General features: G+C 34.9%; 38 protein-coding genes (1 of these 38 running past the window's edge). 22 read left to right on the top strand and 16 right to left on the bottom strand.

Annotated elements, in window-relative coordinates:
- From BUE10_RS22565 to BUE10_RS22540, 6 genes are all read right to left on the bottom strand, one after another.
- Positions 1-1,752, bottom strand: the 5' portion of a protein-coding gene (locus tag BUE10_RS22565; protein ID WP_073489257.1) for a SusC/RagA family TonB-linked outer membrane protein. It extends 1,251 nt beyond the left edge of the window; the window shows 1,752 of its 3,003 coding nt (coding positions 1-1,752); its start codon is at positions 1,750-1,752; the stop codon falls past the left edge of the window.
- A gap of 378 nt (positions 1,753-2,130) precedes the next feature.
- A complete protein-coding gene (locus tag BUE10_RS22560) occupies positions 2,131-6,216 on the bottom strand; it encodes a two-component regulator propeller domain-containing protein (RefSeq protein ID WP_073489255.1) in 4,086 nt (1,361 codons plus the stop codon).
- A 210-nt stretch (positions 6,217-6,426) separates the two neighbouring features.
- Positions 6,427-8,133, bottom strand: a complete 1,707-nt coding sequence (locus tag BUE10_RS22555) for a DUF4955 domain-containing protein (RefSeq protein ID WP_234984793.1) — start codon at positions 8,131-8,133, stop codon at positions 6,427-6,429.
- 171 nt (positions 8,134-8,304) lie between these two features.
- Complete coding sequence (uxuA, locus tag BUE10_RS22550) at positions 8,305-9,489, bottom strand: mannonate dehydratase (RefSeq protein WP_073489253.1); 1,185 nt, start codon at positions 9,487-9,489, stop codon at positions 8,305-8,307.
- A gap of 128 nt (positions 9,490-9,617) precedes the next feature.
- Positions 9,618-10,430 (bottom strand): SDR family oxidoreductase, encoded by an 813-nt coding sequence (locus tag BUE10_RS22545; protein ID WP_073489251.1) that lies wholly within the window; start codon positions 10,428-10,430, stop codon positions 9,618-9,620.
- A gap of 189 nt (positions 10,431-10,619) precedes the next feature.
- The gene (locus BUE10_RS22540; protein WP_073489249.1) at positions 10,620-11,072 is read right to left on the bottom strand and encodes a NanQ anomerase/TabA/YiaL family protein; all 453 of its coding nucleotides are present in this window, start codon (positions 11,070-11,072) and stop codon (positions 10,620-10,622) included.
- A gap of 191 nt (positions 11,073-11,263) precedes the next feature.
- Between BUE10_RS22540 and BUE10_RS22535 the strand changes: the two genes are divergently transcribed.
- A complete protein-coding gene (locus BUE10_RS22535; protein WP_073489247.1) occupies positions 11,264-12,295 on the top strand; it encodes a LacI family DNA-binding transcriptional regulator in 1,032 nt (343 codons plus the stop codon).
- Positions 12,296-12,609: 314 nt separating this feature from the next.
- Here BUE10_RS22535 and BUE10_RS22530 read toward each other — a convergent pair whose 3' ends face one another.
- Complete coding sequence (locus tag BUE10_RS22530; RefSeq protein WP_073489246.1) at positions 12,610-13,779, bottom strand: DUF4861 family protein; 1,170 nt, start codon at positions 13,777-13,779, stop codon at positions 12,610-12,612.
- Positions 13,780-13,943: 164 nt separating this feature from the next.
- Between BUE10_RS22530 and BUE10_RS22525 the strand changes: the two genes are divergently transcribed.
- The 9 genes from BUE10_RS22525 to BUE10_RS22480 all read left to right on the top strand — a co-directional run bounded on the left by BUE10_RS22525 (position 13,944) and on the right by BUE10_RS22480 (position 34,155).
- On the top strand, positions 13,944-14,867 hold the full coding sequence (locus BUE10_RS22525; protein WP_073489244.1) for a YybH family protein: 924 nt from the start codon (positions 13,944-13,946) through the stop codon (positions 14,865-14,867).
- Between the two features lie 68 nt (positions 14,868-14,935).
- Positions 14,936-15,403, top strand: coding sequence for an NUDIX hydrolase (locus tag BUE10_RS22520; RefSeq protein WP_073489242.1), 468 nt, complete (start codon positions 14,936-14,938; stop codon positions 15,401-15,403).
- 89 nt (positions 15,404-15,492) lie between these two features.
- On the top strand, positions 15,493-16,131 hold the full coding sequence (locus tag BUE10_RS22515) for an HAD family hydrolase (RefSeq protein WP_073489240.1): 639 nt from the start codon (positions 15,493-15,495) through the stop codon (positions 16,129-16,131).
- Positions 16,132-16,684: 553 nt separating this feature from the next.
- Positions 16,685-19,615 (top strand): triple tyrosine motif-containing protein, encoded by a 2,931-nt coding sequence (locus tag BUE10_RS22510; RefSeq protein WP_073489238.1) that lies wholly within the window; start codon positions 16,685-16,687, stop codon positions 19,613-19,615.
- Positions 19,616-19,822: 207 nt separating this feature from the next.
- The gene (locus BUE10_RS22505; RefSeq protein WP_073489236.1) at positions 19,823-23,779 is read left to right on the top strand and encodes a family 16 glycosylhydrolase; all 3,957 of its coding nucleotides are present in this window, start codon (positions 19,823-19,825) and stop codon (positions 23,777-23,779) included.
- Positions 23,780-23,957: 178 nt separating this feature from the next.
- Positions 23,958-26,627, top strand: coding sequence for a beta-1,3-glucanase family protein (locus tag BUE10_RS22500; RefSeq protein ID WP_073489234.1), 2,670 nt, complete (start codon positions 23,958-23,960; stop codon positions 26,625-26,627).
- A 166-nt stretch (positions 26,628-26,793) separates the two neighbouring features.
- The gene (locus BUE10_RS22495; RefSeq protein ID WP_073489233.1) at positions 26,794-28,431 is read left to right on the top strand and encodes a glycosyl hydrolase family 18 protein; all 1,638 of its coding nucleotides are present in this window, start codon (positions 26,794-26,796) and stop codon (positions 28,429-28,431) included.
- Between the two features lie 263 nt (positions 28,432-28,694).
- Positions 28,695-31,550, top strand: a complete 2,856-nt coding sequence (locus tag BUE10_RS24315; protein WP_234984792.1) for an RICIN domain-containing protein — start codon at positions 28,695-28,697, stop codon at positions 31,548-31,550.
- A gap of 679 nt (positions 31,551-32,229) precedes the next feature.
- Entirely contained in the window at positions 32,230-34,155 is a 1,926-nt protein-coding gene (locus BUE10_RS22480) for a metallophosphoesterase family protein (protein ID WP_073489229.1), read from the top strand.
- A gap of 224 nt (positions 34,156-34,379) precedes the next feature.
- Here the strand turns inward: BUE10_RS22480 and BUE10_RS22475 are convergent, their stop codons facing one another.
- Entirely contained in the window at positions 34,380-35,438 is a 1,059-nt protein-coding gene (locus BUE10_RS22475; protein WP_073489228.1) for a phosphatidylinositol-specific phospholipase C1-like protein, read from the bottom strand.
- 265 nt (positions 35,439-35,703) lie between these two features.
- On the opposite strand from BUE10_RS22475, the gene BUE10_RS22470 reads away from it, so the two are divergent.
- From BUE10_RS22470 to BUE10_RS22450, 5 genes are all read left to right on the top strand, one after another.
- Positions 35,704-36,228, top strand: a complete 525-nt coding sequence (locus BUE10_RS22470; protein ID WP_073489226.1) for an RNA polymerase sigma-70 factor — start codon at positions 35,704-35,706, stop codon at positions 36,226-36,228.
- Between the two features lie 83 nt (positions 36,229-36,311).
- On the top strand, positions 36,312-37,235 hold the full coding sequence (locus BUE10_RS22465) for a FecR family protein (protein WP_073489224.1): 924 nt from the start codon (positions 36,312-36,314) through the stop codon (positions 37,233-37,235).
- A gap of 75 nt (positions 37,236-37,310) precedes the next feature.
- The gene (locus tag BUE10_RS22460; protein WP_073489222.1) at positions 37,311-40,592 is read left to right on the top strand and encodes a SusC/RagA family TonB-linked outer membrane protein; all 3,282 of its coding nucleotides are present in this window, start codon (positions 37,311-37,313) and stop codon (positions 40,590-40,592) included.
- 3 nt (positions 40,593-40,595) lie between these two features.
- The gene (locus BUE10_RS22455; RefSeq protein WP_073489220.1) at positions 40,596-42,368 is read left to right on the top strand and encodes a RagB/SusD family nutrient uptake outer membrane protein; all 1,773 of its coding nucleotides are present in this window, start codon (positions 40,596-40,598) and stop codon (positions 42,366-42,368) included.
- A 795-nt stretch (positions 42,369-43,163) separates the two neighbouring features.
- Positions 43,164-43,544, top strand: coding sequence for a SpoIIAA family protein (locus BUE10_RS22450; protein WP_073489218.1), 381 nt, complete (start codon positions 43,164-43,166; stop codon positions 43,542-43,544).
- Positions 43,545-43,660: 116 nt separating this feature from the next.
- Here the strand turns inward: BUE10_RS22450 and BUE10_RS22445 are convergent, their stop codons facing one another.
- Genes BUE10_RS22445 through BUE10_RS22435 form a run of 3 tightly spaced genes read right to left on the bottom strand, consistent with a single transcriptional unit; the run spans position 43,661 to position 44,810 of the window.
- Complete coding sequence (locus BUE10_RS22445; RefSeq protein ID WP_073489216.1) at positions 43,661-43,882, bottom strand: hypothetical protein; 222 nt, start codon at positions 43,880-43,882, stop codon at positions 43,661-43,663.
- A gap of 29 nt (positions 43,883-43,911) precedes the next feature.
- Positions 43,912-44,313 (bottom strand): hypothetical protein, encoded by a 402-nt coding sequence (locus BUE10_RS22440; protein ID WP_073489214.1) that lies wholly within the window; start codon positions 44,311-44,313, stop codon positions 43,912-43,914.
- A gap of 26 nt (positions 44,314-44,339) precedes the next feature.
- Positions 44,340-44,810, bottom strand: a complete 471-nt coding sequence (locus tag BUE10_RS22435; RefSeq protein ID WP_073489212.1) for a hypothetical protein — start codon at positions 44,808-44,810, stop codon at positions 44,340-44,342.
- 252 nt (positions 44,811-45,062) lie between these two features.
- Between BUE10_RS22435 and BUE10_RS22430 the strand changes: the two genes are divergently transcribed.
- From BUE10_RS22430 to BUE10_RS22420, 3 genes are all read left to right on the top strand, one after another.
- Positions 45,063-45,461 (top strand): hypothetical protein, encoded by a 399-nt coding sequence (locus tag BUE10_RS22430; RefSeq protein WP_073489210.1) that lies wholly within the window; start codon positions 45,063-45,065, stop codon positions 45,459-45,461.
- Positions 45,462-45,675: 214 nt separating this feature from the next.
- The gene (locus BUE10_RS22425) at positions 45,676-46,152 is read left to right on the top strand and encodes a TlpA family protein disulfide reductase (protein WP_073489208.1); all 477 of its coding nucleotides are present in this window, start codon (positions 45,676-45,678) and stop codon (positions 46,150-46,152) included.
- Positions 46,153-46,163: 11 nt separating this feature from the next.
- Entirely contained in the window at positions 46,164-46,778 is a 615-nt protein-coding gene (locus tag BUE10_RS22420; RefSeq protein ID WP_073489206.1) for a thioredoxin family protein, read from the top strand.
- A 50-nt stretch (positions 46,779-46,828) separates the two neighbouring features.
- On the opposite strand, the gene BUE10_RS22415 is transcribed toward BUE10_RS22420, so the two are convergent.
- The 5 genes from BUE10_RS22415 to BUE10_RS22395 all read right to left on the bottom strand — a co-directional run bounded on the left by BUE10_RS22415 (position 46,829) and on the right by BUE10_RS22395 (position 50,731).
- On the bottom strand, positions 46,829-47,560 hold the full coding sequence (locus tag BUE10_RS22415; RefSeq protein ID WP_073489204.1) for an AAA family ATPase: 732 nt from the start codon (positions 47,558-47,560) through the stop codon (positions 46,829-46,831).
- Between the two features lie 46 nt (positions 47,561-47,606).
- A complete protein-coding gene (locus BUE10_RS22410; RefSeq protein ID WP_073489202.1) occupies positions 47,607-48,497 on the bottom strand; it encodes a dienelactone hydrolase family protein in 891 nt (296 codons plus the stop codon).
- A 146-nt stretch (positions 48,498-48,643) separates the two neighbouring features.
- Complete coding sequence (locus BUE10_RS22405) at positions 48,644-48,937, bottom strand: DUF3861 family protein (protein WP_073489200.1); 294 nt, start codon at positions 48,935-48,937, stop codon at positions 48,644-48,646.
- A 19-nt stretch (positions 48,938-48,956) separates the two neighbouring features.
- Complete coding sequence (locus BUE10_RS22400; RefSeq protein ID WP_073489198.1) at positions 48,957-49,688, bottom strand: LytR/AlgR family response regulator transcription factor; 732 nt, start codon at positions 49,686-49,688, stop codon at positions 48,957-48,959.
- Complete coding sequence (locus BUE10_RS22395) at positions 49,688-50,731, bottom strand: sensor histidine kinase (RefSeq protein WP_073489196.1); 1,044 nt, start codon at positions 50,729-50,731, stop codon at positions 49,688-49,690. The genes BUE10_RS22400 and BUE10_RS22395 overlap by 1 nt, the downstream gene beginning before the upstream one ends.
- Positions 50,732-50,994: 263 nt before the next feature.
- Between BUE10_RS22395 and BUE10_RS22390 the strand changes: the two genes are divergently transcribed.
- From BUE10_RS22390 to BUE10_RS22375, 4 genes are all read left to right on the top strand, one after another.
- Positions 50,995-52,149, top strand: coding sequence for an efflux RND transporter periplasmic adaptor subunit (locus tag BUE10_RS22390; protein WP_073489195.1), 1,155 nt, complete (start codon positions 50,995-50,997; stop codon positions 52,147-52,149).
- Between the two features lie 5 nt (positions 52,150-52,154).
- Positions 52,155-55,322: an efflux RND transporter permease subunit gene (locus BUE10_RS22385; protein ID WP_073489193.1), complete on the top strand. Its 3,168-nt coding sequence runs from the start codon at positions 52,155-52,157 to the stop codon at positions 55,320-55,322.
- Between the two features lie 18 nt (positions 55,323-55,340).
- Positions 55,341-56,747 (top strand): efflux transporter outer membrane subunit, encoded by a 1,407-nt coding sequence (locus tag BUE10_RS22380; protein ID WP_073489191.1) that lies wholly within the window; start codon positions 55,341-55,343, stop codon positions 56,745-56,747.
- A gap of 305 nt (positions 56,748-57,052) precedes the next feature.
- Positions 57,053-57,526, top strand: coding sequence for a hypothetical protein (locus BUE10_RS22375; protein ID WP_073489189.1), 474 nt, complete (start codon positions 57,053-57,055; stop codon positions 57,524-57,526).
- Positions 57,527-57,671 lie beyond the last annotated feature (145 nt).

Below are 57,671 nucleotides of genomic sequence, written 5' to 3'. Positions count from 1 at the left end.
TTTGTAGTTTTTACTAAAGCTTGAAGAACCATCTCGTCTGGCAGTAAAAGTTAGTAAATACTTATCATCATAATCAAAATTCAACCTTCCGAAAGCAGAGATTAATTCAGTTTCAGATAAATTAGAATCTGGTTTTAAGAATACAGTTCCCGCACCAAGATTTCTATATGAATTCGTATTTGTTAAAAAACCTCTTGAAGCTGCGTATGAACTTTCGTTTTTGTTTTTTTGGTAAGAGTAACCTCCAAGAACCGTTAAAACTCCTTTTTCGATAATTTCACGTTTAAAAGTCAAATAATTCTCTGTTAAGAAAGAAGAAAAACGAGTGTTGTTTACAGAAGCTTCTCCTTTAATATTTTTTCCGGCAATTAAAGTTGAAGGAATAAATCTTCCCGTTTGAGAGTTGTTATCCGTTAAACCTAAAGTCGTTTTAAAATCTAAATCTTTAGTGATTTTGTATTGTGCAAAGAAATTGTTTCTGTTTACAATAGAAACTGTTTCCAGAATATTTTCCATCGCCGTTGCATACGGGTTGTCAATGTCATCACCAATTGGCGCTGTTGTTGTATACGTTCCGTCTTCATTATAAATTCCTTTGTCTGGCATAAAACGGTAAGCCGATGCAATTACACCCGCAGCTCCAGTTCCTCCAGCTCCAGTCTGGCTCACAATTCCGTCTTTGTTTTGTTTACTTGTAAAAGTATTTAAACCCACTTTAAATTTTGGGGATAAATCAGCTTCAAGATTAGCAACAATCGTATATCTGTCAATTCCTGAATTAATTACAACACCATTTTGGTTGAAATAAGTTCCGGAAACATAATATTTCACAGTATCAGATCCGCCAGAAAATGATAATTGTGTATTCGAAATCATTCCGTCACGATAAATAACATCCTGCCAGTCTGTGTTTGCAGGACCTTGTGTATGCGTTGTAAAACTTTTTCTGTACGCTGCAAACTGATCTGCATCTAATAAATCCAGTTTATTGTTTACAGTTTGAATAGAAGTAGAGTTGCTGAATTCAATTACCGGTTTTCCTGGTTTACCTTTTTTAGTGGTAACCATAATAACCCCGTTTGAACCTCTTGATCCGTAAATTGCAGTTGCCGAAGCATCTTTTAAAACCTCAATAGAAGCAATATCCTGTGGAGCTGGCATAGAAACTCCTGCAAAACCGTCTACAACTATAAGAGCATCTCCGCTCGCATTAATTGAAGTCCCGCCACGAACCCTGATTTTTACAGGCGCACCCGGCTCACCACCATTATTACTTTGTACCGAAACCCCCGCTGCACGACCTTGTAAAGCTTGTTCTGCATTTAAAAGTGGATAAGCAGTCAATTCTTTTGCCGTTACAGAAGAAACTGAACCTGTAATGTCGCTCTTTTTACGAGTTCCATAACCTACAACAATTACTTCTTCAAGATTTTTAGTATCTGGTTTTAAACTTACATTGATGGCAGTTTTGTTTCCAACCGGAATTTCAACGCTTTGATATCCTACGAAATTGAATACTAAAACAGCATTTTTCTCAGAAACAAAAACGGTATAATTTCCATCCATATCAGTAGTTGCTCCAACAGAAGAATTCTTGATATAGACATTTGCACCAGGTAAACCGAGTAAATCTTCGCTCGAAGTTACTTTTCCTGTAACTTTTCGTTCCTGTGCACTCATCATGATACTTGCCAGTAAAAAAGATACTAGTAAATACCATCTAAACGATTTAATTTGTTCGTCTGTAAACATTCATTTTTTGGTTTTAAGGTTAATGTTAGAGAAAGTAGAAAAGCAATAGACTCATTCCGATTATCACAATGACAAACAAAATTTGCAGCAATAAAAAGTTTGTTTTCCTGATTTTCATATCGCAAATGTATAAGCCGAAAACGATATAGAAATACAAAAAAGGGTATCTAAAAATACAGATACCCTTTTTTAAGCCCTTTAAAAATGCGGTTTTTAAAATTTATGACAATTAATCCTGCAAGGTTTTCAAAACCTTGTAGGTGTAAATAACTGCAATGTTTTTTAACCGTGCAGGTATTAAAATTATCGTTATGTTTTTAGTGATTGGTAAGTATTGAAATTATACCTACAAGGTTTTGAAAACCTTGCAGGAATACATCAAAAAGTTTTTTCGTAAAATTTGTCAGCAAATTGCGACGGAGTTTCTCCGTATCTTTTTTGGAAGCATTTACTAAAGTATTTGGGATTGTTAAAGCCGACTTTATAACTGATTTCTGAAACGTTTAATTTGTTTTGTTCCAATAATTGAGCGGCACGTTTTAACCTGATTTCATGAATGAATTCGTTTGGCGTAAAATTGGTCCAGGCTTTTACTTTTAAGAATAACATGGTACGGCTTACACCTAATTCTGAACAGAAAAACGGAATATCAAATTGTTCGTTCGAAATATTATCTTCTACAATTTTAAATGCTTTTTTCAATAATTCTTCGTCCAGAGATGAAACTGTGATTTCTGAAGGAATAAAACTATCTTCGCTTGAAAACTTGAGTTTTAAACGTTCGGTTGAATTTAAAAGGTTTTTAACGCGAAGCCTGAATTCCATTAAATTAAATGGTTTACTGATGTAATCGTCCGCACCGCTTTCTAAACCTTCAAATTTATAAACCAATGAGGATCTCGAAGTCAGTAAAATAACCGGAATATGACTCGTTTTTAAGTTTTCTTTTATTTTGGAACAAAGCTCAGTTCCTACCATTTCGGGCATAATAACATCGCTGATAATCAAATTCGGAACAAATTTTAAAGCCTTTTCAAAAGCAATTTTTCCATTTTCGGCTTCAATAATATTATAATCTTTTTTGAGCAGGTTTTTCATGAACTTTCTCAAAACCTTATGATCTTCAACAAGCAGAATCGTTTGTTTTTCTTCATTAACAATCAAATCGTCAATGTCTTCATTTTCTATAGTTTCCGAAGGTTCAAGCTGCGCCGTGTATTGGGCAATATCATCGCTGATTTTAAAATCAGGAATAATCTCGCTGTCTAAAAGATGTTCACGCCCAAGCGGAAGCGTCACTTTAAAAACAACACCGCCCGAAGTTTTATTCGTAACTTCAATCGAACCTTTATGCAGTTTTACAATATTCTTTACAATTGAAAGCCCAATTCCGGTTCCTTTATTATAGTTTTTCTGAACCTGATTATGCGTTGGCACTTCAAAAAACAAATCGAAAATTTTGTCAATGTGTTCTTCTGAAATTCCCACTCCCGAATCTTCAACTGCAATAAAAAGATTTTCCTGATCGTGATTTATTTTAATGTTGATCGTTCCGCCTTTTGGCGTATATCTGAATGCATTCGAAATCAAATTATAAAATACACGCTCTAATTTATATCGGTCAAAATAAACCGATATTTCTTCATCCGAAGTTTCAAAAGTATAATCGTAACCGCCGTCTTTGGCATATTCAATAAACGATAAAAAGATTTCTTTGGTGAATTTTACAATATTTCCGTTAGCAGATTCTAATGTAACCTGATCATTTTCAAGTTTTCTGAAATCCATTAAACGATTAATTAAGCTTAAAAGATGATTCGCGCTTCCTTCAATCACCAAAAGCTTTTTATACATTTCATTCGTTCCGTTATAATCTGCCAGAATTTGCTGTAACGGTCCTAAAATCAACGTTAAAGGCGTTCTGAATTCATGAGAAATATTAGTGAAGAAATCCAGTTTTGCACGGTTATTTTCTTCAATACGTTTCGTTTCAAGATATTCCAGTTCCAGTTTCTGTTTCAGTCTCGCTTTCGATTTCATAATCCAGATCAAACCATATAATCCTAAACCAATTACAATTCCGTACAGTAAAAACGCCCAGATACTGCGCCACGGAGCCGGATTTACAACAACGGTAAGTGTAGCCGGAGTTTTGTTCCAAACACCATCGTTATTAGCGCCGCGAACTTCAAAAACATAAGTTCCCGGATTTTGAATCGCAAAATTAGCTTCGGCATTTTTAGTCGTTGTCCAGTTATTTTCCAAACCAATTAAACGATAACTGTATTGATTGTTTTTTGATCGAATGTAATTTGGAATCGCAAAGTTTATAGAGAAATTCGCCTTATCATAATCCAAAGTAATAGTTTGAGTAAAACCAATGCTTTTTTCTAAAATTCCATCTTCATCACTTGGATTTACAGTTTCGTTTTTGATTTTCAAATCGGTAATTAAAACCTGCGGTGCATATTGATTTAAGGAAATTTTTGCAGCATCAAAATAGGTAGCTCCAGACGGACTTCCGAAATAAAACTGATTCGAATCTAATTTTAAAGCCGAGTTATCATTGAATTCATTACTCGCCAATCCGTCTTTTTGATCATAAATTACAATATTTTTTTTCGTTGTATTGTATTTGATAATTCCCAAATTAGTACTGATCCATAAGTTTTTATCATCATCTTCTAAAATAGAATGAATAGAAGTGATTACCGTATTTCCTACTTTAAGATTGATGTGAATGAATTTTTTTCCATCAAAATAATGCAATCCTTTTGCTTTTGTTCCCACCCATATTTTATGTTGAGAATCCTGAAACAAAGTCAAAATGTCGTCGCCGGACAAAGCGGCATGATCATAAAAGAAATGCTGAATTTTATATTGCTGCGGATTGAAATTTTTTAACGGAATTCGGTTTAAACCATTTTGAGTTCCAACCCAAACGTAATTTTGTTTGTCAACTAAAATAGTTCGAACAATATTATTGGTTAGAAAAACAGGTTTTGTATTGTCATTTCCGATAATTTGAAAAATCTTATTTGCTGTATCGTAACGAATTAAACCTTTTCCGAAAGTTCCAATCCATAAAACAGAACCTTCTGTTTTAAGCGAATAAACACCGCTTTCTTTCAATAATGTCAATAAATCTTGGGTAATTCGATTGTCTTCAATTCTTTTTGAAATCGTGTTGTAAGCTGATAAACCTTTGCTAAAAGTTCCAATCCACAAAATATGATCGTCAGAAAGACACATCGATTTAATGTCATTTTTATTGGCCTGACCCGTTTTGCTGTTGATATAACTTACGGCTTCGGTATTTTGATTGTAAATTGTGATACCGCCGCCTTCGGTTCCAAAATAAATATTATGATTTTTATCGGCAATTATTGAGCTTACCACATCAAAACTCATCGGAATCTTTTTCGAATTTTGATTGTAATTAGAGAAATTGACATTTGAAACGTCCCAAAGATTCACGCCTTTGTAATAACAGCCAATCCAGATCGAACCTTTTTTATCCATATAAACAGATTTTACTTTGTCGATTCCGTTGTTGTTATTGCTGTTGTTTATTTTTTGCAGACTTTTATTTTGTCCTAAAATATAAATTCCGTCATAAGCACCAATCCATAAAGAACCTTGCTTGTCAATTATTAAAGATCGAATATCAGTATTGAGTTCGCTGAATTTCGCGGCATCTAAAAAAGAAACAAAAGCTTTTTGTTTTTGATCGAATTTTAAAAGTCCTTTGTTTTTTGTCCCAACCCATAAATTACCAGTTTTATCTTCAATAACCGATTGTACCGTTAATAAATCAACAGGATTTAACGGATAGTTTTTAAACGAAAATTTACTGCCTTTTCTGCTTGTTAATTGACATAAACCTTTTGTTGTTCCAATCCAGATTTCGCCTTTTTTTGTTTTTACAATACTTAGAATATTATTGCTCGGAAGCGTAGAAGTATCGGTATCTGAATGAAAAACCGAAGTAAAATTTCCAGTTTTTTTATTCAAAATTGTCAATCCTTTTGAAGTACCGAACCACATTTCGTTACCAATTTCTTTAATCGTCCAAACCGCATTATTGCTTATCGTATGATTGGCTTTGGTATGCAGATATCTGGTAAATTTGCTAGAAACCGGATCATAACAATTCAAACCATTGTAAGTTCCAACCCAGATTTTTCCCGAATTGTCTTCTACAATTGCCAGAATATCATTGTTGCTGATGGAAGATTTATCATTAACATCATTCCTGAAAATCGTAAATCGGCTGCCGTCGTATTTATTCAATCCGTCGCGCGTACCAAACCACATCTGCCCAAACTTATCCTGATGTATGGCAATAACAGAACTCTGCGAAAGCCCGTCGGTTGTAGAAATATTTTTAAGGCGGTATTTATTTTGGGAAAACATATTTCCGAAAATAAGTACGGTTACGAGAAAAGCTATTTTGTATTTCATAGCATTTATTTTTTTAGGTTCAAAGAGGCAAAGGATCAGAGGTTCAAAGGTTTTTATATTGATATAGAATTTAAAACACAGCCAGCGGTTTCAACCGCTGGAACACAAAGTTTTTTCTCCTTCGTAGAAATGACAAAGAATACTTATTAATCATGAAAATGAACAAATAAAACTTTGCGTCTTAGCGACTTTGCGAGATTAAAAAAAAAATTACTTCAATCGCTTTTTTAATTGATAATCATAAAGCGATGGGATTTTGTCTATCGGCGTGTTTAAAAATTCAATATATGGATCGACATCGTATTTGATTTCAAATTTTGTATTTCCGTGTACTCCAATAATTCTGGCAAAAGCACCGTCTTTCATTCCGTATAATAGAACAGGTTTTGACTGATCTGGATTTTCGACTTGTACATTCAAATTCCAAAACGTACTGAAAGGCCCATGCGAAGGTTTCCAGTAATCAGCACCGCCGCCGCCAAATAAAAAATAACTATTGTTTTTATCAGCCGTAATATGAACCGTGATATTATCAAACAAATTTTGATGATTCGCACCGGAATGCTGATCTAAAAGCGCATCGGCAAATATTTCACAATCCTGATATACATTTTTAGTAGAAAAAGTATTGAAACTCAACGGATGAACCGCTTTATTGTAGATTTTAAGATTCTTCACCAAAACATTATGAACACCTCCTAAAGTTACCGTATAATGTGATAAATGAGGGCCGTCGGTAATAATATTCTGAACCGTAACATTTGATATTTCTTCGCCTAAAATTGCACTATCGGCATTTGTGATTTTTACATCATTAACCCAGCTGTTAAAAAGGCGAGTCAGGAAAATAGCATTATTCCCCGGTTCAACGTGGTGCGCCACTCTCGGAATATCAGGAAAAGTAAAGCGAAGATGTTCGATTCCTACTTCGTTTAAATGTTTCCATTCTACCAATTGTGCCTGATAACTTGGTTTTATTGAAATGGTTAATGGAGTTTTAATCGTAATTTTAGAATTTGAAATCTTCACAATTTCAACTTGTTGTCTCACAATTGGAAGTTTTGGAAACTGCCAATGATGTGAACCCGGTTTTACTTTTGCACCCTGATATAAATCTTTAATGATTTCGCCATTTTCACCATCTTTATTAAACAATTGCAATTCGACAATATCACCAACTTTTAGATTTTTTACATCAGAAACATTGATCGTAAATTCGCCCATTTTCCCAGAACTGACTTTCGCCAAAACATTAGAATCCGGTTCGTATTTATCCAAATAAGATTTTACACGCTCACCCGGAATTTGTGTCCAGATAAAACCGCCAGACCACGCATATTGCGAAAAAGGCAAATCGACATTATTTTCAGGTTCGCGTTGTCTTTTATCAAAAGAGGTAAGATATTCACGAAGTTCCGCCAAAGATTCAGGATCTTTAATATACATCATTGGTCTTGGGCAGTAAATTTCAGTTCCGTTTTCACCAGAACCTGTACCGCGAAGCACAAAATTGCTTCTTTCGATATAGACAATTTCACTCAGAATAATTTTGCCTTGAGGCAATTGTAAAATAACATTTCCGTCAACAGCATTGGCTGCTTTTAAAGCCTTCAATAAAGCTTTTGAATCGTCTAAATTGTCGTTTGCTTTTACGCCAAAATCAACAGCATTTATAATTTTCCCGTTAGTTTCAGGAATTTGGCTTTCGCCGAAATGATATCCCGCAAAACTAAAATCAGGAAGGTAATCTGTTTTTGAAGTAATAATTTTAGGTATTTCCTGCGCCAATACAGCGTTCATAAAAAGGCTGCAGGATATAAGGATGGTTTGGCGAATCATGGTTTTGTGGTTAGTTAGTTTTATTGTGGTTTGCCACGAAGGCGCAAAGGCGCAAAGGTTTTTTGTTTTTTCTTTCACGCAGATTTTAAAAAAGATTTAAACAGATGAACGCAGATAATTTATTCAAAATAAAATCTGCTATAATCTGCCAAATCTGCGTGAAAGAATCTTTTTAATCCTTTTATCTCGATAGCTATCGGGAGTGACTTAAAAAAAACCTTCGCGCCTTTGCGCCTTCGTGGCAAAACTTTACACGGATCGCTTAATCCCTAATTCAAGTCCTCGTAATTCTGCAAGACCTCGTAAACGGCCAATTGCGGAATACCCCGGATTTGTTTTTTTCTTTAAATCATCCAGCATTTGATGTCCGTGATCTGGGCGCATTGGCAATTTGCTCTTGTTTCTTTTCTCCACTTCCAAAATCGCTTTTACAACTTCGTACATATCAACATCACCTTCAAGATGATTTGCTTCATAGAAACTTCCTTCTTCATCTCTTTGTGTACTTCTTAAATGAATAAAATTCATTTTATCACCGTGACGTCTCACAATTCCCGGTAAATCATTATCCGCTCTTACGCCATACGAACCTGTACACATTGTAAACCCGTTTGATTTAGAAGGCGCAGCATTCATTAATTCAATCAAATCTTCCTCCGTACTCACAACTCTCGGCAAACCTAAAATCGGGTAGGGCGGATCGTCAGGATGAATCGCCATCAAAACACCTTTACTTTCGGCAACCGGAATAATCTGTTGTAGAAAATAGAATAAATTATCTTTTAAAGCCTGTCTGTCAATATGATGGTAACCACTTAAAGTAACTAGAAAATCTTCAACAGAATAAGCTTCTTCAGCACCCGGAAGTCCAGCCAGAATGTTTCTTTGCAGCTTTACTTTATCGTCATCTGTCATCGCTTCAAAATAGCTTTTGGCTTTTTGAGTCTGCTCTGCAGAATATTCTTTTTCTGCGCCCGGTCTTTTCAAAATGAATAATTCAAAAGCCGCAAAAGCATTAATGTCAAAACGTAAAGCTTTCGATCCGTCTTCAACTGTATACGACAAATCGGTTCTTGACCAGTCTAAAACCGGCATAAAATTATAACACACGCATTTTATTCCGCATAAAGCCAGATTACGAATGCTTTCCTTATAATTTTCAATGTATTGAAGATAATTTCCCGTTTGTTTTTTAATGTCTTCGTGTACCGGAATACTTTCCACAACCGACCAAGTCAAACCCGAAGCCCCTTTTTTAGGATCTCCGTTTTCGTGTTCAATTTCCACTTTTCGTTGAATGATTTCGTCAATGCTCCAAACTTCTCCGTTTGGAATATGGTGTAAAGCCGTAACAATTCCGGTTGCTCCGGTTTGTGCAATATCTTGTAAAGAAACAGGATCATTTGGCCCGAACCATCTTAATGTTTGTTCCATTTGTTATATGTTTTTGGTTTGTTCTCCTGCAAGGTTTTCAAAACCTTGTAGGTCTAAATTATACATCTATATAAATAAAAAAATAATACCTACAAGGTTTTGAAAACCTTGCAGGAACGTAGCAAGTCTTAAATACTTGTTGCGGCAAAACCTCCGTCAACTTTTAAGATTGTTCCTGTAACGAATTTTGACATGTCGCTGCATAAAAATAAAAGTGCGCCGTCAATATCTTCAGGAGTTCCAAATCTTCCCATTGGCGTATGATCTATGATTTTTTCTCCTCTTGGAGTCAGTTTCCCTTCTGGGGTTAATAATAAAGCACGGTTTTGTTCTCCAATAAAAAATCCCGGTGAAATGGCATTTACACGAATTCCTTCGCCGTATTTTTGAGCTAATTCAACTGCCATCCATTGTGTAAAATTGTCAATTGCCGCTTTTGAAGCCGAATAACCTACAACTCTCGTTAAAGGTCTTTGTGCCGATGCCGATGAAATATTGATAATGTTTCCTGATTTCTGTTTCGCAAAAAGCTCCGCAAAAACCTGAGTTGGAAGCATAGTTCCAATGATATTCAAATCGACAACTTTTTGTAAATCATCCGTTTTCATATCATAAACGGCCTGATCCGGCTGAATCGTTGCGCCCGGCATATTTCCTCCGGCAGCATTAATCAGGATATCTAAACGACCATATTTTTCAACAATAAAGTCTTTTGCTTTTTCTAATTCTTCTTTGTTTAAAACATTGGCTTGAACAGCAAAACCTTGTCCGCCATTCGCTTCTATATCTTTTACAGTTTTGGCTGCTTTTTCAATCGATTGAGAAACAATCCCCACAATTACGCCTTGTTTTGCCAAAACGTTTGCAAAGTTGCTTCCTAATACTCCGGCACCTCCGGTTATAAGTGCAATTTTTCCTTTTAGTTTAAATACTGAATCCATTTAGTTTTATTTAAAAATTTCAATACTTTAAATTCCAAATTCCAAACTTCTGGAAAGTAAAGTATATTTATATATGTTTGATTTTATGTTTAAATCTCAATATTTTAAATCCCAAATTTCAATTTTTGAAAAATAATGTTTTAAGTTTTCACTTGGAATTTGGAATTTAAAATTTGGAATTTTTCTCCGTCAGGAGATTCTAACTTTAAATACCAGTTTTTTCAAAAAGCCTTCGCCAATCATCGCGGCATGAACATCTTCTGGAAATAAAATTGCAAATTGCTTTTCCTGAAGTTCAAAAAACATATCCGGTTTATCATGGAAAAAACGAACATCTCTTTCGTCGCTGTAATCGCCATTTGGACTGACACATTTTTCTCTCGGTTTCCACGCAAAAGTTTCAGGGCCTTGTATTGAAATCTGAATGTCAATGTTTTTATCGTGGCATTCAAAACCTTTAATGCTTTCTTCTCTCGTACTTCCGTCGCCGTGAATTACAATTAGTTTTAATCCTTCATTAATTTCTATAGTTCCCGCTTCAAGATTTGCAATGTCAGTTTGATTTACGTACTCAAAAGCTTTTTGAAAATTAGGATGCAGAGCGTAATATTTTGCTGCATTGTGTACTGAATCTATTATCATTTTGTATGATGTTGTAATTAGTTTTTAAATAAATAATATAAAAATTAGATGTCGTTTTTATATTATGTGTATTTTTACGTGTACGCACACGGTATTTTACAAATGTATGTAAATTGTAATCTAAAACAACTTATTTTTGCTAAAAAAAATAATTTATACCAAAGAGCTTTTATTATTTTAACTAAAAAAGAATCAATATCATAACAATTAAAAAAATTGCCGAATTAGCCAATGTTTCGCCCGGAACTGTTGACAGGATTATACATAATCGCGGTCAGGCTGCACAGGAAACTGTAGATAAAGTCAATGCTATAATTGAAGAATTTGGCTATAAGCGAAATATTCTCGCCAGTAATCTGGCTTTAAATAAGAAGTTTCATTTTGCGGTTTTTCTTCCTAAATATGAAAAATTAGAATATTGGAGAAGTCAGGTTGAAGGTATTGAGAAAGCTGCTTTGGAATTTAGCAAATTCGGAATTGTGCTGGATTATTTCTTTTATGATTTTAATGCAGCTTCTTTTAAAGAATCAGTCAAAAAAGTATTGGAGTTCGATTGCGACGGATTATTATTTGCACCGATATTTTATGAAGATTCCGTTCAATTTTTAAATGAATACAAAAAGAAAAATATTCCCGTTGTGATGATCGATTCAAATATTTCAAATGAAGACGATCATGCTTATGTAGGTCAGGATGCTTTTCAAAGCGGTTATTTGGCCGGAAGATTAATCAGCTTTGCGGTGAAAAATGAAAGACATGTTTTGATTTTTAAAATTACCCGTGAAATCGAAAGTACATCGGTTTACTTACAGCGAATCGACGGATTTTATTCTTTCTTTAAAGGAAATGAAGAACTTACGAATTTTAAATTTTCAGAAGTCACCATTAAAGATTCGGGAATCGATCAAATGAATTTGGAGATGTTTTCAGGAATCAGCAGTATTTTTGTACCCAATTCAAGGGCTTATATTGTTGCAAGATTTTTGGAACAAAACCATATAAAAGGCATCCGAATTATTGGTTACGATTTATTAAATGAAAATATTGAATACCTAAATAAAGGCGTAATTGATTTTTTAATCAACCAAAGACCCGAAAGTCAAGGTTACATGGGAATCAATTATTTATACAAAAAACTGGTTCTTCAGGAAGATGTAGAACGTACACATTATATTCCGTTAGAAATTATCTTAAAAGAGAATTATTTTCCTGCGAGGCGGTGATTTTAATTGCCCACGGGTTTTACGGATTAAACGGGTTTGCACAGGTTATTTTAAAATATATAACACTGCCTGTAAGCAAAGTATTTCAAACATAGCCCACGGTTTCAACCGTGGGACGCAATTCATAACCACAATACGTTTCCCACGGTTGAAACTGTGGGCTATATTTGAAAGCTAGAAGTTATCTTAAAGTAGAATTAGTTTCCTGCTAATTTTTTTGCCCACAGATTTTACAGATTAAACGGATTGACGCAGATTATTTTAAAATAAACCAGTGCAAACCCGTTCAATCCGTAAAACCCGTGGGCTATAAATTATTTCTTAACCTTTGCAACCAAAGGATTATTTATCTTTTCAGCAAAAGAAGTCAAATAAGTTTCCCATTCTTGTTTGGTTTGAAACGGACTTCCTTTTTTCCATCCAAAACCAACATAATAAATGGCTTTATTGTTTTTAACCGAGATATCTCCGTACAGATTACTCAAATCTTTTTCATTGGTAACATGATTATCAAAACTCGTTAAGGTGCCTTTTGGAGCAACCAAACCTAAACCAATTTCAGAATCGTCGATTGGTTCCCAATAACTCAACCAGCCCTCTTTTAAAGTCGTTCCAATCGTTCCTTTTTTCTCATGAAGCGTTATTCCGGCAGAAATAGTTTTAGTTCCTGTAATATTGATTTCGAAACGCGAAAACTGACTTCCGTAATCTAAACTGATTAATTTTGATTCTGTTATTTTATTTCCTTTTGCATCCCAATCCGCATATGTTAAAATAAAACTCGTTCTGATTGGTCCGGTTGTAATGGTTTTCCAGCTTACGAAATTCTTAGAAAAATAATATTTGCCATCTACTTTTACAGCAATTCCGCCAATTCCGCGGCTGTCGCCAACATGAAAATTATCCAGACCTTCGCCAGTATCTTTGTGATATGTACCTGTTCCGTTAGTTGCTTTTTCGTACCATTTATTGATAATAGGATAATCGACTCTTTTTAGCCAAGCGTCAATTCCGCTGGTTAAAGTTCCGCCCGGAATTTTGTCTTCTACCATTTTTTGAGCCACAGGCCCGTAAGTTCTAAACGCCACTTTATTGTTTTCCCAGGCATAATCATCAGTTCGTTCCGGAACAAATCTTGAGTAACAACTAATAACTTTAGAAGCCGAAGGATTGGTTCCAACAAAAACTTCAAAATCTTGTTTTGACGAAGCCTTTACTTTAGGTTGGAATAAAAGAACATCCGCAGTTCCGTCGCCGTCATTGTCTACGGTTTGGGTTTCTAAAAAGGAATTATTGCTGATATCTTTTACAGCATAATTTTCAAGTTTAGAATCTGCAGCTAATCCGAGTGATTTTTTTGTGAGTTCAACGGTTTCAAATTCTCTGTCAACTTTAAGATTATTGCTAACCGTTATGATTTTATTTTGAGACTGAATGGTAAAACTACCAGCCAGAATTGCGGTGAATAAAAAATGTTTTTTCAAAATATAATAGTTTTAATTTTTTGCTTTTTTATTTCATAAAAATACAAATCTAAACGGCATCATAAATACATAAATGGAGTAATAATGTACAAATCATTGATTGTGAATTTTATATAAGTATTTTTTTTCTACTTTTAAGAGGTCAATTTTAATATTCTAAAAGCATGAAAAATAGATATTTATCCATTATGTTCTTCTTTTTGGTTTTTACGAATTTAGAAGGACAAAATATTAAAAATACGGAGCAGTTAAAAGAAAAACTAAAAACCGTAAACAGCCAGATAGCAGATTCTTTTTTGCATAATGACAATACTATTATAGTGCAGTATTATGATGATGAAGCGCCTGTTTGCATGCCCGAATATCATAAAGCCTTATATACAAAAGAAGATATAAAATCCTATTATGAGCAATGGCTTTCTAATTTTAAGATCAATGCTTATAAACGAGATATTTTTGAAGTTCAGCTGATTGATAATTACGGAATTGAAATTGGAACTTTCAATATTGATGCGGTAAACGATAAAGGCGGGGCGCTGGTTTATGATGGAAAATATTTGAATGTGTGGAAAATAGGAAAAGACGGTAAACTCACTTTAATATCAGAAATCTGGGGAGCAAACAAAGCAATTGACGGAACTAATTTTGCTTCCATAAAAACAAAAGAAAGTGATACGCCAAAACCTGCTGTAAAAAAGTCTTTAGAGGATGAAGTCAATAAACGAAATCAGCGTATTGCCGAACTTGTAACGAAAAGAGAAGGTGAAAAACATGCGGTTGAATTCTTTACAAAAGATGCCATTTACCTAACATACGATACGCCAATGTTTATTGGATTTGAAAATATTAAACCGTATTTCGTTGAACACGAAAAACCAAATGGAGTTTCAATTGATTCGATATCTATTAAAGCAAGCAGAATTATTCCTGTAAAGAATTTTGTTATTGAGTACGGTTATTATTATGTCGATGTTTCGTGGGACAATAAAAAGGGAAGGGCAATTGTAACCGGAAAAAGCATTAATCTTTGGAAAAGGGATGAAAACGGAATACTAATGCTTTACCGTCAAATGGTTAACCATAATTAAATCCTGATATTCCAAAAAGTATAACGATATTTATAGACTAGATTTTTGAAAAAATAAATAACAGACTCATGAAGAAACAAAGCGCCGGCATATTACTGTATAAGTTTGTAGACAAGACTATTTTTTTCTTTCTGGTGCATCCGGGCGGGCCGCTTTGGAAAAACAAAGATTTAGAAAGCTGGTCGATTCCAAAAGGTGAATTTACAGATGATGAAGATCCGCTTGACGCTGCTATACGCGAGTTTAAGGAAGAAACGAGTTTTGAGGTCGATGGTGATTTTATTAAACTGGAATACGTAAAACTAAAATCGGGTAAAATTGTTCATGCCTGGGCGGTTGAATTTGACGTGGATGAAACTTTGATAAAAAGTAATGACTTTGAAATGGAATGGCCACCGAAATCCGGTAAATTAGAAAGTTTTCCCGAAGTAGACCGAGGCGAATGGTTTCAAACTGCCGAAGCCTTAAAGAAAATAAATCCTGCACAAGCCGATTTTATAATTCAGATGGTTTCTAAAATTTCGGCTACGTTATAAATCAAAAGTAGTTTTTGAATTAATTTTTGTAATTTCCATTTTGGTCATCTGATTGAATTGATCAGATTAATTAAAGTTTAAAATAAGATATGGAAGTTAAAGGTATTATTTTCGATTGTGATGGGGTTTTAGTCGATACAGAAAAAATTGGTAACGGAATTTTGCTTGAAATGGCAGCAGAACATGGTTTTGAAATGGAACTTGAAGATGCTTATCGCAATTTTAACGGCCGCAATTTAAAAGACTGTTTCCGACATATTGAAGAAGCAATTGATCAAAAACTTCCCGAATCTTTTGAATCAGATTACCGCCAGAAAAGTTTTGAGGCTTTTAAAACGAAGGTTAAACCAATGGAAGGTGTAGTTTCGTTTATCGAAAAATTAAAGATTCCGTATTGCGTAGCTTCGAGCGGGCCGGTTGATAAAATCAGATTAAATCTTGAGGTTGCTGGATTATTGGATAAATTCGAAAATAAGATATTCAGCTCTTACCAAATCAGCAGTTGGAAACCAGATCCGGGAATCTTTTTATTTGCAGCCAAAGAAATGGGTTTTGATGTAAAAGAATGTGTTGTTTTAGAAGATAGCAAAGCGGGTGTAAAAGCTGGAATTCAAGGAGGATTTAAAGTGTATGGTTTTGCTAATGGTTATAACAATGCTGATTTAGAGGAAGAAGGTGCGGTACTTTTTCATAGTTATGAGGAGTTGAGTGAGATGTTGGAATTTTAGATTTTAGATTTAAAGTCCCGTTAAACCCGACAGGTTTTTAAAACCTGTCGGGTTTAGTCACACTGAGAGGGCTTCGACTTCGCTCAGCCTGACATGGCGGGAGCGTGAGATTAAGTATTTAAGTTGTCAGCCTGAGCGAAGTCGAAGGCACACAAAGCATATCCGCAATCTTGTCATTCCGAGGAACGAGGAATCGCACTCGTAGATCGACAAAGATTGGTCTTTGCGAGGAACGAAGCAATCTCACGTGCTAAATCAATCGGTGTTCTTTGTTAGTGAGATTGCTTCGTTCCTCGCAATGACAAGGTTAGTTTTGAAATTTTCCTCTTACAATTACTAATTTGTTTGATTAAATTGTAATTTGTTGCATTAAAATAAATTTTTATATATTTGAATTTCGACATTCTCTATTTTGGTTTGATAATAATGAATAATTGTTATTGATACATTTAAAAAATGAATGTTTTTTGCCTGGAAAATGGCTTTCCCCAAGAGTCAATTTCCTAAAATGTGATTCCCAAAAATCACACAATAACCTACAGACAGAAACAAAATGACGAAATGTATAATTAGAATTTTAGTTTTATCGATAATACTCGTTCCTCCAATTGTAAAGGCGCAGATTAAAAAAATTGGAGTTCCTTTTATAACCAATTATAATCCGAAAACGTATAAAGCGGCTTCCGAAAACTGGGATGTTTTACAGGATTCTAAGGGAATGATGTTTTTTGCCAATCATTTCGGGATTATGCAGTTTGACGGTGTGCGCTGGAGCATTGTAACGCAGCCGGAAAATAAAAGTATGGTTCGTTCGCTTGCCATCGACAAAAAAGACAAAATGTATGTGGGCGCACAGGGCGATTTTGGCTATGTCATTCAATTACCTAATGGACAATACCAATACACCTCTTTAGTAAAATTACTTCCGGAATCGGCGCGAAATTTTGGTGATGTTGTGCATACCGTTATCCGAAATAATGAAGTGATTTTTTTCTCTTATGAAGAAATTTTTATCTACAAAAACAATAAAATCAAGGTTGTAAAGTCTAACGTAAAATTTGATGATTTCTTTGAAGTCAATAAGGAAATCTATGTTTTGGACAATGCAAAAGGTTTATTGCAGTTAAAAAACAATGCTTTAACTGCGATTACAAACAGTGATCAATTTGCCGGAATGAAGATTCGAAAAATCTTTCAAACCAAAAACGGACTTTTAGTACTGTCACAAAAAAACGGACTTTTTACTTTTAAAGATAATCAGCTAAAGCCATTTGTAACAGAAGCAGATAATGTTTTAAAGCAAAATCAAATTTCTACAGGTATTCAGCTTTCTGATGGATATTTTGGAATTGGAACTAGACAATCGGGGTTGATAGTCATAGATGGTTCGGGACGTTTGATTCAGCATATCAACAAACAAATGGGTTTGCAAAATGATTATGTAACTAATTTAAAGGTTGATAAAGAAGGCAATTTATGGGTTACGCTTAAGGAAGGAATTTCGCTGATTCAAATTTCTTCGCCTTTATCCAGAGTTTTAGACACTTCAAATTCAGAAACCAAAATATACTGCAGTCAGATTTATCAGAATAAATTATATATCGCGACAGACAACGGTTTGTTTTGGATGGATTGGCTTTCTTATAAAAACGGAAAACATGAAAATGCAAACTTTCAGCACGTTTCAGGAATGTCTGAAAATGTTTGGAATATTGGTGTTTTTGGAAGCTCACTTTTGGCTTTCGAAAAAAACGGAATCTTTGAAGTTTCCGGTAATTCGGCAAAATTATTGGCAAAAACAGATGGAGCTTGGAAAGGAATATTGGTTCCTAATCATCCTGATTTATTGATCGTGGGCGGCTATAACGGAATGTATCTTCTCAAAAAAATAAATAATACGTGGTCTTATCAAAATAAAATAAAAGGTTTTGAAGAAAGCAGCCGTGTTATCGAAACCGATAAAAACGGCGATTTTTGGATTGCTCACGGTTACAAAGGCATTTATAAAATTCAGTTTAATAAAATATTCGATGCGGTTTCAAAAGTGGAGTTTTACAATCAAAAGAATGGTTTTCCGTCGAGTTTGTTTTTGAATACTTTTAAAATTGATGATCAGATTCTTTTTGGAACAACAAAAGGAGTTTACAAACAAGATTCTCATTCGAAGAAAATGATTCCCGAACCCGTTTTCAGGAAATATCTTGGAATGGAAAACCATATTCGCTTATTAAAATCGGATAATCAGGATAATATCTGGTACGTTTCTGGAGAAAACACAGGAAAAATAACTAAAAACCCAAATGGAAGTTTTGAGGTTGAAGAACTGCCTTTTAGAAAACTCAGATATTTATACGTTCCGGGTTTTGAGAATATTCAAACCACAGCCAGCGGCGATGTGTTTTTTGGTACGCAGGATGGTTTAATTCATTATAACACTATTAAAAACAAGCAATATCAAACAAAATATAAAGCGGTAATTTCAGAGGTTAAATGTATTTTTCCGAAAGACAGTCTGTTATTTTCCAGCCGATTTGATGTGCTTCCAAATAAAACAAAAGAGGCATGTGAAGAAATTTCCAATGTTTTATCGCATTCCCATAATGCGCTTCATTTTTCTTTTTCATCTCTTTTTTATGATGAAGCCGATGCCACAAAATACGAATACTGGCTGGAAGGTTTTGAACCAAAATGGTCAGAATACAGCCTTCAGACGGAAAAAGAATATACGAACTTACCTGAAAATGAATATGTTTTTCATGTAAGGGCAAAAAACATTTATGATGTCGTAAGCGAAGAAGCGGTTTTTCGTTTTGAAGTTTTACCGCCTTGGTACAGAACGATCTGGGCTTATATTTTGTATTTAATACTTTATAGTGTTGTGATCTATTTTATTATTAGATATCAAAAATCTCTGGCAGAACGTGATCGTCAGCAATTAATTCTGAATCAGGAAAAAGAACTGCTTCGCAGCCGTGCAGAACTTAACGAACAAAGATTGACATTGGAACAGGAAAATATGGCTATTGTTCGCGAAAACCTTCAAACTACGATAAATCTTAAAAATGCCAAAGTTGCTTCAAATACCGTGAATCTTATTCATTTAAATGAAATTCTGCTTTCGATAAAAGAATTGATTGGGCAGATGGATAAGAAAAACGACCCGAATGTGAACTTTAGTTTATTGACCAAAATAAACAAACTGATCGATCACGAATTGCAGGGTGATAAACATTGGAACGAATTTGAGGAAATCTTCAATCAATTGCATGATAATTTTATGCAGAGGATGAAAACAACTTATCCGGAATTGACTCCTCGCGATATGCGATTGTGTGCGTATCTGCGAATGAACTTTAATACAAAAGAAATTGCTCCGCTTTTAGGAATTTCTGTTCGTGGAGTTGAAGATACCCGATATAGAATTCGAAAAAAATTACAGCTTCCGTCTGACGCAAATATCACAGAATTCATTCTGAATTTTTAATTTTTTATTGTGATGTAAAATCCTAAGTAGTTTTACGCGTTTTTTCTTCATTTTTTTTAAATCACCGTAGTCAAACCGTACTCAAAAATGTAAGTGTAGCCTGATTTATTTGTTAATATTGTGGGATTATTATTAAAATAAGAACCCATTTCTGCAAAATAGGTTTTTGTTGCGGTAATAAACTTTACTAACAAAAAACTAAAAAAAATGAATCAAAATGACCCTTTTTTCGGCCGACCACCGGAAGACAATTTCTATTATTTTAAACGATTTTTGGCTGCGGCGATATTTGTGCTGCTGCCAATTTTGAATGTCCAGGCACAATGTAAAACATTGGTTTGGTCAGATGAATTTAACGGTACTACTGTCGACCTAACCAAATGGCAGAGTATTTCAGGAAACGGTTGTCCGGCACTTTGCGGATTCGGAAATGCTGAGGCTCAGCGTTACGACCCAAATCAGGCGACAATTGTAAAAGAAGGCGCAAACAGTTATTTGAACATTCAGGCAAAATACGAGCCGAATGGCGCATTTCCAGATCAGCCTTATGCTTCTTCAAAATTAACTACAGAAGGAAAGTATTCCCTTAAATACGGAAGGGTTGAAGCCCGAATGAAGTTATCTAGCGGACAAGGTGCATGGCCTGCGTTCTGGATGCTTCCAGTTGGAGGAAACTGGCCGTTTACTGGTGAAATTGATATCATGGAAGCCAAACACAGAAACCCACAATCTGTAGATGGAACGATTCATTATGATGGAAACGGATATCATTATACGGGTAGAAGTTATAGTTCTCCAACAGATTTATCTACAGACTTTCACGTGTATGCGGTAGAATGGGGACCAAATTTTATAAGATGGTATATTGATGATATATTATTTCACACCGCAACTCCAAATACTACAGTAAACGGCGGATGGCCTTTTAATGATAATCAGTTTTATATTATTTTAAATCTGGCTGTTGGTAGTGCAGGAACGCCTTATACAAGTGTAAATGGGGCAGGAGTAGCACCAGTTCCGGCTGATTTCCCTGCAAAATTACAGGTAGATTACGTTCGTGTTTATGACGGAAGTTATAAATATGGCGTTGCCGGAGATGCAAAAGTGTACCAAAACGAAACGGGTAAAACCTATTCTATAAGCGCTATTACTGGCGCAACGTACAATTGGACAGTTCCTGCGGGAGCGACAATTACTGCCGGACAGGGAACAAATGCTGTAACAGTAAATTGGGGAACTGCAGGCGGAGATGTTTCGGTAACAGCAACAACTTCTGGCTGTACAGCAAATACGTATAAATTGGCTGTAGCGACAGAACCTGCAATTCCTGTAGAGAAAATTCAGGAAGATTTTCAAACGAACAGAAATGTTGTTTACGGAAACAAAACGGGAGTTTTAACAGAAGCCGTAGCAAATCCTTCTGCAACCGGAATCAATACTTCGGCTTTGGTAGGAAGATATGTTCGTAATTCTTCTGAATTGTACGATGTTTTCAATATCAAAAACGTAGTAATCAGCAATGCGAACGATTACGTATACGGAAGAAAAAGAATTTCTTTTGATTTGTATACTTCGGCTCCGGTTGGAACTAAAGTTTCACTGCAGTTAGAAAATAGCAATGTAACCACAGCGACAAATTATCCGTTAGGAAGACACAGCGGTTACAAAGCGACTACAACAGTTCAGAACAAATGGGAGACGATTGAGTTTGAATTCGAAAAAATTATCGATGCCAATACAAGCGCTTTAACGATTAATAATGTGGCTTTACTTTTTGAATCAAATTCAAATTCTGGAGCAACCTATTATTTTGATAACCTGTTGACAAGAGCTACACCAGAAAAACCAATTGTTGCCACAGACGTATTGCAGAATTACGACGGCATCAACAAAATTATAAAAGGAACTACAACGGGAACGTATTCTGTAGTGGCAAATCCGGGTTCAAACGCTGTTAACTCGTCTGCAAATGTGGCGAGATATGTTAGAAACGTAACTGAACAATACGATGTACTTTTCTTTAATACGCAAAGCACAATAGAAGATGCTGGTTTACTAAAAAATCAGACCAATAAAATCATGATTGATGTGTATACATCGGCACCAATTGGTACGGTTGTAAGTTTGAATTTAGAAAACAGCGCAACTTCACTTCCTGCCAATTACCCAACAGGAAGAAACAGTAATTACGTTGCGATTACAACGAAACAAAACCAATGGGAAACGTTGACTTTCTATTTCAATTCAAGCCCGGATGCAGGAACTTCGAATTTGGCAGTAAACCAAATGGTTTTATTGCTTAACTCAGGTTCTTTTACAAGCGATACGTATTATTTTGATAATATCAGAATTGGAGCAACCAAACTTCCAGATACATTCACACCTGGAGTTGTTTATGAAGATTATCAAACTGTTCACAATATTACATTTAGAGACGCTATAGGAACTTATACAGCAAACGTAGCTAACCCAAGTGCGACAGGAATTAATACATCTTCAAACGTTGGAAGATATGTTCGTAAGTCAACAGAATTGTATGATAATTTCTCATTCAATACGACTTTAACCAATATTGGAGATTTCAAAAGCGGAACTAAAAAATTCGCTATGGATGTTTATACATCGGCTCCGGTTGGATCTGTTATTTCATGGCAGGCAGAAAGCAGTGCTTCGGTTCCGTCAAATTATCCGGTAGGAAGACACAGTATTTATCAAGGAGTTGTAAAACAAACCAATACTTGGCATACCGTAACTTTTACGTATGTAAGCACGCCAGACGCTTCGACTTTAGACAGTGAAGTAAACCGTTTTGTTTTCTTATACGAGCCGGGAACAAATTCTGGAAACACGTATTATTTTGACAATTTAAGAGCTTTAAATTTAGTTTCGACAGAAACTCCAGTTGGATTACCTGCACCATGGGTTAGTACAGATTTAGGTGCGGTAACACCAGCGGGCGAAGCAACACATTCTAGCGGAACTTTCACTATTAAAGGTTCTGGAACGGATATTTGGGAAACCAGCGATCAATTTCAGTTTGTAAATCAATCTATTACTGGTGATGCAGAAATTATTGCCAAAGTAAATTCGTTAACCAATACGAATACATACGCAAAAGCGGGAGTAATGTTTAGAGAAACACTTACAGCGACTTCTAAACACGCTATGACAGATGTTACACCAGCCGCTGGCGTTGAATTTTTATCAAGAAATGCTACTTCGGGAGTAACGGTTGCAGATGTTGCCGCGGGAACAGCTCCAAAATGGGTTCGTGTGGTTCGTGCAGGAAATGTATTTACATCTTATACATCTGATAACGGTACAACGTGGACACAACTTGGAACTCCAAAAACAATTGCAATGGCAAATACCATTTATGTTGGAATGGCAGTTACCTCTCACGCAAACGGAACTTTAGGAACAGGAGTTTTCAGCGATGTTATTGTTAGAAATATCACAGCAAATCCGAATGTAAATTTAGCTTTGTCGAAAACGGCTACAGCTTCTACAGAAGAAAATGCAACATTGTCAGCCAGTAAAGCTACAGACGGAGACGGAACAGTTTCAAGATGGGCAAGTTCTTTTGCGAATGCGACAGAATGGATTTATGTTGATTTAGGAAGTAACTACAACCTTAATCGTATAGTATTGAAATGGGAAGCAGCTTTTGCAACGCAATACAAAGTACAGCTTTCTACAGATAATGTTTTTACCGAAAACGAAACTATCAATACACAAACTGCCAGCGATGGAGGAACGGATGATTTAACCGTAAGCGGAACAGGAAGATACCTGCGTATTTTATGTACAACAAAAGCTTTGGCTCCTTACGGATATTCATTATATGAAATTGAAGCCTACGGATCTGCTTCTGCAGCTAAAAAAGCAAATGTTATAGTTGAAGAAAGTGCGCCTGAAAGTGTTGTTTTTGCCATCTATCCAAATCCCGCAAGTAACTACATTCAAGTTGCCATTCCTGAAAATTTAGATAATAAAATCATCACGATTTATGACAATTCAGGAACGCTGGTTCTTCAGAATAAACCGGAGAAAGAAGCAAGTGAAAGCGTAATTGATTTGAGCAGACTGACAAAAGGAATTTATATTCTGAATTTCAAATCAGATCAAAAAAGCTGGACAAAAAAGCTAATTAAGAAATAATTAAAAATCCGTTGGGTGTAGTTTGTTTTAAAATAAACCCTCTCATTCAATTGTAAGCTGGAATTAAATTTAAATGGATAGCACCAAATAATTGCACCTGACGGATGATTAAAAAGTCATTGTTTAGAACATGGCTTCAGTTTAGAATCTATTTACATAAACCCACAATTATTTAGATATGAAAAAAAATAAACTTCAAAGATTTTCACTACTGACAGCACTGTTTCTGGTGTTTTCAAATTTTATGTTCGGGCAGGGAGCAATTCCTTTTACGATCAGTAATACTTCTACATTTAATGATAATGAATTGTATGTAGCTATTGTTGGTATTGATTATACCACCGGAAACCATGTTTGGGTAAATGCCAAAACAAGTCAGGTTTTACCAATGAGTTCTTCTTACAATACCGTTACGGGGCCAACAATTGGAGGAAATACCGGACCGGGACAAAATTCAAAATACGCAGCTTGTTTTACCAAGCTGAGCGAAATTCCAAATAAAACTTTCACACTGCCATTAATTGCAGGCTGCAGGGTTTTTATTTCTAAAGGTTCGCAGTTGTATTTTTACTTTTTTGGTGCCAATGGAGCTCCTTCGGGATATACATCGCCAAATCCGTTGAATGCAACAGATCCAAATCAGGGAATTTTATATGAAATAATCGAATTAACGAACAATCAATATGGTTTCTTCGGAAATCCTTCAAGAGTAGATTCATATAAATATCCAATGGGATTGGAATTATTTGGTGCAAACGGATATCAAAAGAAAGTTGGAGAATTAAAAAACCACGCTGATATTGTTGCCGCTTTTAAAGCCAATGTTCCATCAGAATTTCAAGGCTGTGTTAACAATACAACAGGTGAAATTACAGCTCCGTCAAAAACACCAGCTTTTGCAGATGGAACAGGAGGAACAACAGTTGGGCCGCAAGCCAATTATTTAAAATCTTATATCGACGCTATTTGGAATAAATATAAAAATGAAGATTTAATTTTTTATGCCGGAGATGCCGGAGTTTTTAAAGGAAGAGTTATTGGCGAACAGCTTGAAATGGTTGGGCAATCTGGAGGATTTGTTGGCCGTACAGGAAGAGTTCAATACAGACCAAGTACTCAGGAAGCACTTGAAGGAAAAGGTGTTCTGGACAGAAGATTAGTCGACGGAGATTTAGATCTTGTTATTCAGGCACAATTAACAGCTGCAATTAATAGACACGTTGTAAACACTACAACAGCAAATCCAGGACAGCAAAACTGGTATGATGCTTCAAAATATTATCAGGTAAACCCAACAAACCATTATTCTAAATTCTGGCATTTACCGGGAATCAGCATTGATAATTTAGCTTATGGTTTTGCTTATGATGATGTTGCAGATCAGTCACCATCATTGCATTCGCCGCAGCCAACAAAAGTAATTGCAGTTTTTGGAGGTTATGCAGGAACGGTTCCTTCGGTTCCGGCTTCGACAGATGTTATTACAGTTTATAAAGATTGTAACTACACAGGTTTCTCTGGCGGATTAACTATTGGAGATTATAACTTGGCTCGTTTAAATACTTTAGGCGTTTTAAATGATGATATTTCTTCATTAAAAATCACGCAGGGTTATCAGGCGATTTTATATCAGGATGATAATTTTACCGGAGCTTCAACAGTAATTAATTCTGATAATTCTTGTTTAAACACAACTTGGAATGATAAAGTAACTTCTATCAGAATCCTTGCAAACGGAACTACAACTTTAGGAAACCAGACTTTCTTTTTACAAAACAGAAACAGCGGTTTATATATGGACGTTTGGAACGCAAGTTTATCTAACGGAGCAGGAATTAATCAAGGTGCGTTGAATTCAGGCAACAATCAGAAATTCACTTTTACACATTTAGGCGATGGATTGTACAAAATTATTGCGAATCACAGCAGTCAGTCTTTAGATATCAATAATTTCAATAAAGCAAATGGCGCGCGTTTAGAGCAATATCCATACAATGCAACAACAAATCAGCAGTTTGTATTGGTTTCTACAGGCGATGGTTTCTATAAAATTGTAGCAAGACACAGCGGTAGAATTGTTGAGGTTGCAGGAGCAAGTACAGCTTCTGGCGCAATTGTTCAGCAATGGGATAATAACAACCAGACTTGCGGACAATGGAAATTAGTTCCGGCAACAAGTTCTCAGACTTCAGTTTTAATTCAGGCCGAAGATTACTCAGCAATGAGCGGAATTCAGGTTGAAGCAACTACAGATACTGGTGGAGGCTCAAATGTAGGTTATACAGAAACAGGCGACTGGTTAGCGTATAACAGCATCAATTTCCCAACAACAGGTTCTTATTTAATTGAGTACAGAGTGGCAAGTGCAGTTACAGGCGGCAGATTATCATCTGATTTAAACGGAGGAACCATTGTTTTAGGAAATGTTGATATTCCAAATACAGGAGGATGGCAAAACTGGCAGACGGTTTCACAAACGGTAAATGTAAATGCAGGAACATACAATTTCGGAATTTATATTCAAAATACCGGAATGAACATCAACTGGATTAAAATTACTAAAGTTGGCGCGGGCGCAGCTGCTAAAACAGCTTCGGTTCAACCAGCAGAAGAACCGGCAGAAATTGCTTTAAATGTTTATCCAAGTCCGGTAGAAAATACACTTTATGTAACGACAGATCTTTCTGGCGGAAGCGTAAAAATAGTCGATTCACAAACGGGGTCTACTGTAGCAACTCAAAAAATCAATAACAACAGTTTTGACGTTTCGCATTTGAAACAAGGAATTTATTTTATTGTTTTTGAAAAAGATGGTAAACAGACGATCAAACGTTTCATCAAGAAATAATTTTAGATTTCAGACTTTAGATTTTAGATTGATTTACAAAATCAATTAATTGAAATTTGGCACAGCCAAATTCCGATCTAAAATCTAAAGTCTGCAATCTAAAATCTAAAATTTTTCATTTCCCCCAATATTTACAAATTTTTATTAATCTATTAAACAATTTATTATGAAAAACAATTACCGAAGAATGCTGCAGAAATGCATTATTATTTTAGTGTTGGGTGTTTTTAACTTAGCTGCGGCCCAGCAGAAAAAAGTAATCGCTTATGTCCCGAACTGGGTTGATCTAAATGCTTTAGCAGGAACTATCCAGTACAGTAAATTAACGCACATTAATATTGCGTTCGAAAATCCTGATGCAAACGGATATTTAAGTTTTAATTCTGGAAATAATGCCATTATTAATACTGCACATGCTCAAAACGTTAAAGTTTTTGTTTCCCTTGGGGGAGGTGCCATTTCTGAAGGCGGTGCTATTCGTGACAATTATTTTAATTTAATTACGCCGGGAAACCGTACCGCTTTTATTCAAAAACTGTACGACTATGTGGTCGCTCACAATTTTGACGGAATCGACGTAGATTTAGAAGGTCCGGCAATTAACGGCGATTACGGCGGATTTGTTATTGCCTTGGCGAATAAACTGCATGCCAATGGTAAATTGATTTCGTCAGCGCTTTCAGAAGGATATGGTGGTGCAAATGTACCTGCATCTACTTTTGCTGCTTATGACTGGATCAATATCATGGCATACGATGCAACTGGTCCATGGCAGCCAAATAATCCGGGACAACATTCTCCATACAGCATGGCTGTAAACCAATTTAATTACTGGACAGGAAGAGGATTACCTGCAAGTAAAGCTATTATTGGATTACCATTTTACGGATATGGTTTTGGAGCATCAGCAAATCAGGGAATTTCTTATGCTAATATCGTAGCTCAATATCCGGGAGCAGAAAATCAGGATCAGGTTGCAAATACAATCTATTATAACGGAATTCCAACAATCAAAGCAAAAACAACTTTTGCGATTCAAAACGCAGGCGGAGTTATGATTTGGGAATTATCTCAGGATGCAACAGGTTCTAAATCATTATTAACAGCCATCAATCAGGTAATTACTGGAAGTAATCCTCCTGGAACAGGAACTTTAATACAAGCCGAAAGTTATAATACAATGAGCGGTGTTCAAACAGAAGCTACAACAGATACTGGCGGAGGTTTAAATGTAGGTTATGCTGATACAGGAGACTGGATGGCATATTACAATATTAACTTTCCAACATCTGGTAATTATGTAATTGAATACAGAGTGGCAAGTGCCGTTAACGGAGCAAGATTATCATCTGATTTAAATGCCGGAACAATTCAGCTTGGTGCTGTTAATGTACCAAATACTGGAGGATGGCAAAACTGGCAGACGATTACGCAAACGGTAAACGTAAATGCCGGAACGTATAATTTCGGAATCTATATTCAAGCTTCGGGAGTAAATTTAAACTGGTTTAGAATCACAAAATCAGCTTCTGGTTTAGTGGCTAAATCTGCTCCGGCTGCAGAAACTTCTGCTGATATTGCAAGCGTTACTATTTATCCAAACCCAACAGAAGATACACTTTTCTTTAGTTCAGAAGTTTCCGGAGCAAATGTAAGCGTTATCAATTCTGAAGGCGGCGCTACAGTTTCATCACAAACAGTAAACAACAACAGCATTAATGTTGCTGGTTTGAAAAAAGGAATTTACCTGATTTCATTAGAAAAAGATGGAATCAAAACGGTAAGACGTTTTATTAAAAAATAAGTTTTCAAAAAGCACTATTTCTTCTTTGTTTCGGCAGAGAAGAGTAGTGCTTTTATTATTGAATATTTTTTAATACACATAGAAACATAGATTTTTTCTTTTGAAGGAAAAGGTTTTTAAAAACTAGTTTTTGCACATAGTGATCGTCAAACGCTATGATTGCTAATGCCAAGTAAAAAAGTCTTTATCCATTAAGATATCTATGTCTCTATGTGATTAAAAAACACTCAATCTATATTGTAACCCCCTTTAACCCCAATTATATGAAAAATAATTACAGATTTCGGTTAAGTTTACTCTTGATTCTTTCCTTAGGATATTTTGCTGCGGCGCAGACTTCTTTAGGTTCGAGCAAAACATTCTTGAATAAAATAAAAAATGGATTAGTTTCTTCAACAACTGCAAAAGGTCCGGAGAAAACAATTCTGCTTCAGGCAGCCGATTCCAAAAGCTTTAACGGAAAAATAAATTATAAAGAATCAGATCAGTCAAGTGAATTTTTAATTGGAGAAATTAAAAATGTTGCAGAATCTTCTTTTTATATTAGAATAAAAGATCAATCTCTTGAAGGTCATATTATTTTAAAGAAAACCAGAGAAGCCTACAAATATTACTCTGATGCACAAGGAAATGCTTTTGTTTCAAAAGTTGATATTAATACTTTGGTTTGTATTGATTATAAAAATCTTCCATCAAAGGCAGCAAATAAAACAACAGCGGCGGCAGAAATTGCTCCGGCATTATTAAACCTTCAAAGTTTACCGGGTGCTGCAGGCTGCGTTTTATTAGATTTTGATGGTTATTATATGCCCGCAGGAAATCTTTGGAACAATGGTAATGCGATTAATGCAGCCGCTTCTGGAATGAGCGATGCAGCAGTTCAGCAGCATTGGGAAGTAGTTTCAGAAGATTACAGACCTTTTAATCTAAACGTAACGACAAGCGAAGCTGTTTTTAATTCCTACCCAAGAAACAGAAGAATGCGTGTTGTAGTAACGCCAACAAATACTGCGGCCCCGGGTGCGGGTGGTGTAGCTTACATTGGTTCTTTTAACTGGGATAATGATGTGCCTTGCTGGGTATTTATTACTTCAGGAAAATCGGGTGGTGATGCTTCTTCTCACGAAATTGGACATACTTTTGATTTGGGTCACGACGGACGTACGAATCCTACTGAAGATTATTTCGTAGGTTTAGACGGAACTTCTTGGGCTCCAATTATGGGTGCTGGATATTACAGACCTGTTGTACAATGGAGTAAAGGTGAATACAATTTTGCTAACAATTTACAAGATGACGTAGCGACAATTGCAGGTTCTAAATTTGGAGTTGGATATCGCGGCGATGATTATGGAAATAATACTGCTTCTGCAGCTACTTTAGATTATAATGCAAGTGGAGCAATCAATCAAAAAAATGGAATTATTTCAAGTGCAGCTGACTATGATTTCTTCACATTTACAACTGGCGGCGGAAATGTTTCTATAAATGCCAACACTGTTTCAAGAGACGGAAACCTGCATCTTTTATTAAGATTATATAATTCGGCAGGAACAGAAATGGGAACGTATTGGAATTCTGATCCGTTTGCTTTAAATGCTTCTATGAATGTAAATCTTCCGGCTGGTAAATATTTTGTTGGCGTTGATGGAAACGGAGCAGGAAATGCCGGAAGCGGTGGATATTCGGCTTACGGTTCTATCGGAAGTTATTCGGTTACAGGAACAATTCCACCGGGAGGAAATATCAATCCAACAACTGGGGTAATTACCGCTTATAAAGATTGTAATTATACAGGTTTCTCAGGCGGATTAACTATTGGCGATTATAATCTGGCACGTTTAAATTCTTTAGGCATTTTAAATGATGATATTTCGTCACTTAGAATTACGCAGGGATTTCAGGCAATTTTATATCAGGATGATAATTTTACCGGAGCTTCAACTGTAATTAATTCTGATAATTCATGTTTAAACACAACCTGGAATGATAAAGTAAGTTCGATTCGAATTTTAGCAAACGGAGTTACCACTTTAGGAAATCAAACCTTCTTTCTACAAAATAGAAACAGTAACCTAAATATGGACGTTTGGAATGCCAGTTTAACAAACGGAGCTGGTATCAAACAAGGAACTGCAAATACAGGAAACAATCAAAAATTTACGTTTACACATTTAGGTGATGGTTTGTACAAAATTATTGCAAATCACAGCGGACAATCTTTAGACGTAAATGGTTTCAATACAGCAAATGGCGTAAGTGTAGAGCAATATCCGTATAACGGAACTACAAATCAGCAATTCATTCTGGTTTCTACAGGCGATGGCTTTTATAAAATCGTTGCGAGACACAGTGGAAGAATCGTTGAGGTTGCCGGAGCAAGTACTGCAAATGGTGCCAATGTGCAGCAATGGGACAACAACAACCAAACTTGTGGACAATGGAAATTAATTGCCACAACTACTTCTCAGACTTCTAGTTTAATTCAGGCAGAAGATTATTCAGCAATGAGCGGTATTCAGGTTGAAGCTACAACAGATACTGGCGGAGGTTCAAATGTAGGCTACACAGAAACGGGCGACTGGTTGGCGTATAACAATATTAATTTCCCAACTACGGGTTCTTATTTAATTGAATACAGAGTGGCAAGTGCCGTAACTGGCGGCAGATTATCATCTGATTTAAACGGAGGAACTATTCTTTTAGGAAATGTTGATATTCCAAATACCGGAGGCTGGCAAAACTGGCAGACGGTTTCGCAAACTGTAAATGTAAATGCAGGAACGTATAATTTCGGAATTTATATTCAAAATACAGGAATGAATATCAACTGGATTAGAATTACAAAAGTTGGAGCAGGAGCGCCTTCAGCAGTTATAGAGGATGAAGTTAAAGATGTTGTATTTAATGTTTATCCAAATCCGGTTTCAGAAACGCTTTTCTTTACAAAAGATGTTTCAGGAGGAAATGTTAAAGTAATAGATTCTCAAGGTTCTGTAGTTTCATCACAAAAAAGCAATGATAATAGTTTAAATGTTTCGCATTTGAGACAAGGAATTTATTTTGTTGTTTTTGAAAAAGATGGAGAAAAAATAATAAAACGTTTTATAAAGAAATAATCCATTTCGCCATAATGGTTTTATACATTAAATTTTAGGTTTTAATGTAAAGGCTGTCAGTAATGACAGCCTTTTTTATGATTAAAATTTTACCGCAAAGTCCGCAAAAAATACGCAAAGTTCACTAAGATTTTATAAACATTCTGAGGACAGCTAACTAAAGTTCGCAAAGCTTTGTGATCTTTAGTTTATTTAAAACTTACTTTAAAAAGCTTAGCGAACTTAGCGAAAAACCTTTGTGGACTTTGCGTTAAAAATTTTACCGCAAAGCACGCTAAGATTTTATAACATTTTGAACACAGCTACATAAAGTTTGCAAAGCTTTGTGATCTTTAGTTTATTTAAAACTTACTTTAAAAAGCTTAGCGAACTTAGCGAAAAACCTTTGTGGACTTTGCGTTAAAAATTTTACCGCAAAGCACGCTAAGATTTTATAATATTTTGAACGCAGCTATCATAAAGTTCGCAAAGCTTTGTGATCTTAGTTTTTATTAAAAACTTACTTAAAAAATCTTCATGAACTTTTCGAAAAACCTTTGCGAACTTTGCGTTAAAAAATAACCTCAATAAAAACATTATCATTCGATAACAATAACATAAACTCATTTCATCTTTAAATCGATAAAATTGCTGCTTATTACTTTTAATAAATTCCCCATTTTGCAAAAGCTTAAAACCTATGAATTTAAAATTTACTTCGCCAATAATTATACTCTTTATAATAATCTTCAATCATAGCATTTCAGCCCAAAACCAAAAGAATTTAGACGGCGTTCAGGTTGCATTTTTATCTGATGTTCATCTTCAGGATTTGTTTGGAAGCTTCTCTGATAATGATTTTAAAGGTGTTTTGAATACCAAAACCGGAAAATATGCGTTAATAAGAACGATGGCCTCGCAGTTACATTCGACGAGAATTTTCAATGAAAATTATTTTGCCTTCATCGCCGCTCTTGAAGATATTGCAAAAAGAAAAATAAAATATGTTGCACTTCCGGGCGATTATACCGATGATGGACAGCCGATACACGTGCGCGGATTGAAGAAGATTTTAGATCAGTACCAAAAAAAATGCGGTATTGAATTTTTTATAACGACCGGAAATCATGATCCGGTTGGACCATTTGCTCAGGAATCGGGAAAAGAAGATTTTTTAGGAAAAGAAGGAAAAAGCCAACCCATTTTTAGCAAAGACGGCATGTATAAGCCAAACATGAATATCGAACAGCCAGTTGTCATAACAGCCGATATTGCTAAAATGGGTTATTTAGGCATAACCAATGATCTGCAAAACTTCGGTTTTTATCCGAATAAAAAATACAAATTCTGGTCGACTCCTTTTGCCAGTTACAATTCCCAAAACTACAATTACAAAAAAGCTGTTGAAGCTTCTCAATTAAATAAAAGAGTTTATAATGTTGCGCCTGGATTTGAAGTTCCGGATGTGAGTTATGTCGTTGAACCAATCGACGGACTTTGGTTAATGGCAATCGACGGAAATGTTTATATTCCGAAGAAAACTGATGGAGATCCAAAAGATTCTAAAAGTTATTCGGAAGCCAGTACAGGTTACAATAATGTACTTTCAAACAAAAAACACCTTATAAAATGGGTTCAGGATATTTCGGCGGAAGCCAAACTTCGCGGAAAAACTTTGGTTGCTTTCAGTCATTTTCCAATGATTGATTTTAATGATGACGCTTCCGCAGAAATAAAAGAATTATTAGGTCCGAATAAATGGCAGTTAAACCGAGTTCCGGTTGAAGAAGTAGCGCAGGTTTTTGCCGATGCAGGTTTGAAGATTCATTTTGGCGGACACATGCACATCAATGATACAGGATTGCGTACCACTGCAAAAGGCAATACTTTGGTTAATATTCAAACGCCGTCGCTTGCGGCATATATTCCGGCTTATAAATTATTGACGATTAAAAAAGATAATCTTGTAGATATTCAAACCATTACAATTGATGAGGTTAAGGGATTTGATGAGCTTTTTGATTTGTATAAAATGGAATATCAGTTTTTGCAAAGTCAAAATGCAAAAGACATTTGGAATATAGATATTCTGAAAACTAAAAATTACCACGATTTCACCGATTTCCATTTGAAGGAATTGGTTCGATTAAGATTTTTATCTGATGACTGGCCTTCTGCTTTTAAGGATTTTATTCTGAATGTTTCTGCCAATGATTTATTGGTTTTGGCAAATATTCAATCCGATAAAGATTTTGATTTTATTCTTAAAAATAAATCTCAGTTTCAAAAAGAATGGAGTGAAGCTGAATTGAAATCGGAACAAATTTTAGCTCAAAATAATCTCAAAAAAGAAGATTTCAACTGGACAGGAAATGATCTTTTAATAGACTTTTACCGTTTTAGAAGCGCCGATGAATTGGCTCTTGTAGATGTTGGAGAGAAAAGAGTTGCAGCTTATAAAGTTTTATCGAAGCTGTATTTAGAGAATTCTAAAGATGATGTTTCTAAACCTTTGCAAAAACAGATGAAGTTATTTCTTGTCATCTTTAACAAATTCATGCATGAAGTTCCTGCAGATCATTTTACAGTTGACTTAAAAACGGGGGGAGTTAAAAGTTTAAAGTAATTTTAACCGTAAATACTAAACCCGACAGGTTTTTAAAACCTGTCGGGTTTGTTGTTATGGGTGTCATTGCGAGGAACGAAGCAATCTCATTTGCTAAGTCAAACTTTCTATTTTATTGGTAGTGAGGTTGCTTCGTTCCTCGCAATGACATACTTTATGTGAAAAAAAAATCAAATTTCAAGTTCCAACAGGAACCTGAAACTTGAAACAAATAAAACTTGAAACTATTTTTTACCATTAACCGGATCAACTCTTACATAAGTCCCATCATCATATTTAATTTGATAAGGAGAATTAAAGAAAGTACTCGGCAGGTAATAATCGGTAGTGATGATTTGTGCTCCTGACGTTTTTGCAGCGTTGAAATGCGTATAATCATTTGCTCTTGCTTCTTTAGTGTCAGCATCGGCTCTCGTTCTTATAATGTAGCCTTTTTTAACTAAATCAGCTATTGAAGCATCTTCTGGATTATTTCTGAAAATCGTTGCTGCTTCTGGTTTTCCAGGCTCAGCATTAATGAAAACCGCACGACCTTTTAATGACGGATGATTTAAAGCATATAAATCTCTTTTTGCTCCGTTATTATCCAAAATAAACAAGAATTTACCTTTTGCTTTTTTCAGCGTTGGCCAGTTGTTGTTTAAAACCGCTTCTTCCAGCGTTTTGTATTTTCCACGAACCATGTCTGGCGTAATCAGTTTATTTCCTAAACCTTTACGAAGTTCTTTGTCTAAAGCATCAAAAAGTTCAGATGTGAATTTCTCTGCTTTTGTTCCCAAATAGCTATCATCGTCTTTTGGCTCTAAAGTAATAAAGACAGGAACGTGATCAGGATTTGCGTCAGACCATTTTTTTAGTTCAGCAAGACAGCGTTGAAGCGTGTAGCAAGAAGTTCTAAAATCGATATCAATCATATGAAAAACTTTAAAACCCGGTTTTTTCATTTCTCCATTTGGATCGTAAGCTTCTTGTGATTTTACAATATCAAGACCTTTTGGATGTACAAATTTTCCACCTTGAGGATCGCCCTGAACATCAATTTCTAATTGGCGTAAACCTTTATTCAACTGATCTGTAAGACTGATGTGTGTGTACTGTAAACCTTTCAGCGAACGTGTAGTATCTTTTGCCTGAATGAAATTGAATAAGTCAGGTTCGATATTATGGCGGTAACTGTTGTGTGAACCGATAACTTGTATCTGGTTGATTTTTAAATTCTCATTTTGCGCTTGACTCAATTGTACTGTCCCGGCAAAAAGCAATGCAAACAAAATTTGTTTCATGATTTTTAGATGAAATTAGGATTAAAAAGTATGGAGACGCAGCAAAAGAGAATTGCATTTTAGAGATTACTAATGTAGCGCCGCAATTTAATTTTTGTGTTAGCTAAACGAAAAGAAATCGCAAATCGATTATCATTTTTGCCCGAAAATCGTAGTATTAATAAAACAAAACAATTCAAAATTTAATTTAAAGATAACTTTCAGGCAAAAACTATTGGTATAACATTTCCTTATTTTACATCACTTAATGTGATTAAAATAACCAATGAAGAATCCTGAAATTTTTGAAAAAACGTATACTGATTACTGGCAGAAACTCAATGCCTTCTCCTATACGATGACTCAGGATAAAGACTTGGCGCAGAATATTGTTCAGGATGTTTTTATTGATTTATGGGAACGAAAAGACGATTTGAACATTAATGCAATCGAACCTTATTTATTCAGAGCGGTAAAAAATCAGATCTTTAAACATTATCAAAATAATCGTTTCGATAAGACGATTATGGAAGATAAATTTGAAGATTACATTATTGACAACTTTCAGTCAATTGATCCCGAAGTAATGGATTTACTTTATTCCTTATTAGACCAGCTTCCGGAGAAAAGAAAAGAGGTTTTATTAATGTATAAATTTCAGGATATGTCAATTGATCAAATTGCAGAAGAACTTGGGATTTCAAAACAAACGGTGAAAAACCAAATTTCATCGGCTTTAAAACAATTACGCGAAGGCTTGAAAGATCTGGCCTGGATAGCTCCAATTATCTTTTTTAAGCAAAATTTTTAAGATAACTTTCTGTTAATGGTTTCATAATATTTCCGGATAGTACGATTTTAAACTTTCGGTACTTATAGGTAACAATAAGTATTATGATAAAAAGAATTAAACATAGTTTAGAATATCTTATAGATAAAAGTTCTCGAAATAAAACTTCAGAGGCAGAAGAAAATCTGCTGAATAATTTTGCTTTAAGCGAATACCAAAATTCAAATTGGGATGAATCTTCAATGGGAAATTCTGTTGAAGTTTCTAAAAATATATACGACGGAATTCAACTTCGAATGGTGAAGAAGAAAACATTCAATCCGTACCTAAAATATATGGCGGCTGCCAGTATTCTTTTTCTTGCTGGTTTAGGTTTTTTCTTTAAGCCTGATTTTGCAAAAGAAAAACAATTATCATTTAAAACGTCATCGAATCCCAAATCTATCAAATTAAGTGACGGCTCGAAAATTTATCTGGCAGCAAACTCATCATTTCAGTATCCTGAAAAATTCGAAGGCGACGAAAGAAAAGTCGTTTTGTTAAAAGGAAATGCTTTTTTTGAAGTTGCTAAAGACAAAAAACATCCTTTTATAATTACTTCTGGCGAAGTTCAGACTAAGGTTGTCGGAACTTCATTTCACATTCAGTTATCAAAATCAAAATGTGAAGTCATTGTTGTAACCGGAAAAGTAAATGTTACTTCAAAAGGGCAGAGCGTTGATTTAGTTCCAAATGAAGAAGCATTGTTTGAATCGCAAAAACTGACGAAACAACTGGCTGATAAATCATTTTTGGTCAATTGGTACAATACCGATGTGACGCTGAACGAGACTACACTTAAACACGTTATCACCATTTTACAATATAAATACGGGGTTTCATTTCAATATAATAATGAACAAGTATTAGCAGCGCCGTTAACGGTATTCATTAAGAAAGACGCAACATTAGAGAATGTTTTAGAACAAATAAATTATATCACAAACCTAAAATTCAAAGTTTATGACGAAATAGTAAAAGTGGATTAAAAACAAAAAAAAGCAGTTGCTGAGAACAACTGCCATTAATAATTAAGTATCGTAAAAAAACCAATAACTTAAATCATGTATTTTAAACCTTCTTATTTAAATCTAAAGAGTTGTATCTTTTTAGTACTAGCGTTACTAACCATTCAGAGTGGTTTTAGTAAAACTAACTTAAAAAAATCAAAAGTAGAAAATAAAATAGAAAAAGCTACACTTGTTTCTATTTTTTCAAAATTAAGCCAAAAAACTGACTATAAGTTCAGTTACGGACAAGCTGTAATCGCTGATAATACATCGTATACTGTAAATTATAATGAAGAATCGGTTACATCAATTTTGAGTGATCTTTCAAAAAAAGCTAATTTCAATTATAACATCAATGGAAAATTAGTTTTAATTCAGAAAACAGCTGTCACTAAAGTTTCTAAACCAGTAGATGCTGAGAAAATCAAAGTAAAAGGAAAAATTGTTGACGAGAACGGAGTACCAATGCCAGGCGTGACAATTTTAGAAGCTACGACTAAAAATGCAGCAGTTAGTAATTTTGACGGAGAATTTGAAATTTCTGTTGAAGAAGGAAAAACGCTGGAAGTTGCTTATTTAGGATATAAAACTAAAACAGTTACTGCTCAAAAAGGTTTCATGACTATTCAATTAGAGCCAAACACATCAGAATTAAGCGAGGTTTTAGTTGTAGGTTACGGAAAACAATCTAAAAAAGATGTTACCGGAGCGGTTACACAATTAGAAGCAGCTAATTTCAAACAAGGAGTTAACGTTTCTGTAGATAATTTAATTCAAGGTAAAGTTGCGGGTGTACGTGTGGTAAACACAAGTGGTGAGCCTGGAGCAGGAGTAAATGTTACCATTCGTGGAGTTGGATCTATTAGAAGTGGTAGTACACCTTTATTTGTTGTTGACGGAATGCCATTGACAAATGATGATGTGAGCCCTTCTGGAAGTAATGTTGGATTTGGTACTTCATCTGCAAAAAATCCATTAAACTTTTTAAATACAAGTGATATCGAATCGATTACAGTTCTTAAAGATGCTTCGGCTGCAGCAATTTATGGTGCAAGAGGATCTAACGGAGTTGTATTGGTTACAACTAAAAAAGGTTCAAAAGGAGAAGGAACATTGACTGTTGACTCTTATATGGGAGTTTCGACTGTAGCTAACAAATTAGACGTTTTAAGTGCAAGTCAATATAGAGGTGCTATTAAAGATAAAGCATTTGACCATGGTGGAAATACAGACTGGCAAGATGTAATTTATAGAAGTGCTGTTACTACAAACAATGCGTTGTCTTTTGCAAAACAAACAGAAACAGGAAATTATTATGCATCTGTTGCACAAATGGATCAGGAAGGGGTTATTCGTAACAGTAATTTCAAACGTCTTTCGGGTAGAATCAATGCTGCTGAATCATTTTTAGACAACAAACGTTTAAAAGTAAAAATGAACCTTACTGCAAGTGAAACTAAAGATGATGGTGTACCTACAAGTGATGATGGTGGTTCAAATGGACAGTTAATCGTTCATACTTTAATGGCAAATCCAACAAGATCAGTTTTTGATGAAAACGGGAACTACACAAACTTTAACATGAACGCACATTATAATCCTGCTTATTTATTGAGTATTTATGAGGATCAAACGCGTACGTTGAGAGTTTTAGGAAATTTTGAAGCGTCTTTAAGAATTATTGACGGATTAGAATATAAATTAAATGTTGGTATAGATCGTTCTACAGCAGAAAGAAACACTACTATTTATCCAAACGTGACAGATTTGAATCCAAAAGGAAAATATGTTCAAAATAATTTAGATTCTAAAAATTCTTTAGTTGAGCATTATTTGACTTATAATGTTTCATTAGACAAACATAAAATTGAAGCTTTAGGTGGTTTCTCATATCAAAAATTTGAAAAATCAGGAACAAGTTTCAGTATTGACGGAATTGCTGCTCAAGGAGTTGGTATAAAACCATCAATTAACCCTGGATTTGCCGGAATTCAATCTGGAACTACAGGTTATGCTCAGGAAAATGAGTTACAATCGTATTTTGGCAGATTAAATTATTCATTTAATGACAAATACCTTTTTACAGCTTCGATGAGAGCTGACGGTTCGACTCGCTTTGGTGACAACAATAAATATGGTTACTTCCCATCATTTGCTTTAGGATGGAATATTTCTAAAGAAAGTTTCTTAGAAGATGCAACTGCTATAAATAACTTAAAGCTTAGAGCGAGCTGGGGACAAACAGGAAACCAGGAAGTTCAAAACAAACTTACTAAAGCAAGTTATTCATTATCTGGTCCAGACGGATATTATTTATATGATGATTTGAATTTGGTTAACGGAGTTTCTGTAACAAGAACAGCAAATCCTGATTTGAAATGGGAAGTTGTTACACAATACAATTTAGGTTTAGATTTTAGTTTATGGAATGATAAATTGTACGGAACTCTTGATTATTTCAACAAAACAACTACAGACGCAATCTTAAACGTTCCTTCAAGTCCTTTGAAACCAACAACAACTGTGTGGACAAATATTGACGGAAAAATCGTTAACAAAGGTTTTGAAATTATGTTAGGTTCAAAAATCGTTGATACTAAAGATTTTAGCTGGAATGTTGATGCAAACGGAGCAACATTAAACAATAAAATTGAGGACTTGCCGGTTTCAGAAATCTTAACAGGAACTATTTCTGGTCCTGGACAATCTGGGGTAAATGCAAACATTTACAAAAGTGGTTATGCAGCAGGTTCATTTTATTTGTTACAACATGTTGGTTTTGATGATAAAGGCGGAAACATCTTTAAAGATCAAAACGGAGACGGTAAAATCGATAACAGCGACAGAATTATTATTGAAGGAGCTTTACCAACTTTTTACTACGGATTTAATAGTGATATGAGATACAAAAACTTTAGTTTTTCATTCTCAATCATTGGGCAGACAGGAGGTTACTTGTTGAATAATACAGGATTAAACGCATTAAATATTAACAACCTTGCTTCTGACAGAAACGTTGCGACAGGTTATTATGAGTCTGGTGCAAATCCAACAAACTCACCAATTTTATCTACACTTTTCTTAGAAAAGTCTGATTTTATTAGATTGAATGCAGCTCGTATTGGTTACAACTTTGATTTAAAAGGTCTAAACTGGATCAACGGATTAACACTTTATGTAACAGGAAATAACCTGATCACAATTACAAACTATACAGGATATGATCCGTTAATCAACAGTCCAAAATCAAGCGGAGGAAATCAATCTATAGGTATTGATTACGCTGCTTACCCAACTTCGAGAACATTCAGTTTTGGAGCAACTTTAAAACTATAAATTATGAAAACAAAGACATTTTTTAGCATAAAAATTATAACGATATTCTCTTTTATTTTTCTATTAAACAGCTGTACAGATCTTAATGAAGCTGTATTAGATGAAAAATTAGGAACTGATGCTACAGACCCTGCAGGTTCGCTTGCTGCAGCATATGACAGACTTGGAGACGGAACTTTTACAGATCATGGAGCTGTTTTTGCAATGCAGGAATATACTACAGATGAAGCTATTTTACCAACTCGAGGAAGTGACTGGGGAGATGGTGGAAAATGGAGAGACATGCATGAATTTACATGGAGTTCAAGTAATGCTATTATAGTAGGTAACTGGGATTTATTGACAAACGGAATTACACGTTCTTTAACTGCAATTAAATCATCTGAAGAAAATACTTTTCCTGAAAAGAAATTATTTTTAGCAGAAGCAAAAGCTCTTTTAGCGTATTATACCTATACTACATTAGATCTTTACGGACAAGCTCCATTTAGAGATCCGTTGAATGTAGATGCACCGATACAAATCTTAAAAGCAGATACTCAAATTGACCAATTAATCAAAGATGTTGAAGCTATATTACCTGATTTGGCTGATATTGGAACTCAAAGAACACACCACGGAAGATTTACAAAACAAGCTGGTTATGCTTTTTTAGCAACAATGTATTTAAATCGTGCGACATTCAAAGATCGTTACAATGCTTCATCAAACTTCAATTTTAATGAGCCGGCAGTATCAGGTACAGGAACAGATATGGACCGTGTTATTTATTACACTTCATTATTGATTGATTCAGGGAAATTTAGTTTAGAAAGTGACTTTTTCAAAAACTTTGCAAGAGATAACGATAATGGTAAAGAGCTTATTTTCGCGATTTCTCAAAAGATAGATTATATCCGTAACGGTTCAAATAGTTTTGCTTATGTATGTATGGAGCGTAACCAGAGAACATCTGCTCTAAACAGAGGAACAAATGCAGCATGTACAACTCCTGAATTTTACGCTAGCTGGGACGGAAACCATGATGATCCAAGATTTGAGCAGCATTATCAATATGCTGATGGTACATGGTTTATGAATGATGGTACAGATGTAAGTGTTCCTGCAACAGATATTGTTCCTAAAAGTAGTCCCGCTACTCCGTGGTTCCATTTTAACAGAGGTATTCAGGCCGGGCCTCAATATGGTCCTGTATTATTGACTTCTGCAGCTTTTCAAATGGTAGGCAATCGTATTAAAGTTTCTCCATTAGTTATGGAAAAAAGTACTACTACAAGAATGGATTTTACACCATCATTAACGTTTGCAGATCCTACAAAATCTGTTTTTGCTCAAAACGAAATCAATCAAGGAGCTCGTGTATTTAAATATGAGTTTGACCCGGAAGGAGGAAACGGAAACAGTAATGTTGATATCCCTTTATTCCGTTTAGGTGGAATGTATGCTATGAGAGCTGAGGCATATTTTAGAAAAGGAGCTGCAGGTTTAGCAACAGATGATTTAAATAAATTGCGTACCAGCAGAAAAAGAGAATCATTATATGCAAATGCTCCTGGAAAATTGCTTACTGCTACTGTAGATGCAGCACAATTATATAAAGAATTAGGTTTCGAATTATACTGGGAATTACAAAGAAGACCAGAAAGCATCCGTTTTGGAAAATTTGATTTAGCCGGAACTGCAAAAGCTGCAACTCAGCCATTCAGAAGATATTTTCCAATTCCACAAACGGTTATCGACCAAAAACTGTTTAAACAAAACCAAGGATACAATTAAGAGTTTGTGTTAGTTTATTTTTTATTTTTTTTTGAAAAAAGCCTGTCTTCGAAAGAAGCAGGTTTTTTCTTTTGAGGGGACAAAGGTTTTTTCTTTTGAGGGACAAAGGTTCAGAGATGCAAAGGGACAAAGTTTTTTCTGTAGAGACGCACAGCAGTGCGTCTCACGTCCAATATTCCGTTACAATATTCCATTCCAACAAAACACGGTATTGCCTCACGTGATGTTAGACGCACAGCAGTGCGTCTCTACGGAGAATCTTTGTCGATTTAATTTATCATCGTTTGGTACTGTAGAGACGCACAGCAGTGCGTCTCACGCCCAATATTCCGTTACAATATTCCATTCCAACAAAACACGGTATTGCCTCACGTAATGTTAGACGCACAGCAGTGCGTTTCTACGGAAAATCTTTGTCGATTTAATTTATCATCGTTTGGTACTGTAGAGACGCACAGCAGTGCGTCTCACGTCCAATATTCCGTTGCAATAATCTATTTCAACAAAACATGTGCTGCCTCACGTAATGTTAGACGCACAGCAGTGCGTCTCTACGGAAAATCTTTGTCGATTTAATTTGTCAACCTCCAATATCCCGTTCCAATAAAAAACCTTTGTCCCTTTGCATCTCTGAACCTTTGCACCTTTAAAAAGAAACTGAAAAAAATATAATAAACAATTAAGAAAAATGTAAGATTTAACCGCTTGGAAATGAGTAAATTTGAGTAGCATTTGATAGTATATATCAAAATGATAAAACAACTATTTAAATAACTCAAAAAAGTGTAAAAAATCATGATACATCAAATTGACACTACCGATAACATTGTTGCTTTTAGAGCATTGGCAGAAGTAACAAAAGAAGATTTTTTAATAACTGTGGTTCCAGCAGTAGAACATTTGGTAAAACAAACTAACGAAATCAATTTTTTATTGGTACTTGATACTGATATTGAAAATTTTACGGCCGGTGCGTGGCTTCAGGATGCACTTGTGGGATTAAAACATTTAGGAAAATGGAATAGGGCAGCCATCGTAACAGATTCTGAAGATATTATCTCTTTTACGAATGGATTTAGTTATGTAGTTCCCGGAGAATTCCACGGATTTAAAAAAGAAGCTTTCAATAAAGCCTTAAATTGGGTTGAAGGAAATATTAATTTGCCGGCAAATTAATTGTCAATTATAAATACTCAGCAAATAAATTTATAAAACATGACATTAATAGAAAATGCCCGTTAGGTATAAAACCTTAACGGGCATTTTCGCAATTAGCAAACGTTTTTCTTTTATTACTTTGCTATTTTTTTATAAACAGCGGCAGATAATAATGGAAGTGCAAGACTTCCAACAATTGCGGCAGCTTTATTATGTCCGGTTTTCTTTAAAACAGCTCCAATCAAAATAGAACCAATTCCGGCAGCAGCCAGTTGTTTTACAGAAAGATTGTTATTGTTATTTTTGATAGGTTTTATTCCGTGCAATAATGGGTCAATGAATTGTAATTTTTCCATGATTTTTATTTATTTAATTAAACGTATTTTTATTTGTTGCTATTCTTTTCGTTATCAGTTTCAGTCTCAATTTTTTCAATTTCCACTTTTTCTTTTTTTATAGCTTGTCGAAGAAGTGCAAAAAGGCTCATATAGATGTTTGCCATAAACACCAGCGAAAATCCCGCCAAAATATAACCGCGCCAGTCGTTTAACAAAAGTTTATAATCTGTAAAAAATAAAAAGCCAATTGTGACGTAATGACTAAAGCAATATTCGCAGGTAAAAAGATAAAAGAACTTTCGTGTCAGTAAAAACCTGTCATTTTTAGAATGTCTGACACACCATTCGTGAAGCTCTCTAAAAATTTCTTCGTGCGTTACAGTCCAGCTGATACAGGCTATTGGAACGGCCAGTACAAAAAGCCAGATAATTTGAGTTGCTATAACCATAAACTGATAATGCTTTAACTAGTTTTTTACTCCCTTGGATGATTTTCAGGATAATGTTCAGCGTCAAAATCATCTAATTCTTCGTCTTTGTCTAAATCATCTTCATAATCAAATTCCGGGTCGTAATTGTCATCAAAATCATTTTCATCATCATCATTTGTAACAGCATCATCTTCATTAATAATTCTTTCCTGATTCGGAATATTTTCAGAATTTACATTCGGTTTTTTTTCGAAATCCTGTTCGTGATGTTTCAAATCTTCAATAAATTCTTCCTGATATTGATACGGATCTTCATCTCTAGCATAATTGTCATTATCAATCAGCATGTTTTGTTCTATAACATCAGGATCGCTTTCGCCAAATTCCCAATTGTTCTCTTTCATTAAATCCTGTTTGTATTGATCTTCATTAGAATACGTCCCATCTACAAGCGTATTTTGATCTATAAAATCGGGATCAGTATAACCGTAGTCATAATTGTTTTGCTTTTCCATGGCTTTACTTTTTAAAAGTTGTGTTTTACAAAATTACCTTAGAAATCAGACGGAATCCTTACAAGAAATTTGATTATAGTTGCATAATTAACAGCTGCTTACAATCTAATGATATAAAAAATATTTTTTACAGCTTTTTTATTTCATTAAATTTGACCTATTGTAACATATTAAATTTTTTGCAGGAAATGTAATGCTATAAACAATCCTAAATTTACTTAGGATTACTACACAATTAAAGAATAAAAGAATATGAAAAAGCTATTTTTAATTTTACTGTTTTTAATGCAAATTCCTACAGTTTTTGCACAAAATCAGGTTGATGAACCTTCATCAAAAAAAATTATCGGAACTTGGTATAATGATGCGAACCGAAATGCAAAATGGATATTTGGTTCAGATGGAAAACTTTATAATTACGATAAAGATGTTTTCAAAGTTATGTTTCGCTATACTATTTCACATAGCTGTCAAAATAATTCAGATGATAATACTGAATTTATAACTTTAATGGATAAAGACGGAAATGAATTTTGTTTTAAAATAAATGGCATAAACGAGAATAAAAATGGAATTTTATCTTTACTCAAAATGGATACTATGCAGCCACTTTTGTTTGTTAATAATGTAAATATTAAAAGCGGAATGTAATACTAAACGTTCCTAAGGAACGATATAAAAAAAAATATTTTTTCGACCAATGAAATGTTCCATAGGAACATTTTTTTGTTTCTAAGAAATAAAACTTTGCGTCCTTGCGCCTTTGTGGCAAATTTTTTTCTGCATTAAATTTTCATTAACAAAAAGTAAGATTTCATTAGTTTATATTTGTAAGGCACAAATTAATCCTAAAGCGTTGTACCTCATGAAAATCAAGTCTTTTTTGTATATATTTCTATTTGGTATTTTTTCAATTTCAGCTTACAGTCAGAATGTGAAGCTGTTAAATATCAATCAGCTTAATGAAAGGATTAAAAACGGAAAAGACAGCACTTATGTAGTGAATTTTTGGGCAACCTGGTGCGCACCCTGTATTAAAGAACTGCCGCATTTCGAAAAACTTGGCGCAGAACACAAATCAGAGAAATTGGCCGTTTTATTAGTAAGCCTTGATTTTAAATCAAAATTAAGTTCGAATGTCGTTCCGTTTGTAAAAAGAAAAAATCTTAAAAATGAAGTATTTCTTTTAAATGAAAGCAGCCCGCAGGAATTTATTGACCGAATCGATCCAAGCTGGTCAGGAAGTATTCCTGCAACACTTTTTATCAAAGATGAGAAACGAAAATTTGTAGAAAGTGAATTTACCTATGAACAATTATTAACTGAATATAAAAAACTGTAAACCCGTAAACCATGAAAAAAATAATTCTATTATTCGCATTGGCTCTTTCTGCCTTTTTAGCGCAGGCACAAACTGGAACAACTCTCAAAGCTGGTGATAATGCACCGGATTTTAAGTTAAAAAATGTAGACAATAAAGAAGTTTCTTTTGGAAGTTTTCCAAATGCAAAAGGTTATATCGTTGTTTTTACTTGTAATACCTGTCCATACGCTGTAGGTTATGAGCAAAGAATTATCGATTTAGATAAAAAATTCAAATCACAGGGATATCCGGTAATTGCCATTAATCCAAACGATCCAGAAGCTTCTACAGCAGATACTTTCAATAAAATGCAGGATTTGGCAAAAGAGAAAAAATATCCTTTCCCATATTTATTTGATGCAGGACAAAAAATTACTGACGAATATGGAGCAAAACGTACACCTCATATTTTTATCGTTTCTAAAACTGCAAAAGGAAACGTAGTAGAATATGTTGGAGCAATTGATAACGATCCGGAAGGAACAAAAACGGAAAAAGTAAAATATGCCGAAGATGTAATTGCATCTTTAAAAAGCGGTCAAAAACCAGCTGTAACTCAGACTAAAGAAATTGGCTGTACAGTAAAAAGAAAAGCAAAAGCTTAATTACGAGAATTTAATTTGTTTAAAAACGCCTCAGAATATGAGGCGTTTTTTTATGCAATTGTTTCGCTGATTTTCTGTTCCTTTAGTTCCAGTTCAGCAATAATTTGTCTTTTCATTATCGTCTGAATATAATCTTTTGCTTCGGCATAAGAAATATCATATTTGCGTGGAATATCCTGTAAATGAACCGGAAAACCAGCCAGTAATTTATCGTAATAAATATCCAGTTCTTTTTCGTTAGGCATTTCAAACTTTAGTTTAATTTGAAATCTTCGCAGCAAAGCGGTATCAATACTGTTGTAAAAATTCGTAGCACAAATCAATAAACTATCCGTTGGCAAATAATCAATTAACTGGATTATGGTATTTACCAAACGTCGCATTTCGGCAACATCTTTATCGTCGCTTTCACGGCTTTTTCCAATTTGGTCAAATTCGTCCAGAAACAAAACTGCTTTTTCGCGAATTGCTTTGTCGAAAATAGCTTTTACATTTTTAGAAGTTTCACCAATTTTAGCATTAATTAAAGTACTCAGATTAATAATAACAATACTTTTATTTAATGCCGTTGCAATGGCTTTTGCAGTTGTTGTTTTCCCACAGCCGGAATGTCCATGAAGCAGGATTTTATTATCGACTTTTAGCTTGTACTTTTTTAGTTCCTCAATGTATTTATGCTCTTTTATAGTTTGAAGCAAAGCAGATTTATTTTCTTCGCTGAAAAGCAGATCATCCAACGCAATTTTTTCAGTATCGTTTACAACAAGTTCGTACAGATTCATTTGAGATTTTATTTGGTGCAAAATTAGGTTTTATTCTGCAATATTCTCATTTCAGTTTTGTTTTAAAAAAATCGATAGTTCTTGTCCACGACAGCGTTGCCGCTGCTTCATCGTATCTTGGCGTTGTATTATTATGAAAACCGTGATTTACATTTGGATAAAAATAAGCGGTATTTTCGACTTTATTTTTGTTTAAAACTTCCTGAAATGCAGGCCATCCTTCGTTAACGCGTGTATCTAAACCTGCGTATTGCAATAGGAGCGGTGTCTTTATTTTTTCGGCTTCTTCTTTTGTTGGCTGTCCGCCGTAATACGGAACCGCAGCTTTTAAATCGGGAATTTTTACCGCCATCATATTCGAAATCCATCCGCCAAAACAAAACCCAACTACGCCTATATAACCGTTACAATCTGGGTGAGATTTAAGATATTTGTAAGCGGCAATAAAATCTTCGAGCATTTCTTCTTTGGTACGTTTCTTTTGCAATTCACGCCCTTCATCGTCATTTCCGGGATAACCACCTAATGGCGACAAAGCGTCGGGTGCAAGAGTAATGAAACCTTCAATGGCAGCTCTTCTTCCCACATCTTCAATATACGGATTAAGTCCGCGATTTTCGTGAACTACAATTATACCGGGTAATTTCTTTTTGGCTTCAACAGGCTGCGATAAAAGTCCTTTTATAGAACCGCCTCCTTTTGGAGAATCGTAGTTGATATAACCTGTTTTTAATCTTGGATCTGTCGGCGGCACTAAAATACTGTCGACATAATTGGGCGTCATAAAACTTAAAAGTGACGGAAGTGTAAGCGAACCAACAGCAAATATGGAAAGTTTTTCTACAAATTGTCTTCGGTTAATTTTATTATGCGCGTAGTCATCATACAAATCAAATACTTCCTGACTGATATCTTCTTTGGTTATTTTGTTATCCATGATCTTGATTTTTTGGGATAACTAAATTAGGGAATAAAAAGTAAATAAGTGAATAATGGGTAGTAATTAGTGACTAGTAAATAGTGAATAGTTTTATCAAGAGAGACTGAAAACTGTCACTGAAAACTGTGACTGTAAACTTGCGCTTAAAGACTTTTTAACTTATTCATGAAAATTGGAAAAACTTCGTTTAATTCATCAAATAAAGGATTATTTCGGTGTTTGAGTTTTATTTCGCTGAACAATTTTAATCCAAGTGCAAATTGTGTGGCTTCATGCGGGTTTTCGAATATATTTTTGTCTTTTATCTTTTGTATAATTCCAAATATTTCGTCGTGATTGTCGAATTCTATTCCCAGTTCTTTTGCCGGATGCGTGTCGCCGTTGGCATATTCTTTTAAGCTTAGGGTTAGATAATATTTGTTAGATCTTTTTTGCATGATATTTTTATTTTCAATGTTATTTCAGCCATTTATCGACAATAGTTTTAAACGTTTCTTTGTATTGTTCGCCCACAGTAATTTCAGTTTTTCCAATGAAAATTGAATTCTTGGTAATGGCGTTTATTTTGTCAAGAGAAACGATAAACGAACGATGAACGCGCATAAATTTTGCCGATGGTAATTTTTCTTCTAAAGCTTTTAAGGATATCAGCGAAAGCACTCCTTTTTGAGAATCGTCAAGATGTACTTTTACATAATCTTTTAAACTTTCGATATATAAAATTTCTTTAAGCGGAATTCGAACCCATTGGTATTCTACTTTTAAGAAAATAAATTCATCATCTGCCGCAACGGTCTGGAAGTTATTTGAAGCCTCTTCTGTTATTTGTAATACCTTATTGGCAGCACGCAGAAATTCCTCATAACTAAAAGGTTTTAAAAGATAATCGACTGCATTTACTTTATAACCTTCAATAGCATAATGATTGTAAGCCGTTGTAAAAACAATTTTAGGAACTAAACCCGGCTGTTCCTGTAAAAGTCTCGCCAGTTCCATTCCTGTTAAATTAGGCATATTGATATCTAAAAAAACAAGATCGGGCTGTTTTTCCCGTATTAAACTCATAGCTTCAACTGCATTATCGCAGCTTGCTGTTAATTGTAAAAAAGGAGTTTGTTCGATAAAAGTTTCGACAAGTTTTAATGCGAGAGGTTCATCATCGACTGCTATACATTTTAATACTGTCATTACTCTAAGTTTATTTGCAGTTTTACATCGTACATTCCGTTTTTACCAATGCCGGCTGTCAGCGTATGTTTATTTGGGTAAATTAAATGAAGTCTGCGTTTTGTATTCGTTAAACCAATTCCGCCTTCATCAGTAGTTGATGTTTTTTCGAAATACGTGTTTTTTACCTCAAATTCAAGATTGCTGCCGTCTTGTCTCAGCGAAATATAAATTTCACTTTTATCCGTTGCATGAATGCCGTGTTTAAAAGCATTTTCTACTAAAGGTAGTAATAACATCGGAACAATTGGGTAATCGTGTATCTTTTCTGGAATATCGGTTGTAATCGTTAATTTTTTGTTTGCACGAAGTTTCATTAACGCGATAAAATCTTTCATGAATTCAGCTTCTTTCAGCAATGTCGTTCTTTCTTCTGTGCTGTACAGCAAGTAACGCATCATTCGGCTTAAAGTATGAAGCGCATTTCGGGAATCTTCAATATTAGTATAAGTAAGCGAATAAATACTGTTTAGGGAATTAAAGAAAAAATGCGGATTAATCTGCGCTTTCAGCATGGCCAGTTCGGCCATCGTTTTATCCTGTTCCAGTTTTTGTTTGTGCTGTGCGGCTTTCTGCCAATGCTGTAACATTGCCCAGCTCGTGCTGATTCCTAAAACCAATAAAGTGAGCATTAAAACATAATTGTCAAAATATGGATTTCGGTATTTTTTAAATCCTAAAACTAAACTGATTTTATTATGAAGATCCGTTTGTGAAGTATAAAAATAAGCGATTACCTGCATGACAAAAACCGTAAGAAAAGCCCAGATCAAAAAAGGAGAAGTATTGTCTTTTATAATCGTTTTTGGAACTATGATTTTGGCATTAGAATAAAAAATAATGATTAGTAAAACCAATACAATCATCTGCCAAAGCCAAAAGACCCCCGGCAGAATTACATTCCAGGTTAAAGGCATGTAAAACAACATGATGAATCCCAGTAATAACCAGCTCAAAATATGAAGTCCGGTAAAATAATAAGATCTGTATACTTTTGATGCCATTTTGAATTTTATCTTTTGGCAATATTACTGTTTATTTGAATGCAATTTTGAACCAATCGCTAAAAACAGAATTACAGTCCTTAAAAAGCATTTTTGAGCCGATGAGTTTAGGAATTAAACGCTTGTTTAACTTTTAAAAAATCCCATCGTGTGTCAGGCTATCTTTATCGATTGTCATTTGCTCTCCGTCTATTTCAAATTTTTTGCGTGTTATATTTTATTTCATTTGCTGTCATATAATCGATAATTAGATATTATTTCAAATGAATAAGCAATCATTTTTAAGCATTCTCGCAGCATCAGTTATTATCGCATCTTGCGGTAAAAATGATAAATCGGCTCAGGCCGGAGGCGCACCGCAGGTTAAAGAGTATAAAACGCTGACTTTACAGCCGGAATCTGCTACATTAAACAGCGATTATCCAGCTAGTATTCAAGGACAGCAGAATATAGAAATCCGACCTAGGGTTGAAGGATACATCGATAAGATTTTTGTTGATGAAGGAGCAGTTGTAAAAGCCGGGCAGCCATTATTTAAAATAAGCGCACCAGAATATGAGCAGCAAGTTCGTACCGCATCTGCCAGTATTAAAAGTGCTCAAGCTGATTTAAGTTCAGCAAAATTAGCTGTAAACAAAGTAAGGCCATTGGTTGAAAAAGGAATTATAAGTAAATACGATTTAGAGTCGGCACAATATACTTATGAATCTGCTGTAGCTTCTTTAGCTCAGGCAAATGCCGCTTTAGTAAATGCTAAAACCAATTTAGGATATACAACTGTAACAAGTCCGGTTGACGGCGTTGTAGGTTCGATTCCGTTTCGTTTAGGAAGTTTGGTAAGTTCTAATACAACAGAACCTTTAACTACAGTTTCAAGCATTGGTAATGTATATGCTTATTTTGCTTTAAATGAAAAAGCACTTTTAAATTTTACTAAAGATTCTGGAGCTTCATTAAATCAAAAAATTAAAAGTCTTCCGGCAGTTTCTTTATTGCTTTCAGATGGTTCTACATACGATCAAAAAGGAAAAATAGAAACCGTAAACGGATTAATTAATACTGAAACCGGAACGGTAAATATAAGAGCTCGTTTTCCAAATCCGAGTGGAGTTATCAGAAGTGGAAGCAGTACAACAGTTAGAATTCCAAATGACGTTAAAGACGTAATTATTGTTCCTCAAAGCGCAACATTTGAGCTTCAGGATAAAATATTTGCAGTGGTTTTAGGAAAAGACGGTAAAACTAAAAATGCCAATATCACGGTACTTGAAAACACAACTAATAATTATTATGTAGTAACAAGCGGTTTAAAAGCAGGTGACGAAATTGTATTAGAAGGAGTTGCTGCTTTAAAAGAAGGAAGCGAGATTAAAGCTCAAAATCAAAAAGCAGAAACAGTATACGCCGATTTAAAATAAAAGAAATGTTTAAAAAATTTATACAAAGACCTGTACTCTCGACAGTAATATCTGTTATTATTGTCATTTTAGGTGTTTTGGGCCTAATTGAGTTACCTATTTCTCAGTATCCGGATATTGCGCCGCCTACGGTAAACGTATCGGCAAGTTATACGGGTGCCAATGCAGATGTGGTATTAAAAAGTATTGTAATTCCGCTTGAAGAGCAAATTAATGGTGTAGAGAACATGACGTACATGACTTCTACAGCAACAAATGATGGAAATGCATCGATCAAAATTTTCTTTAAAGTAGGAACAAACCCTGATTTAGCAGCGGTAAACGTTCAAAACAGGGTTTCAAGAGCAACAAGTTTACTGCCAGTAGAGGTAACTCAGGCGGGGGTTACAGTAACTAAAAGCCAGAGTAGTAACTTATTGATTTTCTCTTTATACAGTGAAGATAAAGCTTACGATCAGACATTTCTTCAAAATTATGCGAAGATCAACCTTGTACCGCAAATTCAGCGTGTAGTTGGGGTAGGAGATGTAACTGTTTTTGGTGCCAAAGATTATTCGATGAGAATCTGGCTGAAACCAGACGTAATGCAGCAATACAAACTGATTCCGAGTGATATTTCGGCTGCTTTGGCAGAACAAAATATCGAAGCCGCACCGGGTAAATTTGGTGAAAACGGAAATCAGGCTTTTCAATATGTAATTAAATATAAAGGACGTTTAACAAGTGCTCAGGAATTTGAGGATATTGTTATAAAATCAGTTGGAAATGGACAAATGCTCCGCCTTAAAGATGTGGCTAAAGTTGAGTTAGGATCTTTAAGTTATGCTTCAACTATTAAAACAAACGGTGTAGAATCGGCAGCGATGGCGATCAGCCAGACTCCTGGATCGAATGCGCGTGACGTAATCAACAACTCTAAAAAGCTGATTGACGAAGCTGCAAAGAGTTTTCCAAAAGGAGTAAAATATACGATTCTGGTTGACGTTAACGAAAACTTAGATGCTTCTATTGAAAAAGTAATTCATACTTTGATCGAAGCTTTTATACTGGTTTTCATTGTAGTATTTATTTTCCTTCAGGATTTTAGATCCACTTTAATTCCGGCAATTGCGGTTCCGGTTGCGATTGTGGGAACATTTTTCTTCCTGAGTTTATTTGGGTTTACGATCAACTTATTGACGCTTTTTGCAATGGTACTTGCCATTGGTATTGTGGTCGATGATGCGATTGTGGTCGTCGAGGCGGTGCATGCCAAACTCGATCACGGCTATAAATCGTCTAAAAAAGCTACGATTGATGCCATGAGCGAAATTTCGGGAGCGATCATTTCGATTACTTTGGTAATGGCGGCGGTATTTATTCCGGTAACTTTTATAAATGGATCAACAGGGGTTTTCTACAAACAATTTGGTATCACGCTGGCTGTTGCGATTATTCTTTCGGCAGTAAATGCCTTGACTTTGAGCCCGGCTTTGTGTGCTTTGCTTTTAAAACCGCACGTTGACGATCATAAACATAAAAGTTATCTGCAAAGATTTTATACGTCGTTTAACGTTGCATTTGAGAATGTAACTGAAAGATATAAACGTTCAGTAAGTTTCCTTTCGGTGAAAAAATGGATTGTATTAGCTGCTATTTTAATTGCCGGAGCGGGGTTATTTTATATGATGAAAACTACGCCATCTGCTTTCGTTCCTGCGGAAGATCAGGGAACTGTTTTTGCCAATATTAGTTTACCGCCATCGGCTTCAATGGAGCGCTCTGATGTAATTGCGAAGAAAGTAGACAGTATTGCGAAAACCATTCCGGGAGTAAAAAATACGCTTCGTATCGTGGGGCAAAACTTTACAGCCGGAGCGGGAAGTGCCTACAGTATGGTTATTGTGAAATTGTATCCTTGGGATCAAAGAGAGTTAAGTGTAAATGATGTTATCGGGCAGCTTTTTGCTAAAACAGGCGGCATTCGCGAAGCTAATATTTTCTTTATTTCACCGCCAACGATTCAGGGTTTTGGACAAAGTGGTGGATTTGAATTTCAGCTTCAGGATAAAGGCGGACACACGACTGCTGAATTCTTTAAAGTGAATACAGAGTTCCTGGAAAAATTATCAAAACGTCCGGAAATACAATATGCCACAACGCCGTTTAATCCTGGTTTCCCTCAATATATGATGGATATTAATTTGGCAAAAGCCAAAGATGCTGGAGTTTCGATAAATTCGATTTTATCAACCATGCAGGGATATTATGGCGGATTGTATGCTTCGAACTTTAATAAATTCGGAAAACAATATCGTGTTATGATTCAGGCTTCTCCGGAATTCCGAACCAATACAGAAGGACTGAACAAAATCTTTATTAGAAACAGTGCCGGAAACATGGCACCAATTACAGAGTTTGTAAAAATGACCAGAGTTTTTGGACCGGAATCTATTTCGAGATTTAACCTTTTCTCTTCTATTGCTATTACCGGAGCACCAAATCCTGGATTTAGTTCTGGAGATGCAATTAAAGCGATTCAGGAAGTGGCAGCAGAAAATCTTCCGGCAGGTTATGGATATGAATTCTCAGGATTAACTCGTGAGGAATTAGCATCTGGAAGTGAAACGATTTTCATCTTCATTTTATGTTTGGTTTTCGTTTATTTCTTATTGAGTGCACAATACGAAAGTTATATTTTACCATTTGCGGTATTATTCTCGATTCCGTTTGGATTAGCCGGAGCGTATTTGTTCTCGATTATTTTTAAACTGAACAGTAATATTTACCTGCAGATTTCCCTAATCATGTTGATTGGACTTCTTGCCAAGAACGGTATTTTGATTGTCGAATTTGCTTTAGACAGAAGACGAAAAGGTCTGCCAATTGTTCAAGCCGCAATTGAAGGAGCTGTGGCGCGTTTACGACCAATTTTGATGACTTCTTTTGCCTTCATTTTAGGATTAGTTCCATTGATGTTTGCGACCGGAGCAGGAGCTGTGGGGAACAAATCGATTGGTACAGGAGCAGTTGGAGGTATGTTAATAGGAACCATTTTAGGAGTATTTGTTATTCCGGTTTTATTTATCATTTTCCAGACTTTACAAGAAAGAGTGAGCGGCCCTGCAAAAGATGGTTATGATGATGAAGACGATGACGAGGAAATTCAGTTAATAGAAGCTCACAAAGAGTAAAATTAAATTAAAACAGAGATGATTAATAGTTCAAATAAATATATTCTTATGGTAATTGCAGCCGCGCTTTTGAGTGCGTGCTCAATTACCAAAAAGTACGAACGGCCAACAACTCTCTCGACAGATAAACTGTATCGTGATGAGGCTTCTGCCGATACGACTACGATTGCAGATATGCCGTGGCAGAGCGTTTTTAAAGATGAAAAACTGAATGCATTAATTCAAAAAGGATTAGACAATAACCTTAATTTGAAAAATGCAATTGAGAATATCATACAGGCACAAGCTTCACTTCGTCAAAGTAAATTAGCATATTATCCAACTTTACAATTGGATGCCAATGCAACTCATACGAAACAATCTGAAGCAGGACTTAACTTTCCGGCGGGAATCAACATTAATACGTTAACTACAACTTATAAATTAGGTTTAAGTACGTCTTGGGAAGCTGATATCTGGGGAAAATTAAGCAGTTCTAAAAGAGCAGCTTTAGCGACTTATTTAGCAACAGATGCAGCGAAACAAGCCGTTCAGACGCAATTGATTTCAGATATTGCGAGTAATTATTTTGCGCTGCTGGCTTATGATAAATCGTTAAAAATTACTCAGGAAACATTAGAAAGCCGTATTAAAAATGTGGCGACCATAAAAGATTTAAAAGAAGGCGCAATTGTTACCGGAGCAGCAGTTGTGCAGAGTGAAGCCAACCAGCATGCGGCAGAAGTTTTGATCCCGGATTTGAAGCAAAGTATCCGTGAAACCGAAAACGCTTTGAATATCTTATTAGGACAAGCTCCCGGGCCAATTGACAGAGGCGAATTAGGAACGCAGATTATTCCGGAAAATATCGCAATTGGAGTGCCTTCACAATTATTACAAAACCGTCCCGATGTTCGTCAGGCTGAGTTTAATTTCAGAGTTGCTTTCGAGTCTACAAATCTAGCTAAAACCTATTTCTATCCAAGTTTAACGCTTACAGCAAGCGGCGGATTTTCGAATTTAGAATTAAAAGATTTCTTTAGTAATTCTATTTTTTATTCGATTATTGGAGGATTGACACAGCCAATTTTTAATCAAGGGAAGAATAAATTGAGATTAACAACAGCGCAGTCTCAGCAATTACAGGCATATAATAACTTTCAGCAAAGTCTTTTAACAGCAGGTCAGGAAGTTTCGAATGCTTTGTATTCGTATCAAATGGCTGTTGAAAAAGAAGATTCAAGACAAAAACAAATTGAGGCTTTAGTAAAAGCAGTCGATTTTACGCAGCAGCTTTTAGAATATAGCTCTGCAACCAATTATACAGATGTATTAACTTCTGAACAAAACCTTTTAGCAGCGCAATTGAGCGGAATCAATGATAATTTACAAAAATTACAAGCCGTTGTCAACTTATACAGAGCTTTAGGAGGAGGTTGGAAATAAAATTGTTTCAATTAAATATTTACGTTCGTCGTTAAAATATGGACCTTGGTCTAAATAATGATTTAGTATAAAAAAAAGTATATATTTTTGAATGGTTAAAAATATTAGTATCCGCCGATAAAGTTAAATTAAAACATGACTTAAAACGCCTCAGTAATGAGGCGTTTTTTAGTTAAATGCATGTCATTTAAAAAATACCTTTCGTCGATTAGTTTAGTAATTTTATCTATTAAATGCGGTAAATGTAAAAATTGGCACTACTTTAGATTAATATCTACTAAAATTAATATTTAAAACTCAAAATCATGAAAAAATTAGTATTCGCCTCAGTATTATTTATGAGTGTATTTTTTGCTCAGGCGCAAGTATCAGTTAATGTAAATATTGGAACAGCTCCAAGCTGGGGACCAGTAGGATATGATGACAGCAGATATTATTATATACCGGACATCGATGTATATTATGATATAAACCTAAGTATGTTTATTTACGACAACAACGGAAAATGGATTCGTGAAAAAAGACTTCCTTCAAGATACAGATATTATGATTTGTATTCTGGCTATAAAGTAGTTTTAACTGATTATAGAGGAAACTCTCCGTATACTTATCATAAAAAACACAGAGCTGATTATCCTAAAGGTTATCATGGAAAACCTCAAAAAAACAGAGGAGAAAAACCGGGAAAAAATAAAGAATATAAAGGGGAGCAGAAACATGACAATAAAAACAAAAACAACTCCAAAAAACAATCCGGAAAAGGCCATGATCACCATTAATTAAAATTAAACATGACTAAAAAACGCCTCAGAATGAGGCGTTTTTTAGTAAATCTAAAATCTAAAATCTAAAATCTAAAATCTAAAATCTAAAATCTAAAATCTAAAATCTAAAATCTAAAATCTAAAATCTAAAATCTAAAAT

The organism is Flavobacterium sp. CF108, from assembly GCF_900129795.1.
Taxonomy (GTDB): Bacteria; Bacteroidota; Bacteroidia; order Flavobacteriales; family Flavobacteriaceae; genus Flavobacterium.
This window is presented reverse-complemented; position numbering and strand designations above follow the sequence as displayed.

Coding starts and splice junctions, on each gene's coding strand:
- BUE10_RS22560 (WP_073489255.1), bottom strand. CDS start 6,216: ATGAAATACAAAATAGCTTTTCTCGTAACCGTACTTATTTTCGGAAAT.
- uxuA (WP_073489253.1), bottom strand. CDS start 9,489: ATGGAACAAACATTAAGATGGTTCGGGCCAAATGATCCTGTTTCTTTA.
- BUE10_RS22545 (WP_073489251.1), bottom strand. CDS start 10,430: ATGGATTCAGTATTTAAACTAAAAGGAAAAATTGCACTTATAACCGGA.
- BUE10_RS22540 (WP_073489249.1), bottom strand. CDS start 11,072: ATGATAATAGATTCAGTACACAATGCAGCAAAATATTACGCTCTGCAT.
- BUE10_RS22525 (WP_073489244.1), top strand. CDS start 13,944: ATGAAAAATAGATATTTATCCATTATGTTCTTCTTTTTGGTTTTTACG.
- BUE10_RS22520 (WP_073489242.1), top strand. CDS start 14,936: ATGAAGAAACAAAGCGCCGGCATATTACTGTATAAGTTTGTAGACAAG.
- BUE10_RS22515 (WP_073489240.1), top strand. CDS start 15,493: ATGGAAGTTAAAGGTATTATTTTCGATTGTGATGGGGTTTTAGTCGAT.
- BUE10_RS22510 (WP_073489238.1), top strand. CDS start 16,685: ATGACGAAATGTATAATTAGAATTTTAGTTTTATCGATAATACTCGTT.
- BUE10_RS22505 (WP_073489236.1), top strand. CDS start 19,823: ATGAATCAAAATGACCCTTTTTTCGGCCGACCACCGGAAGACAATTTC.
- BUE10_RS22500 (WP_073489234.1), top strand. CDS start 23,958: ATGAAAAAAAATAAACTTCAAAGATTTTCACTACTGACAGCACTGTTT.
- BUE10_RS22495 (WP_073489233.1), top strand. CDS start 26,794: ATGAAAAACAATTACCGAAGAATGCTGCAGAAATGCATTATTATTTTA.
- BUE10_RS24315 (WP_234984792.1), top strand. CDS start 28,695: ATGAAAAATAATTACAGATTTCGGTTAAGTTTACTCTTGATTCTTTCC.
- BUE10_RS22480 (WP_073489229.1), top strand. CDS start 32,230: ATGAATTTAAAATTTACTTCGCCAATAATTATACTCTTTATAATAATC.
- BUE10_RS22475 (WP_073489228.1), bottom strand. CDS start 35,438: ATGAAACAAATTTTGTTTGCATTGCTTTTTGCCGGGACAGTACAATTG.
- BUE10_RS22470 (WP_073489226.1), top strand. CDS start 35,704: ATGAAGAATCCTGAAATTTTTGAAAAAACGTATACTGATTACTGGCAG.
- BUE10_RS22465 (WP_073489224.1), top strand. CDS start 36,312: ATGATAAAAAGAATTAAACATAGTTTAGAATATCTTATAGATAAAAGT.
- BUE10_RS22460 (WP_073489222.1), top strand. CDS start 37,311: ATGTATTTTAAACCTTCTTATTTAAATCTAAAGAGTTGTATCTTTTTA.
- BUE10_RS22455 (WP_073489220.1), top strand. CDS start 40,596: ATGAAAACAAAGACATTTTTTAGCATAAAAATTATAACGATATTCTCT.
- BUE10_RS22450 (WP_073489218.1), top strand. CDS start 43,164: ATGATACATCAAATTGACACTACCGATAACATTGTTGCTTTTAGAGCA.
- BUE10_RS22445 (WP_073489216.1), bottom strand. CDS start 43,882: ATGGAAAAATTACAATTCATTGACCCATTATTGCACGGAATAAAACCT.
- BUE10_RS22440 (WP_073489214.1), bottom strand. CDS start 44,313: ATGGTTATAGCAACTCAAATTATCTGGCTTTTTGTACTGGCCGTTCCA.
- BUE10_RS22435 (WP_073489212.1), bottom strand. CDS start 44,810: ATGGAAAAGCAAAACAATTATGACTACGGTTATACTGATCCCGATTTT.
- BUE10_RS22430 (WP_073489210.1), top strand. CDS start 45,063: ATGAAAAAGCTATTTTTAATTTTACTGTTTTTAATGCAAATTCCTACA.
- BUE10_RS22425 (WP_073489208.1), top strand. CDS start 45,676: ATGAAAATCAAGTCTTTTTTGTATATATTTCTATTTGGTATTTTTTCA.
- BUE10_RS22420 (WP_073489206.1), top strand. CDS start 46,164: ATGAAAAAAATAATTCTATTATTCGCATTGGCTCTTTCTGCCTTTTTA.
- BUE10_RS22415 (WP_073489204.1), bottom strand. CDS start 47,560: ATGAATCTGTACGAACTTGTTGTAAACGATACTGAAAAAATTGCGTTG.
- BUE10_RS22410 (WP_073489202.1), bottom strand. CDS start 48,497: ATGGATAACAAAATAACCAAAGAAGATATCAGTCAGGAAGTATTTGAT.
- BUE10_RS22405 (WP_073489200.1), bottom strand. CDS start 48,937: ATGCAAAAAAGATCTAACAAATATTATCTAACCCTAAGCTTAAAAGAA.
- BUE10_RS22400 (WP_073489198.1), bottom strand. CDS start 49,688: ATGACAGTATTAAAATGTATAGCAGTCGATGATGAACCTCTCGCATTA.
- BUE10_RS22395 (WP_073489196.1), bottom strand. CDS start 50,731: ATGGCATCAAAAGTATACAGATCTTATTATTTTACCGGACTTCATATT.
- BUE10_RS22390 (WP_073489195.1), top strand. CDS start 50,995: ATGAATAAGCAATCATTTTTAAGCATTCTCGCAGCATCAGTTATTATC.
- BUE10_RS22385 (WP_073489193.1), top strand. CDS start 52,155: ATGTTTAAAAAATTTATACAAAGACCTGTACTCTCGACAGTAATATCT.
- BUE10_RS22380 (WP_073489191.1), top strand. CDS start 55,341: ATGATTAATAGTTCAAATAAATATATTCTTATGGTAATTGCAGCCGCG.
- BUE10_RS22375 (WP_073489189.1), top strand. CDS start 57,053: ATGAAAAAATTAGTATTCGCCTCAGTATTATTTATGAGTGTATTTTTT.